This is a genomic window from Pseudomonas sp. SLFW (genome assembly GCF_009905615.1).
Lineage (GTDB): Bacteria > Pseudomonadota > Gammaproteobacteria > Pseudomonadales > Pseudomonadaceae > Aquipseudomonas > Aquipseudomonas bambusae.
Map to the genome: position 1 here is coordinate 1 of NZ_JAAAKW010000020.1, position 56,874 is coordinate 56,874.

At 61.1% G+C, this 56,874-nt stretch carries 52 protein-coding genes (1 of these 52 only partly in view); 30 read left to right on the forward strand and 22 right to left on the reverse strand.

The window, feature by feature from the left end; genetic code table 11:
- Nucleotides 1-854: 854 nt before the first annotated feature.
- Nucleotides 855-1,778 carry a MurR/RpiR family transcriptional regulator gene (locus GVN17_RS24795; protein WP_166597919.1) on the reverse strand — a complete coding sequence of 308 codons (924 nt, stop codon included), beginning with the start codon at nt 1,776-1,778 and terminating at the stop codon, nt 855-857.
- Between the two features lie 368 nt (nt 1,779-2,146).
- On the opposite strand from GVN17_RS24795, the gene iolC reads away from it, so the two are divergent.
- From iolC to GVN17_RS24860, 13 genes are all read left to right on the forward strand, one after another.
- Nucleotides 2,147-4,084 carry a 5-dehydro-2-deoxygluconokinase gene (gene iolC / locus GVN17_RS24800; protein WP_166597920.1) on the forward strand — a complete coding sequence of 646 codons (1,938 nt, stop codon included), beginning with the start codon at nt 2,147-2,149 and terminating at the stop codon, nt 4,082-4,084.
- 55 nt (nt 4,085-4,139) lie between these two features.
- Nucleotides 4,140-5,075 carry a myo-inosose-2 dehydratase gene (iolE, locus tag GVN17_RS24805; RefSeq protein ID WP_166597921.1) on the forward strand — a complete coding sequence of 312 codons (936 nt, stop codon included), beginning with the start codon at nt 4,140-4,142 and terminating at the stop codon, nt 5,073-5,075.
- A 2-nt stretch (nt 5,076-5,077) separates the two neighbouring features.
- Entirely contained in the window at nt 5,078-5,887 is an 810-nt protein-coding gene (gene iolB / locus GVN17_RS24810; RefSeq protein ID WP_166597922.1) for a 5-deoxy-glucuronate isomerase, read from the forward strand.
- Between the two features lie 27 nt (nt 5,888-5,914).
- Complete coding sequence (locus tag GVN17_RS24815; protein WP_166597923.1) at nt 5,915-7,414, forward strand: CoA-acylating methylmalonate-semialdehyde dehydrogenase; 1,500 nt, start codon at nt 5,915-5,917, stop codon at nt 7,412-7,414.
- A gap of 204 nt (nt 7,415-7,618) precedes the next feature.
- Nucleotides 7,619-9,550, forward strand: a complete 1,932-nt coding sequence (gene iolD / locus GVN17_RS24820; protein ID WP_166597924.1) for a 3D-(3,5/4)-trihydroxycyclohexane-1,2-dione acylhydrolase (decyclizing) — start codon at nt 7,619-7,621, stop codon at nt 9,548-9,550.
- A gap of 133 nt (nt 9,551-9,683) precedes the next feature.
- A complete protein-coding gene (locus tag GVN17_RS24825; RefSeq protein WP_166597925.1) occupies nt 9,684-10,703 on the forward strand; it encodes a Gfo/Idh/MocA family protein in 1,020 nt (339 codons plus the stop codon).
- A gap of 309 nt (nt 10,704-11,012) precedes the next feature.
- Nucleotides 11,013-11,246, forward strand: coding sequence for a hypothetical protein (locus GVN17_RS24830; protein ID WP_166597926.1), 234 nt, complete (start codon nt 11,013-11,015; stop codon nt 11,244-11,246).
- Between the two features lie 57 nt (nt 11,247-11,303).
- Nucleotides 11,304-12,233 (forward strand): sugar ABC transporter substrate-binding protein, encoded by a 930-nt coding sequence (locus GVN17_RS24835; protein WP_166597927.1) that lies wholly within the window; start codon nt 11,304-11,306, stop codon nt 12,231-12,233.
- Nucleotides 12,234-12,313: 80 nt separating this feature from the next.
- Complete coding sequence (locus tag GVN17_RS24840) at nt 12,314-13,882, forward strand: sugar ABC transporter ATP-binding protein (RefSeq protein ID WP_166597928.1); 1,569 nt, start codon at nt 12,314-12,316, stop codon at nt 13,880-13,882.
- Nucleotides 13,883-13,937: 55 nt separating this feature from the next.
- Nucleotides 13,938-14,960 carry an ABC transporter permease gene (locus GVN17_RS24845; RefSeq protein ID WP_166597989.1) on the forward strand — a complete coding sequence of 341 codons (1,023 nt, stop codon included), beginning with the start codon at nt 13,938-13,940 and terminating at the stop codon, nt 14,958-14,960.
- A 466-nt stretch (nt 14,961-15,426) separates the two neighbouring features.
- Nucleotides 15,427-15,831: a TraR/DksA C4-type zinc finger protein gene (locus GVN17_RS24850; RefSeq protein WP_166597929.1), complete on the forward strand. Its 405-nt coding sequence runs from the start codon at nt 15,427-15,429 to the stop codon at nt 15,829-15,831.
- A 194-nt stretch (nt 15,832-16,025) separates the two neighbouring features.
- On the forward strand, nt 16,026-17,660 hold the full coding sequence (locus GVN17_RS24855) for a methyl-accepting chemotaxis protein (protein ID WP_166597930.1): 1,635 nt from the start codon (nt 16,026-16,028) through the stop codon (nt 17,658-17,660).
- A 324-nt stretch (nt 17,661-17,984) separates the two neighbouring features.
- The gene (locus GVN17_RS24860; protein WP_166597931.1) at nt 17,985-19,451 is read left to right on the forward strand and encodes a DUF2235 domain-containing protein; all 1,467 of its coding nucleotides are present in this window, start codon (nt 17,985-17,987) and stop codon (nt 19,449-19,451) included.
- A 58-nt stretch (nt 19,452-19,509) separates the two neighbouring features.
- Here the strand turns inward: GVN17_RS24860 and GVN17_RS24865 are convergent, their stop codons facing one another.
- Nucleotides 19,510-19,746, reverse strand: coding sequence for a DUF2789 domain-containing protein (locus GVN17_RS24865; RefSeq protein ID WP_166597932.1), 237 nt, complete (start codon nt 19,744-19,746; stop codon nt 19,510-19,512).
- A 338-nt stretch (nt 19,747-20,084) separates the two neighbouring features.
- Here GVN17_RS24865 and GVN17_RS24870 point away from each other — a divergent pair, with 338 nt between their 5' ends.
- Complete coding sequence (locus GVN17_RS24870) at nt 20,085-20,552, forward strand: hypothetical protein (RefSeq protein ID WP_166597933.1); 468 nt, start codon at nt 20,085-20,087, stop codon at nt 20,550-20,552.
- A gap of 26 nt (nt 20,553-20,578) precedes the next feature.
- Here the strand turns inward: GVN17_RS24870 and GVN17_RS24875 are convergent, their stop codons facing one another.
- The 8 genes from GVN17_RS24875 to GVN17_RS24910 form a co-directional block, all read right to left on the reverse strand.
- Nucleotides 20,579-22,714 carry a TonB-dependent siderophore receptor gene (locus GVN17_RS24875; RefSeq protein WP_166597934.1) on the reverse strand — a complete coding sequence of 712 codons (2,136 nt, stop codon included), beginning with the start codon at nt 22,712-22,714 and terminating at the stop codon, nt 20,579-20,581.
- Nucleotides 22,715-22,834: 120 nt separating this feature from the next.
- Nucleotides 22,835-23,224, reverse strand: a complete 390-nt coding sequence (locus GVN17_RS24880; protein ID WP_166597935.1) for a DUF2946 domain-containing protein — start codon at nt 23,222-23,224, stop codon at nt 22,835-22,837.
- A 227-nt stretch (nt 23,225-23,451) separates the two neighbouring features.
- Complete coding sequence (locus GVN17_RS24885) at nt 23,452-23,820, reverse strand: Na+/H+ antiporter subunit G (protein WP_166597936.1); 369 nt, start codon at nt 23,818-23,820, stop codon at nt 23,452-23,454.
- On the reverse strand, nt 23,817-24,095 hold the full coding sequence (locus GVN17_RS24890) for a K+/H+ antiporter subunit F (RefSeq protein WP_166597937.1): 279 nt from the start codon (nt 24,093-24,095) through the stop codon (nt 23,817-23,819). The genes GVN17_RS24885 and GVN17_RS24890 overlap by 4 nt, the downstream gene beginning before the upstream one ends.
- Entirely contained in the window at nt 24,092-24,580 is a 489-nt protein-coding gene (locus GVN17_RS24895; protein WP_166597938.1) for a Na+/H+ antiporter subunit E, read from the reverse strand. The genes GVN17_RS24890 and GVN17_RS24895 overlap by 4 nt, the downstream gene beginning before the upstream one ends.
- A complete protein-coding gene (locus tag GVN17_RS24900; protein ID WP_166597939.1) occupies nt 24,577-26,256 on the reverse strand; it encodes a monovalent cation/H+ antiporter subunit D in 1,680 nt (559 codons plus the stop codon). Before GVN17_RS24900 ends, GVN17_RS24895 begins: the two co-directional genes overlap by 4 nt.
- Complete coding sequence (locus tag GVN17_RS24905) at nt 26,253-26,597, reverse strand: Na+/H+ antiporter subunit C (RefSeq protein ID WP_108237088.1); 345 nt, start codon at nt 26,595-26,597, stop codon at nt 26,253-26,255. Before GVN17_RS24905 ends, GVN17_RS24900 begins: the two co-directional genes overlap by 4 nt.
- Entirely contained in the window at nt 26,597-29,545 is a 2,949-nt protein-coding gene (locus GVN17_RS24910) for a monovalent cation/H+ antiporter subunit A (RefSeq protein ID WP_166597940.1), read from the reverse strand. Before GVN17_RS24910 ends, GVN17_RS24905 begins: the two co-directional genes overlap by 1 nt.
- A 509-nt stretch (nt 29,546-30,054) precedes the next feature.
- Between GVN17_RS24910 and tusA the strand changes: the two genes are divergently transcribed.
- Together tusA and pdxB are read left to right on the forward strand one after the other, a co-directional pair.
- The gene (gene tusA, locus GVN17_RS24915; protein ID WP_166597941.1) at nt 30,055-30,309 is read left to right on the forward strand and encodes a sulfurtransferase TusA; all 255 of its coding nucleotides are present in this window, start codon (nt 30,055-30,057) and stop codon (nt 30,307-30,309) included.
- Between the two features lie 78 nt (nt 30,310-30,387).
- Nucleotides 30,388-31,536: a 4-phosphoerythronate dehydrogenase PdxB gene (gene pdxB / locus GVN17_RS24920; RefSeq protein ID WP_166597942.1), complete on the forward strand. Its 1,149-nt coding sequence runs from the start codon at nt 30,388-30,390 to the stop codon at nt 31,534-31,536.
- A 99-nt stretch (nt 31,537-31,635) separates the two neighbouring features.
- Here pdxB and GVN17_RS24925 read toward each other — a convergent pair whose 3' ends face one another.
- On the reverse strand, nt 31,636-31,812 hold the full coding sequence (locus tag GVN17_RS24925; RefSeq protein ID WP_166597943.1) for a PA1571 family protein: 177 nt from the start codon (nt 31,810-31,812) through the stop codon (nt 31,636-31,638).
- Nucleotides 31,813-32,124: 312 nt separating this feature from the next.
- Between GVN17_RS24925 and GVN17_RS24930 the strand changes: the two genes are divergently transcribed.
- A complete protein-coding gene (locus GVN17_RS24930; protein ID WP_166597944.1) occupies nt 32,125-33,921 on the forward strand; it encodes an ABC transporter transmembrane domain-containing protein in 1,797 nt (598 codons plus the stop codon).
- Nucleotides 33,922-34,032: 111 nt separating this feature from the next.
- Here GVN17_RS24930 and GVN17_RS24935 read toward each other — a convergent pair whose 3' ends face one another.
- Nucleotides 34,033-34,320, reverse strand: a complete 288-nt coding sequence (locus GVN17_RS24935; RefSeq protein WP_166597945.1) for a pyrimidine/purine nucleoside phosphorylase — start codon at nt 34,318-34,320, stop codon at nt 34,033-34,035.
- An 89-nt stretch (nt 34,321-34,409) separates the two neighbouring features.
- Nucleotides 34,410-34,952 (reverse strand): exonuclease domain-containing protein, encoded by a 543-nt coding sequence (locus tag GVN17_RS24940; RefSeq protein WP_166597946.1) that lies wholly within the window; start codon nt 34,950-34,952, stop codon nt 34,410-34,412.
- 260 nt (nt 34,953-35,212) lie between these two features.
- Between GVN17_RS24940 and GVN17_RS24945 the strand changes: the two genes are divergently transcribed.
- Entirely contained in the window at nt 35,213-35,851 is a 639-nt protein-coding gene (locus GVN17_RS24945) for a TetR/AcrR family transcriptional regulator (protein ID WP_218576399.1), read from the forward strand.
- 90 nt (nt 35,852-35,941) lie between these two features.
- Complete coding sequence (locus GVN17_RS24950; protein WP_166597947.1) at nt 35,942-36,772, forward strand: ABC transporter substrate-binding protein; 831 nt, start codon at nt 35,942-35,944, stop codon at nt 36,770-36,772.
- A 50-nt stretch (nt 36,773-36,822) separates the two neighbouring features.
- Here GVN17_RS24950 and GVN17_RS24955 read toward each other — a convergent pair whose 3' ends face one another.
- Nucleotides 36,823-36,990 carry a DUF2897 family protein gene (locus GVN17_RS24955; RefSeq protein WP_166597948.1) on the reverse strand — a complete coding sequence of 56 codons (168 nt, stop codon included), beginning with the start codon at nt 36,988-36,990 and terminating at the stop codon, nt 36,823-36,825.
- 223 nt (nt 36,991-37,213) lie between these two features.
- Here GVN17_RS24955 and pyrF point away from each other — a divergent pair, with 223 nt between their 5' ends.
- Nucleotides 37,214-37,912 (forward strand): orotidine-5'-phosphate decarboxylase, encoded by a 699-nt coding sequence (gene pyrF, locus GVN17_RS24960; RefSeq protein ID WP_166597949.1) that lies wholly within the window; start codon nt 37,214-37,216, stop codon nt 37,910-37,912.
- A gap of 170 nt (nt 37,913-38,082) precedes the next feature.
- On the opposite strand, the gene GVN17_RS24965 is transcribed toward pyrF, so the two are convergent.
- Complete coding sequence (locus tag GVN17_RS24965; RefSeq protein WP_166597950.1) at nt 38,083-39,225, reverse strand: glycerophosphodiester phosphodiesterase; 1,143 nt, start codon at nt 39,223-39,225, stop codon at nt 38,083-38,085.
- A 292-nt stretch (nt 39,226-39,517) separates the two neighbouring features.
- Here GVN17_RS24965 and GVN17_RS24970 point away from each other — a divergent pair, with 292 nt between their 5' ends.
- The 5 genes from GVN17_RS24970 (at nt 39,518) to GVN17_RS24990 (ending at nt 44,545) form a co-directional block, all read left to right on the forward strand.
- Nucleotides 39,518-40,876 carry a GGDEF domain-containing protein gene (locus GVN17_RS24970; protein WP_166597951.1) on the forward strand — a complete coding sequence of 453 codons (1,359 nt, stop codon included), beginning with the start codon at nt 39,518-39,520 and terminating at the stop codon, nt 40,874-40,876.
- Nucleotides 40,877-40,934: 58 nt separating this feature from the next.
- Nucleotides 40,935-41,867 carry a 2-hydroxyacid dehydrogenase gene (locus GVN17_RS24975; RefSeq protein ID WP_166597952.1) on the forward strand — a complete coding sequence of 311 codons (933 nt, stop codon included), beginning with the start codon at nt 40,935-40,937 and terminating at the stop codon, nt 41,865-41,867.
- Nucleotides 41,868-41,918: 51 nt separating this feature from the next.
- A complete protein-coding gene (locus GVN17_RS24980; protein WP_166597953.1) occupies nt 41,919-42,683 on the forward strand; it encodes an SDR family oxidoreductase in 765 nt (254 codons plus the stop codon).
- Nucleotides 42,684-42,794: 111 nt separating this feature from the next.
- The gene (locus GVN17_RS24985) at nt 42,795-43,484 is read left to right on the forward strand and encodes a fumarylacetoacetate hydrolase family protein (protein ID WP_166597954.1); all 690 of its coding nucleotides are present in this window, start codon (nt 42,795-42,797) and stop codon (nt 43,482-43,484) included.
- A 149-nt stretch (nt 43,485-43,633) separates the two neighbouring features.
- A complete protein-coding gene (locus GVN17_RS24990; RefSeq protein ID WP_166597955.1) occupies nt 43,634-44,545 on the forward strand; it encodes an AraC family transcriptional regulator in 912 nt (303 codons plus the stop codon).
- Between the two features lie 139 nt (nt 44,546-44,684).
- Here the strand turns inward: GVN17_RS24990 and GVN17_RS24995 are convergent, their stop codons facing one another.
- Nucleotides 44,685-46,076, reverse strand: a complete 1,392-nt coding sequence (locus GVN17_RS24995; RefSeq protein WP_166597956.1) for a GntP family permease — start codon at nt 46,074-46,076, stop codon at nt 44,685-44,687.
- A 147-nt stretch (nt 46,077-46,223) separates the two neighbouring features.
- The gene (gene hisD, locus GVN17_RS25000; protein ID WP_166597957.1) at nt 46,224-47,531 is read right to left on the reverse strand and encodes a histidinol dehydrogenase; all 1,308 of its coding nucleotides are present in this window, start codon (nt 47,529-47,531) and stop codon (nt 46,224-46,226) included.
- Between the two features lie 184 nt (nt 47,532-47,715).
- On the opposite strand from hisD, the gene GVN17_RS25005 reads away from it, so the two are divergent.
- Nucleotides 47,716-48,780 carry a LacI family DNA-binding transcriptional regulator gene (locus GVN17_RS25005; RefSeq protein WP_166597958.1) on the forward strand — a complete coding sequence of 355 codons (1,065 nt, stop codon included), beginning with the start codon at nt 47,716-47,718 and terminating at the stop codon, nt 48,778-48,780.
- Nucleotides 48,781-48,795: 15 nt separating this feature from the next.
- Here GVN17_RS25005 and GVN17_RS25010 read toward each other — a convergent pair whose 3' ends face one another.
- Complete coding sequence (locus GVN17_RS25010) at nt 48,796-49,659, reverse strand: LysR family transcriptional regulator (RefSeq protein WP_256665376.1); 864 nt, start codon at nt 49,657-49,659, stop codon at nt 48,796-48,798.
- A 104-nt stretch (nt 49,660-49,763) separates the two neighbouring features.
- Between GVN17_RS25010 and GVN17_RS25015 the strand changes: the two genes are divergently transcribed.
- A complete protein-coding gene (locus GVN17_RS25015) occupies nt 49,764-50,468 on the forward strand; it encodes a CTP synthase (RefSeq protein ID WP_166597960.1) in 705 nt (234 codons plus the stop codon).
- A gap of 11 nt (nt 50,469-50,479) precedes the next feature.
- Here the strand turns inward: GVN17_RS25015 and GVN17_RS25020 are convergent, their stop codons facing one another.
- Complete coding sequence (locus GVN17_RS25020) at nt 50,480-51,388, reverse strand: DMT family transporter (RefSeq protein ID WP_166597961.1); 909 nt, start codon at nt 51,386-51,388, stop codon at nt 50,480-50,482.
- Nucleotides 51,389-51,491: 103 nt separating this feature from the next.
- Between GVN17_RS25020 and GVN17_RS25025 the strand changes: the two genes are divergently transcribed.
- On the forward strand, nt 51,492-52,388 hold the full coding sequence (locus GVN17_RS25025) for a LysR substrate-binding domain-containing protein (RefSeq protein ID WP_166597962.1): 897 nt from the start codon (nt 51,492-51,494) through the stop codon (nt 52,386-52,388).
- A gap of 6 nt (nt 52,389-52,394) precedes the next feature.
- On the opposite strand, the gene GVN17_RS25030 is transcribed toward GVN17_RS25025, so the two are convergent.
- From GVN17_RS25030 to GVN17_RS25040, 3 genes are all read right to left on the reverse strand, one after another.
- Nucleotides 52,395-53,813 carry a TIGR00366 family protein gene (locus tag GVN17_RS25030; RefSeq protein WP_166597963.1) on the reverse strand — a complete coding sequence of 473 codons (1,419 nt, stop codon included), beginning with the start codon at nt 53,811-53,813 and terminating at the stop codon, nt 52,395-52,397.
- A 274-nt stretch (nt 53,814-54,087) separates the two neighbouring features.
- Nucleotides 54,088-54,744: a CoA transferase subunit B gene (locus tag GVN17_RS25035; protein ID WP_166597964.1), complete on the reverse strand. Its 657-nt coding sequence runs from the start codon at nt 54,742-54,744 to the stop codon at nt 54,088-54,090.
- A gap of 83 nt (nt 54,745-54,827) precedes the next feature.
- Nucleotides 54,828-55,529, reverse strand: coding sequence for a CoA transferase subunit A (locus GVN17_RS25040; RefSeq protein WP_166597965.1), 702 nt, complete (start codon nt 55,527-55,529; stop codon nt 54,828-54,830).
- Between the two features lie 130 nt (nt 55,530-55,659).
- On the opposite strand from GVN17_RS25040, the gene GVN17_RS25045 reads away from it, so the two are divergent.
- Nucleotides 55,660-56,553: a LysR family transcriptional regulator gene (locus tag GVN17_RS25045; RefSeq protein WP_166597966.1), complete on the forward strand. Its 894-nt coding sequence runs from the start codon at nt 55,660-55,662 to the stop codon at nt 56,551-56,553.
- A gap of 251 nt (nt 56,554-56,804) precedes the next feature.
- A protein-coding gene (locus tag GVN17_RS25050) for a gluconate:H+ symporter (protein WP_166597967.1) crosses the window boundary here: on the forward strand, nt 56,805-56,874 show its 5' end (the start). The gene runs 1,301 nt beyond the window's last position; the window shows 70 of its 1,371 coding nt (coding positions 1-70); its start codon is at nt 56,805-56,807; its stop codon lies off the right edge, out of view.

The window sequence follows — 56,874 nt, forward strand, 5'->3', positions numbered from 1 at the left end:
CGCCGCGAAGGGCCATCCATGGCCCAGCGCGGCTCTCGCGGCATCCATGCCGCTCGACCCACTCCGCGCCGCCTGCGCTCGGCCTGCACCCAAGTCGCGTTCTGCGGTGATTGAGCCATTGCGTAGGAAGATCAAAAGCCACAGCTACAGCCAAAGCCAAAGCCAAAGCCAAAGCCAAGCGACGCGTCTGAGTTTTTTAGGTTGAGCGCAAACCCGTGCAGCTCCGCCATCCCCCTGTGGGAGCGAATTCATTCGCGAAGGGTTCTGGCAGACGACAGAGCTGCGTCGGATGTACCACCTTCGCGAATAAATTCGCTCCCACAGGGGCTCTGCGGCGCTCCTGAATCCTCATGAATACAGGCACACCGCGTTCGCTGCCGTCGTAACCTCCGGCGTCTCCCACAGGGACAGCGTCCAGATTCAAGGGCGAAGTTCGCCCTTGCCCTTGCCCTCGACATTACCCTCGCTCTTGATCTTGATCTTGATCTTCATACGCAATAGTTCAGACACCGCAGAACGCGACTTGGGTGCAGGCCGAACGCAGGCGACGCGGAGTGGGTCGAGCGGCATGGATGCCGCGAGAGCGCCGCTAGGACATGGATGTCCGTTCGGCGCGAGCCCACGGAGCGTCGCCGGAGTGAGGGAACCCTGACGAAGTCAGGGCCAAACCAGGAGCAGGCACCCTTGGTTACTTGGGGGTGGTGCGGCAATCCGACTTTTCCAAGTAACTCGCCGAAGGCGAAATCTTCTGCCCTTAGGCAGAACCCGCCGTAAGGGCGGAACCGTAATCAGCCGTTACCGTAGCATTGGATATACACCGAAAACCCAAGTCGATAACGCGTCAAGCAGGATTGCTAATCCTCAAACCCCACCTGCTCCGACATCTCATCCACCTTCAACTCCAACCGGTACGCCACCGCGATAAAAAGCGCCTGACACAAACACAACGTCGCACTCAACGACCGGAACGCAAACGAACTCCCCTCATTCACCAACAACACCGAATTCGCTCGCTTGGCCAGCGGCGACAGGTTGCTGTCGGTAATGATCAACGTCTTGGCCTGATGATGCTGCGCAATCCGCAGGCAATGCTGCGTCTCCTTGCCATAAGGCGTGAAACTGATCGCGATCACCAGATCGTTTGCCCGCACGCTGCGCATCTGCTCGCGATAGCTGCCGCCAAGGCCCGAGATCAGGTGAATGCGCTTGTTGGTGTGTTGCAGATTGTAGACCAGATAATCCGCCACCGCGAAGGACCGTCGTACGCCGACCACGTAGATGTTGTCGGCGTTGACCACCAGGTCCACCGCCTTTTCGAAGGCTTCGTCGTCCAGTTCCAGCGCCAGCCGTTCCAGCCCCGAAAGCGTCGCGTTTACGCATTCTCGCGCCAGGTCGCCGCCGCTGGCTTTCTGAGATTTGTTGGCGATCATGCTGCGAATGCGTTGCTGGTAATTCTGCACCGGCGTGGCTTTGTGGGTGTACGCCTCGCGGAACAGCGCCTGCATCTCGCTGAAGCCGCTGAAGCCGAAACGCTGGGAGAAACGAACGATGGCCGACGGATGCACTTCGCATTCCCGCGCGATGTCGCTGATGCGATCAACCATGATCCGGTCGCTCTGCTGGCTCATGTAACTGGCGATGCGCTTGAGCTGGCGGGGCAGGCTTTCGTATTCCGCAGTGATCAGCTTGAGCAGGGCGTCGGCGGTCTCCGGTGCGCTGATCTGCGACGTCGTGGCGTCGTCGGTCTCGGGCAAGGTCGGCTGGTCGGGACTGGGCATACGGATGAATCCTCTGACTCGTTCATGTGAAACGCGAATGGCCGGTTTAGCAGGTTTTCTGTGGGAGCGAATTCATTCGCGAAGGGCCTGCTCAGGCGCTAATTATGTGTCGGCCGGAAAATCGCATCGCGAATAAATTCGCTCCCACCGTGTGGGTGCATGGCACACCGACGGCGGAGTTTACCGTGGCTCATGTTCCGGTCGCTCCTGTTTAGCACGATCTGCCACCCTTTGCGTAAATTGGAAAAAATATTCCACATGAAAATAATTTAGAAAAAATCATTGATCCTGACGGGAGAGCGTTCTAGTCTGCATTCCACATACAGCGCTTCGTTGAAGCCGGGCTTATAAAAATAAAAGGAGCCAGCATGGGCCAGACTCGTTTTGCCAGTGGACGTTCGTTGGACGTGGTATGCCTTGGACGTCTGGGGGTCGACCTTTACGCGCAGCAGATTGGTGCGCGTCTCGAAGACGTCAGCAGTTTCGCCAAATACCTCGGTGGTTCGTCCGCCAACATCGCCTTTGGCACGGCGCGACTGGGCGTGAAGTCGGCCATGGTGACCCGCGTCGGCAACGACCACATGGGCCGTTTTCTCACCGAATCTTTGGCCCGCGAAGGCTGCGACGTTAGCGGCATCAAGGTCGATGCCGAACGCCTGACCGCTATGGTGCTTCTGGGCATCAAGGACCGCGAAACCTTCCCGCTGGTGTTCTACCGCGAGAACTGCGCCGACATGGCGCTGAATGCCGAAGACATCGACGAAGCGCAGATTGCCTCCAGCAAGGCGCTGCTGATCACCGGCACGCATTTCTCCACTGATCAGGTTTACAAGGCCAGCAGCCAGGCGCTTGATTACGCCGAGAAGCACAACGTCAAGCGCGTCCTCGACATCGACTACCGCCCGGTCCTTTGGGGCCTGACTGGCAAGGCTGATGGCGAGACCCGTTTTGTGGCTAACCAAAGCGTCAGCCAGCACGTGCAACGCATCCTGCCGCGCTTCGACCTGATCGTCGGCACTGAAGAAGAATTCCTCATCGCGGGCGGCTCGACCGACCTGCTTGCCGCCTTGCGCAACGTCCGCGAGCTGACCGCCGCCACGTTGGTGGTCAAGCTCGGCCCGCAAGGCTGCACGGTGATTCACGGCGCCATTCCTTCCCGCCTCGAAGACGGCGCGATCTACCCCGGCGTGCGCGTCGAGGTGCTGAACGTGCTGGGCGCGGGCGATGCGTTCATGTCGGGCTTCCTCAAGGGTTGGCTCAATGACGAGAGCGACGAACGTTGCTGCCAGTTGGCCAATGCCTGCGGTGGGTTGGTCGTTTCCCGTCACGCCTGCGCCCCGGCGATGCCGACGCTGGTGGAGCTGGAATACCTGTTCAACAGCCCGGTGCCGATCACCCGGCCCGATCAGGATCAAGTGCTGCAACGCCTGCATCAGGTCAGCGTGCCGCGCAAGGAATGGAAGCAGCTGTTCATCTTCGCTTTCGATCATCGAGGCCAGTTGGTGGAGCTCGCGCAGAAGGCAGGGCGCGATCTGGCCTGCATCGGCCAGCTCAAACAGCTCTTTATTCAGGCAGTGGAGCGGGTCGAAGCCGACTTGAAGAAACGCGGCATCGAGGCGGACGTCGGTCTGCTGGCGGACCAACGTTTCGGCCAGGATTCGTTGAACGCGGCCAGCGGTCGCGACTGGTGGATCGCCCGTCCCGTCGAGGTTCAAGGCTCGCGCCCGCTGGCCTTCGAGCATGGCCGTTCAGTGGGGAGCAACCTGGTGGCGTGGCCGAAAGAGCAGATCATCAAGTGCCTGGTGCAGTACCACCCCGACGACGAGCCGATGCTGCGTCTGGAGCAGGAAGCGCAGTTGATGGGGCTGTATCAGGCGTCCCAGGCCAGCGGTCACGAGCTATTGCTGGAAATCATCCCGCCGAAGGATTTGCCCGGCGCGCACCCGGAGGTGATCTACCGTTCGCTGAAGCGCCTGTACAACCTCGGCATCTACCCGGCGTGGTGGAAGATCGAAACCCAGTCCGCCGAGACGTGGGAAAAACTCGATGCGCTGATTCAGGAGCGCGACCCGTACTGCCGTGGCGTGGTGCTGCTGGGCCTGAATGCCCCGGCAGAAACCCTGGCGGCAGGCTTTCGCGAAGCCAGCCGAAGCACAACGTGCCGGGGCTTTGCCGTGGGCCGGACGATTTTCCACGAACCGAGCCGCGCGTGGCTGGAAGGGGAGATCGACGACGCCGGGCTGATCAGCCGCGTGCAGAGCACCTTCGGCTTCCTGATCGAATCCTGGCGCGAAGCGCGAGCCTGAGTCGATCAACGCTGTGAACAATTTTCAAGGCGACAAAAACAATAAAGGTGCAGCCATGCCCGCTTCCGCAATCCGAATTGGCATCAACCCGATTTCCTGGAGCAACGATGACCTGCCCGCGCTGGGCGGCGAAACCCCGCTGACCACGGCCCTCAGCGAAGGCAAGGAGATCGGCTACGAAGGCTTCGAACTCAACGGCAAATTTCCCAAGGATGTCAAAGGCGTCGCCGACGTGCTCAAACCCTATGACTTGGCGCTGGTTTCGGGCTGGTATTCCAGCCGTCTGGCCAACCGTTCGGTGGCCGAAGAGATCGAAGCCATTGCCGATCACGTCGAGCTGCTGAAACACAACGGCGCCAAGGTGCTGGTGTACGGCGAAGTCGCCGACTCGATTCAGGGTTCGCGCATTCGTCTGGTGGAACGTCCGCGTTTTCACAGCGACAGCGCCTGGCAGGAATACGCTGACAAACTCACCGAGCTGGCGCGTTTTACCCTGTCTCAGGGTGTGCGTCTGGCCTATCACCACCACATGGGCGCGTACGTCGAATCCCCCGACGACATCGATAAGTTGATGGCGTTGACCGGCAGCGAAGTCGGCCTGCTGTTCGATTCGGGGCATTGCTACATGGGCGGGGGCGAGCCGTTGCAGGTGCTGCGCAAGCACATCGACCGGGTCTGTCATGTGCACTTCAAGGACGTGCGCAAACCGGTGGTGCAACTGGCGCGCAACAACCTGTGGAGCTTCCCGGATTGCATCGTCAATGGCACCTTCACCGTGCCCGGGGATGGCGACATCGATTTTGCCGCACTGCTCGACGTACTGATCGACGCCCACTACGAAGGCTGGCTGGTAGTCGAAGCCGAGCAGGACCCGGCCGTGGCGCCGAGTTATGTGTACGCGAAGAAAGGCTATGACACGCTGCGCAATCTGCTGGCCGCCGCTCAAGAACGCCACGTCGGTTTACATCAGCCTTCACACAGGAGCCTGTGAACATGAATCTTCTGGTCAAAAGCAAAGCCGAAGGCCGCGACGTCGTGGCGTTGGGCGAGGGCGTACTCGAATACGTCGGTTTCGCGGCCTATCGGCTGACGGTCGGCGAACGCCTGCCGGTCATCTCCAGCGACAAGGAGCTGTGCCTGGTGCTGCTCAGTGGTCGGGTCAGTGTCTGCGGCGAAGCGCCAGCGCAGGGGGCCTTTCACTGGGAAAACCTGGGCGACCGGCAGTCGGTCTTCGAAGACAAATCGCCGTTCGCCGTCTATCTGCCGCCCTACAGTCAGGCGCAGGTCACCGCCCTGAGCGCGGTGCAAATTGCGGTCTGTGCGGCGCCCGGCGACGCGTCGAAAGGCCTGCCAGCGCGGCTGATCAAACCCGACAGCATGAAACGCAGCGTGCGCGGCAAGGCAGCCAACACGCGGTACATCTGCGACATCCTCCCGGATACCGAATTGGCTCATTCGCTGCTGGTGGTAGAAGTGCGCACGCCGTCCGGTCACTCGTCCAGCTACCCGCCGCACAAGCACGACAAGGATGATCTGCCTCACGAGAGCTTCCTCGAAGAAACCTATTACCACCAGATCAACCCGCCCCAGGGATTTGTGTTTCAGCGCGTCTACACCGACGACCGCAGCATCGATCAGGCCATGGCGGTGGAGAACAACGACCTGGTGACCGTGCCCAAGGGTTACCACCCGGTGAGCGTGCCGTATGGTTATGAGTCTTATTATTTGAACGTGATGGCCGGGCCGAAACGCGCCTGGCAATTCCACAACGATCCGCAGCATCAGTGGCTGATCGATTTGTAAGTCACCCCATTTTTTGAGGAACAGGCAATGAGCAACGCCCCGATTATCGGCCACTACATCAATGGCCAGGTGCAGGACGCCAGTGAGCGTTTCAGCGACGTGTTCAACCCGGCCACCGGCGACGTGCAGGCGCGCGTTGCGCTGGCGGAACTGAAAACCGTCGACCAGGCCGTGGCTGCCGCTCAGGCCGCTTTCCCGGCATGGGCCGATCAGTCGTCGCTACGCCGCGCGCGGGTGATGTTCAAGTTCAAGGAATTACTCGATCAGCACCACGACGAGCTGGCGGCAATCATCACCCGCGAACACGGCAAAGTGTTTTCCGACGCCAAGGGTGAGGTCGTGCGCGGCATCGAGATCGTTGAATTCGCCTGTGGCGCGCCGACCCTGCTGAAAAGCGATTACAGCGACAACATCGGCGGCGGCATCGACAACTGGAACCTGCGCCAGCCGCTGGGCGTGTGCGCAGGCGTCACGCCGTTCAACTTTCCGGTCATGGTGCCGCTGTGGATGATTCCCATGGCGCTGGTTACCGGCAATTGCTTCATCCTCAAACCGTCCGAGCGCGACCCGTCTGCCTCGCTGTTGATGGCCCGGCTGCTGAAAGAAGCCGGCCTGCCGGATGGCGTGTTCAACGTCGTGCAGGGCGACAAGGTGGCGGTCGACGCGCTGCTGCAACACAAGGGCATCGAAGCGATTTCCTTCGTTGGCTCGACCCCCATTGCCGAATACATCCATCAGCAAGGCACTGCCCATGGCAAGCGCGTTCAGGCACTGGGCGGGGCGAAGAACCACATGATCGTCATGCCTGATGCCGATCTGGACCAGGCCGCGGACGCTTTGATCGGCGCCGCGTACGGCTCGGCCGGCGAGCGCTGCATGGCGATTTCCGTGGCCGTGGTGGTGGGCGACGTGGGCCAGAAACTCATCGACAAACTGTTGCCGCGCATCGATTCGCTGAAAGTCGGCAACGGCATCAACGGCGATTCCGACATGGGTCCGCTGGTGACGGCAGTGCACAAGGCCAAGGTCGAAGGCTTCATCGATCAGGGCGTGAAAGAGGGCGCGAAACTGATCGTCGATGGTCGCGGCTTCAAAGTACCGGGGGCCGAGAACGGCTTCTTTGTCGGCGCCACGCTGTTCGACCACGTCACCCCCGAGATGACTATCTATAAGGAAGAGATTTTCGGCCCGGTGCTGGGCATCGTGCACGTGCCGGATTTCGCGTCGGCGGTCGAGCTGATCAACGCCCACGAATTCGGCAACGGCGTGTCGTGCTTCACCAGCGACGGCGGCATCGCCCGTGCGTTTGCGCGCAACATCAAGGTCGGCATGGTCGGCATCAACGTGCCGATTCCGGTGCCGATGGCCTGGCATTCGTTCGGTGGCTGGAAGCGCTCACTGTTCGGCGACCACCACGCGTACGGCGAAGAAGGGCTGCGGTTCTACAGCCGCTACAAAAGCGTGATGCAACGCTGGCCGGACAGCATCGCCAAAGGGGCGGAATTCAGCATGCCGACGGCGAAGTAGGGACCGCTGCGATCTCACCTGTAGGAGCGTGGCTTGTCCCGCGAACTGGCGCGAAGCGGCAGTAAAATTAGCGAATACGGTCTTTCTGATACACCGTGTTCTCCGAATCTACGACTGCTGCGCAGCCGCTCGCGGGACAAGCCGCGCTCCTACAGAGGGTCGCGTGAACCGAGCCATCACCTCCAATAAAAACAAGGTGCAAGCATGACCACGACACGTTTGACCATGGCCCAGGCCCTGGTGAAGTTTCTCGATAACCAGTACGTCGAAGTCGACGGCGTGCAGAGCAAATTCGTCGCCGGGGTGTTCACCATTTTCGGCCACGGCAACGTCCTGGGCCTGGGCCAGGCGCTGGAACAGGACAGCGGCGATTTGATCGTGCACCAGGGCCGCAACGAACAGGGCATGTGCCACGCCGCCATGGGCTTCGCCAAACAACACCTTCGCCGCAAGGTCTACGCCTGCACCTCATCGGTCGGTCCGGGCGCCGCGAACATGATCACCGCCGCCGCCACCGCGTCGGCCAACCGCATCCCATTGTTGCTGCTGCCGGGCGACGTGTACGCCAGCCGCCAACCCGACCCGGTGCTGCAACAGATCGAGCAATTCCACGACCTCAGCATCAGCACCAACGACGCCTTCAAGGCCGTGAGCAAATACTGGGACCGCATCAACCGCCCCGAACAGCTGATGAGTGCCGCGCTCAACGCCATGCGCGTGCTCACTGATCCCGCAGAAACCGGCGCGGTCACCCTGGCCTTGCCGCAAGACGTGCAAGGCGAGGCCTACGATTATCCCGATTCCTTCCTGCAAAAACGCGTGCACCGCATCGACCGTCGCCCGCCGACTCAGGCCATGCTCAACGACGCGGTGACGCTGCTCAAGGGCAAACGCAAACCGCTGCTGATCTGTGGCGGCGGCGTGCGTTATTCCGGCGCGGCGGCAGAATTGCAGGCCTTCGCCGAACGTTTCGACATCCCCTTCAGCGAAACCCAGGCGGGCAAAAGCGCCATCGTCTCGGCACACCCGCTGAACATGGGCGGCATCGGCGAGACCGGTTCGCTGGCGGCCAACACCCTGGCCAACGAAGCAGACCTGATCATCGGCGTCGGCACCCGCTACAGCGACTTCACCACCAGCTCCAAATCGCTGTTCCAGAACCCGAACGTGCAGTTCCTCAACCTCAACGTCGGCGCCTTCGACGTGCAGAAGCTCGACGGCGTGCAGGTGCTGGCCGACGCGCAACTGGCGTTGCAGGCACTGACCGCAGGGTTGGGGGACTACCGTTCCCAGTGGGGCAACGCACCGCGTCAGGCCCGCGCGGCGCTGGATACCGAAGTGGATCGGCTGTACGCCGTCGACTACCAGACCGCGGATTTCGAACCGGAAGTCGCCGGGCATCTGGACCCGCAAGTGCTGCGGGATTTCATCGAAATGACTGGCTCGTGCCTGACCCAAAGCCGGGTGCTCGGCGTGCTCAATCAACAGTTGCCGCAAGACGCGGTCATTGTCGCGGCAGCGGGCAGTCTGCCGGGTGATCTGCAGCGGGCCTGGCGCAGCACCAGCGTGGACAGCTATCACGTGGAATACGGCTATTCGTGCATGGGCTACGAAGTGAACGCTGCCTTGGGGGCGAAACTAGCGGCGCCTGAGCGTGAGGTGTATGCGCTGGTCGGCGACGGCTCGTACATGATGCTGCACTCGGAGCTGGCGACCTCGATTCAGGAGCGGCGCAAGATCAACGTGGTCCTGCTCGACAACATGGCCTTTGGTTGCATCAACAACCTGCAAATGGGCAACGGCATGGGCAGCTTCGGCACCGAATTCCGCTACCGCAATCCTGAAACCGGCTTGCTGGATGGCGATTTCGTCCCGGTGGATTTCGCCATGAGCGCGGCGGCCTATGGCTGCAAGACGTACAAGGTGAAGACGATCGAAGAACTGGAAGCGGCGCTGGCGGATGCGCGCCAGCAAACCGTTTCGACGCTGATCGACATCAAGGTCCTGCCGAAAACCATGATCCACGGCTACCTGTCGTGGTGGCGCGTGGGCGTGGCGGAAGTGTCGACCACAGGTGGCACCGCCGAGGCGTATGAACGGCAGAAAGCGATGCTCGCCAAAGCCCGGAAATACTGAAGCTGCCGCATGACCTGTAGGAGTGAGCTTGCTCGCGATTGCGCTCTTTCAGGCACCGCTGAGGTGGCTGGTCTCAGGCCATCGCGAGCAAGCTTACTCCTACAGTAGAGCGTATACGGACAGAGGACTGCGTATGAAAATCGGACTCATCGGCTACGGCAAAGGCGGGCGTTTCTTTCACGCGCCGCTTCTGGCCAGCCTGCCCGGCGCGAGCTTTGCGGGGGTGGTGACGCGTTCCCCCGAGCGTCGCCAGGAGCTGACCCAGGATTACCCCAAGGTCCCGGCCTTCGACAGCCTGGCCGACCTGGTCGCCGCCGGTGTCGATGCCGTGGTGATCTCCACCCCACTGGCCTCCCGCCGGGCGCTGATTCTGGAAGCCATCGAACTCGGCATTCCGGTGGTCAGCGACAAACCCTTCGCCCCCAGTGCCAAAGACGCCCAGGAACTGGTGGACGCCGCCGAGCGCCGTGGCGTGTTGCTGGGCGTGTACCAGAACCGTCGTTGGGATTCGGACTTTCTCACCGTGCGCAAATTGATCGATCAGGGCGTGCTCGGCGAGATCACCCGGTTCGAATCCCGCGTCGAACGTTATTCGCCGTCGTCAGTGGGCAAGGAAAGTGGCGGCGGGATTCTGCGCGATTTAGGCAGCCATCTGGTCGATCAGGCGCTGCTGTTGTTCGGCCCGGTGAAGCGGGTGTACGCCGAACTGGAATTCGCCACGCCCGAGCAGAAGGTGGATCACGGCTTTTTCGTGTCGCTGATTCATGAGAGCGGCGTGACCTCGCACCTGTGGGGCAACTGCCTGCAAAACGCTCAAGGCCCACGCTTTCGGGTCAACGGCTCTCAGGGCTGCTATACCGTTGAAGGCCTCGACGGCCAGGAAGCGGCGGCGCTGGCCGGGTTGTCGCCCAAATCCGAGGGCGAACGCTGGGGCGTTGAAGAACATCGTCGATGGGGCTGGTTCGAACAGGGCGAACACCGCGAGCGGGTGCCGTCGGAGCGGGGCAGTTGGCCCGAGTTCTACCGACAATTGCAGGATGCGGTGATGAACCAGGGACGAAACCCGGTGGATGCGCGGGATGCGGTGGCGTCGGCCAAGGTGCTGGATGCCGCCAGAATCAGCGCGCTGGAAGGGCGAGTTATCACTCTTTAATGGGTATACCTCGGTTCAAGACTGTGGGAGCGAATTCATTCGCGAAAAATATTCCAGACGACAAAAATGCGTCGGTTGAAAATGCCTATCGCGAATGAATTCGCTCCCACAGAGGTCTTGTCCAGCCCACCCAGAGGAGCCGTCGCGCACGTAGAAAACGAAAATAGAAATAAATTCTAAAATCTGTTGAAGTAGAAATTATTTTCCAATAGAGTCATTTCCAGGTTGCCGAATCTCGACGTTCAGACCGTTTCCACCGTCTGATCGAACGAAACAAAAACAAGAAAGCCAAGAAGACAGGTACCGTCGATGAACATGCTCAAATCAGCCGTCAAGGTCTGCCGTTCCGCATCACGTTCGCTGCTTGCCCATTCCCGGGCGCTGTCCCGCCTGACCCCCGCTATCACGTTCGACAAAACCCTTGAAATCCTCGCCCGCGTCCTCTGCGTTCAAAGCAGCGGCGTGATGGTCTGTGGTTCGGCGAGTGCGTCGGTGGCCCATTTTCCAAGCCCGGATTTTGCCAGCCCAAAAAACACCCTCTGAACACCCGCAGTCGTTAGCCAATTCATACAACAACAAGAATTTGGAGAAAGACCGTACATGAACACCAAAGCCCGTTTTACCTCCCTGGCACTGGCCCTGATGCTCAGCAGTGGCGCCACTCTGGCGGCCGACCTGAAAATTGGCGTGGCCATGTCGCAGTTCGATGACACCTACCTGACCTATATGCGCGAAGACATGGGCAAAAAGGCCAAGGACATGGGCGGCGTCGACCTGCAGTTCGTCGATGGCCGCAACGACGTCAACAAACAGCTCGACCAGGTGCAGGAGCTGATCGGCAAAAAAGTCGATGCACTGATCGTCAATCCGGTGGACACCGCCGCCACCGCGCGCATCACCAAGGCCGCCACCGCTGCCGGGATTCCGCTGGTCTACGTCAACCGCCGTCCGGATGATCCGAAGCTGCCCGCAGGCGTGGCCTCCGTGACCTCTGATGACAAGGAAGCGGGCCGTATGCAGATGCAATACGTCGCCGACAAACTGGGCGGCAAAGGCACCGTGGTGATTTTGCTGGGCGAGCTGTCGAACAACTCGACCCGCGACCGCACCGAAGGCGTCAAAGAGGTCCTGAAAAAATACCCGGACATCAAAATTGCCGAAGAACAGGAAGGCGCCTGGGGTCGGCAGAAAGGCATGGACATCACCAACAACTGGCTGACCCAAGGCCGTGATTTCAGTGCCGTGCTTTCCAACAACGACGAAATGGCCATCGGCGCCTCCATGGCCCTCAAGCAAGCGGGCAAGAAGCAAGGCGACGTGCTCGTGGCCGGTGTCGACGGCACCCCGGACGGCCTGGCTGCTGTCAAGAAGGGCGACCTGACCGTGTCGGTGTTCCAGGACGCCAAAGGGCAGGGCGAAGGCTCCATCGACGCCGCTGTGAAACTGGCGAAGAAGGAAACGCTGCCGCAACAGGCCATCGTGATCCCGTTCAAGCTGATCACGCCTGAAAACGTCAGCACGTTCAAATAACGTCCACACCACGACGACGGACAGGACGCAGAGGCGGGTCTTCCCCCTCTGCGCCGATGTCGCCTGAGGAGCCTGTGACCATGTTCGCATCCGCTACTGCTTCGACCGCTGCCCCGGCCAGCGCCACCGCCGACCGCGCGGCCACCGCTGCCGAGCATCCCTACCTGCTGGAAATCACCCACATCAGCAAAGGCTTTCCGGGCGTGGTGGCGCTGGACGACGTGGAACTGCGCGTCCGCCCAGGCAGCGTGCTGGCGTTGATGGGCGAGAACGGTGCGGGCAAGTCCACCCTGATGAAAATCATCGCCGGGATCTACCAGCCGGACACCGGCGAAATCCGCCTGCGGGGCAAACCGGTGGTGTTCGAAACCCCGCTGTCAGCCTTGCAGTCGGGCATCGCGATGATCCATCAGGAACTCAACCTGATGCCGCACATGACCATTGCCGAGAACATCTGGATCGGCCGCGAGCAGCTCAACGGTTTTCACATGGTCGATCACCGCGCCATGCACCGCTGCACTCAAGAATTGCTGGACCGCCTGCGCATCGACCTCGACCCGGAAGAGCACGTCGGCAATCTGAGCATCGCCGAGCGGCAGATGGTCGAGATCGCCAAGGCCGTGTCCTACGACTCAGACGTGCTGATCATGGACGAACCGACTTCTGCCATCACCGAGAAGGAAGTCGCCCACCTGTTTTCGATCATTGCCGACCTGCGGGCGCAAGGTAAGGGCATCATTTACATCACCCACAAAATGAACGAGGTGTTCGCCATCGCCGACGAAGTGGCCGTGTTCCGCGACGGCGCCTACATCGGCCTGCAGCGCGCCGACAGCATGGACGGCGACAGCCTGATTTCGATGATGGTAGGGCGCGAACTGACCCAGCTGTTCCCCGAGCGTGACACGCGGATGGGCAAGCTACTGCTCTCCGTTCGCAACCTGTCGCTGGAGGGGGTGTTCAAGGATGTGTCCTTCGATTTGCACGCCGGTGAAGTGCTGGGCATCGCCGGTTTGATGGGATCGGGGCGTACCAACGTCGCCGAAACGATCTTTGGCATCACCCCGTGCACCGGCGGCGAGATTCAGCTGGACGGCGCGCCGATCAAAGTCACCGACCCGCACTTCGCCATCGAGAAAGGCTTCGCGCTGTTGACCGAAGATCGCAAGCTCAGCGGCCTGTTTCCGTGCCTGTCAGTGCTGGAAAACATGGAGATGGCGGTGCTACCGCATTACGTCGGCAACGGCTTCGTGCACCAGAAAGCGCTGCGTGCCCTGTGCGAAGACATGTGCAAGAAATTGCGCGTGAAGACGCCGTCGCTGGAGCAATGCATCGACACGCTGTCTGGCGGCAATCAGCAAAAGGCCTTGATTGCGCGCTGGCTGATGACCAATCCCCGGGTGCTGATTCTCGACGAACCGACCCGAGGCATCGACGTCGGCGCCAAGGCCGAGATTTACCGGCTGATTTCCCTGCTGGCCAGCGAAGGCATGGCGGTGATCATGATCTCCTCGGAATTGCCGGAAGTGCTGGGCATGAGTGATCGGGTCATGGTCATGCACGAAGGCGAAATGATGGGCACGCTGGATCGTGCCGAAGCGACCCAGGAGCGGGTCATGCACCTGGCGTCCGGCAATTCGATCCACTAAAGGCCTGTCACTGGCCCCTCGTGGGTCGTAACAAGAATAAGAGGCACACATGAAGATGAACGCGATCCTGGAAAACAAACCCGCCGTGGCGCCGACCAAGCACAAACGCCGGATGCCTACCGAGCTGAGCATCTTTCTGGTGCTGATCGGCATCGGCCTGATCTTCGAAATCTTCGGCTGGGTCGTGCGGGATCAGAGCTTTCTGATGAACTCCCAGCGACTGGTGCTGATGATCCTGCAAGTGTCGATCATCGGAATGATCGCCATTGGCGTGACACAGGTGATCATCACCACGGGCATCGACCTGTCGTCCGGCTCGGTGCTGGCGTTGACGGCGATGATCGCGGCCAGTCTCGCGCAATCCTCCGATTACACCCGCGCTGTATTTCCTTCACTGACCGACCTGCCAGTGTGGATACCGGTCATCGCGGGATTGGGGGTGGGGCTGTTGGCCGGGGCGATCAACGGCAGCATCATCGCCATCACCGGGATTCCGCCGTTCATCGCCACCCTCGGCATGATGGTGTCGGCCCGCGGCCTGGCGCGTTTCTACACCGGCGGCCAGCCTGTGAGCATGCTCAACGATTCCTACACCGCCATCGGTCAGGGCGCGATGCCCGTGATCATCTTTCTGGTGGTGGCGGTGATCTTCCACATCGCCCTGCGCTACACCAAATACGGCAAATACACCTACGCCATCGGCGGCAACATGCAGGCGGCGCGCACCTCCGGGATCAACGTCAAGCGTCACCTGGTGATCGTCTACAGCATCGCCGGTCTGCTGGCGGGGTTGGCAGGTGTGGTCGCGTCGGCGCGGGCTGCGACTGGGCAGGCGGGCATGGGCGTGTCGTATGAGCTGGACGCGATTGCCGCCGCCGTGATCGGCGGCACCAGCCTGGCCGGGGGCGTTGGGCGGATTACGGGTACTGTGATCGGCGCACTGATCCTGGGCGTCATGGCCAGCGGCTTCACCTTCGTCGGCGTCGATGCCTATGTGCAAGACATCATCAAAGGCCTGATCATCGTCGTCGCGGTGGTCATCGACCAGTACCGCAACAAACGCAAGCTCAAACGCTGATGTCGTGATGCCAGTCGTTTGATGAACGTGAAAAGGGCCCGCAGAGGGGCCCTTTTCGTTTTTCTGCCGGTTTGAACCGAACGGCCGATGGCCTGTCAGACAGCGTCCAGAAAGCCGGTGTTGGCAGGCCGGACGCCATCGCGAGCAAGCTCACTCCTACAGGGTTACGCGTGCCTGTAGGAGTGAGCTTGCTCGCGATAACGGTGCCGAATCCGATGAGCTTGTCATGGCAGACACAGGTTGAAACACCGGTTTGGCTCAACGCCACCGGGGATTTGGGGGGTTGTTGAGCGAATCTTGTTCAATTATGTTGCCGAGTACGAAACCCGGCCTTAGACTGCCGCCCCTCGTAAATTGAGTGCCGGGTGCGCTTGGAGACGACGGCGCTGGTGACTCGCGACCTTTACGATCGGGCCAAGGCGCTCCCTTGATTCGCCCTAATGCACGTTTTTTTATAGAGAAATCAATGACCAAGGAAAAGTTGCTGGCGATGCCGGCCGATGACTACATGAACGCGGAGCAACACGCATTCTTCATCGAGCTGCTGCAAGCCATGAAAGTGGAAATCCACGAGCGCATCGAGCAGAGCCGTATCGCTATCGAAAGCCTGGACACCCCGGCTGATCCCGCTGATGCCGCTTCCGTCGAAGAAGAGCGTCACTGGCTGGTCAACGTGATCGACCGCGATCAGCGCATGCTTCCACAGCTGGAAATGGCGTTGACCCGTATCGCCGAAGACACGTTCGGCTGGTGCGATGACAGTGGTGAGCCTATCGGTCTGAAGCGCCTGCTGATCAGCCCGACCACCAAATACTGCATCGAAGCTCAGGAACGCCACGAGCAGATCGACCGCCACCAGCGCCAGGCCTGATCCGCCCGCTGTGGTTCAAAGCCCGATTGCCTTGCGAGGCCGTCGGGCTTTTTGTCGCCTGCGATTTGTGATTCTGATGCCCCCGGATGAAGCGGACAAAAATCCGACCGACTACCACTAATGACTCATGGCGCATGGCCGCCATCTGACGTTTAATGCTTTCAAAATAATGATAAGCAGGGTGGGTCAAGGATATGACGGCTAATGGCATCGGCACCGGGTCGCGTTCGTTACCCGCACAATCGGCGGCGAGCGTATTGCCCGCTGCAAACCCCCGCTGGCTGGGGCTTTGCCTGCAAAGTCTCGCGTTATGTCTGCTGTTTGCTGCCATGGCGTGGGGCGAACTGTCAGTCTATGTGTGCCTGCCCCTCGGCTTGCTGACCCTCTCGTTGCCGCGCTTTATCCCTGCCCGAACAATCGTTGAGCCTGCTGGCCAGCCCGACGATGCCCTGGAGCGCCTGACCCGCGACCTGTCCCGCAGCACCAGTCACAACGCCCTGTCAGCGGCGGCGGTGGCGTTTTCGGTCAAGCAACTGGCAAGCAAGCTGCAATCCCAGGTCGATGCCGCCGAGCAGATCGTCAGCAGCGCTGACGTGATGATCGCCACTGAGCGCGCCACGTCGTCCCTCAGCCAGCAAGCGTTGGGCGCGGCCAGTGAAGTGCGGCAAAGCAGCGACGCCGGGCTGATCGTACTTAATGCCTCCATCGCTTTGATGCATCAACTCAGCGAGCGCGCCGACAGCAGCCGTCAACTGATCGAAGCCCTGAGTCAACGCAGCGAAGACATTCAACGGGTGACGTCGGTCATTCAGTCAATTGCCAGCCAGACCAATCTGCTGGCGCTCAATGCTGCCATCGAAGCCGCTCGGGCCGGTGAGCACGGGCGCGGTTTCGCCGTCGTGGCCGACGAGGTGCGTGGGCTGGCGGGCCGAACGGCCACCGCCACCGGCGAAGTCGGGGAGATGGTCGCCGACATCCAGCAGCGCACCGCGCAAGTGGTCGAGCAGATTCGCCAGTTGGCGGGGGACCTGGACAGCGGCGTCGGGCAGGTGGAAACCACGGGCCGTCAATTGGCGAGCATTGCGCAGTTGGCCGCCGGGGTGGAAGGGCAGGTCAGCGAGATCGCCTCGGGCGCGGAGAACAATCAAGGGCAATTGAGCAGCCTGTTCGTGGCCATTGAACAAATGCGCAGCGACCTGGCGATCAGCGACGACCAGACCCGTCAATTGGCTAAATCTGCCGTGCAGATGGAGGGCCAGGCCGAGACCATCAGCGAGCGGCTGGCGGAGGTGGGTCTGGAAGACTATCACCAGCGCATCTACGACCTCGCTCGTGAAGGGGCGAGTGAGATTGCCCGTCGCTTCGAGCAGGACATCGACCAGCACCGTGTCAGCCTGGATGACCTGTTTGATCGTCATTACCAGCCCATTGCCAACACATCGCCGCCCAAATTCCAGACCCGGTTTGACCGCTACACCGACCAGGTCTTGCCTTCCATCCAGGAGCCGTTGCTGACCCGGCATGAAGGCCTGGTGTTCGCCATCGCCTGCACCCAGCAGGGTTACGTCCCGACCCACAATCTGGCGTTCAGCCAACCCCTCACCGGCGATCCTGCCGCCGACACGGTGCACAACCGCACCAAGCGTAAATTCGACGATCGCACTGGCATTCGCTGCGGCAGCCATCAACAGCCCATGCTCTTGCAAACCTACACCCGCGACACCGGCGAGCTGATGCACGATCTTTCTGTGCCGATCATCGTCAAAGGACGGCATTGGGGCGGGTTGCGGCTCGGGTATAAACCCGGTAGCGGCGCGCTCCACGGTTGACACCGTAAGCTTCCCGATCATCGGCCCGGGTAATGCCTCGGCCTGATGTCCCTTGGCACAAATGAAAAACCAAGAAGTAATATTTATATATTGTTTGTGCCGATATTAAATGTTTAGGTGTGTTTGTTGTTTGTCAGTGATTACGTCTTCCGTTGTGGGAAATAAGGGACGCAATTTTTTATTGGTCTGATATTTAAGTGGGAAGTTTCTGAATAACTACTTGCTGTATTGACGTTTTCGGAGGTGCAATCATTCTGTGAGTTATATGTCTGGATATGTAAAAAGTTTATTCGGACTTTAACAAACCCTCACAGGTAATTACACATGACAGCACTACACTGGGGTACAGGTTCGAGCAGCGCGGCGGGTAAACTCGGGGTCATCGTCCGCATCGGCGTTTTCTTTGACGGGACGGGCAACAACCGCGTCAACAGCCAGATCGGGGCCGACTGTCAGGCCATGGCGGAAATCTACAAGGGTGAGCACATCAAGGAGTGCGGAGGACGCCACTCTGACCCTTCCAGCAGTTACAGCAATGATTTCACTAACATTGCGAGGCTGGCTGACTTATATCGGCACCAACCCAAGGCGACCAATGACGGGGCCGGGTTGAGACTTTATGAAGTTTTTTATATCAGCGGTATTGGCACCACCTCCGGCGGCAGGGATTCGCGATTGTCCGGCCAGGGATTTGGGCGGGGTTACACGGGCGTTGTCGCCAAGGCATTGGTCGCGGTCAAAAAGATCAGCGATTTTCTCAAGACATTCGACCTGCATAACCCCGGTTGCGTGATCGCGGGCCTGGAGTTAGACCTTTTCGGGTTCAGCCGGGGCGCGGCGGCGGCCCGTCATCTGGCCAATGAAGTGCTCAAGCAGTCCCGGGGCGCCCTCGGGCCCGTTCTCGATCCCCGCAAGCTGCCGCTGTCCTCGGATTTCTCCTGGGCAGCGGGCAGTGTGCGGCTGAAGATTATAGGGCTGTTCGATACCGTGGCGGCGGTGGGCGGTCTCTCTGATCTGGGCAGCGTGCGCGATGCATCCAATGCGCGGGTGAATCTGTTCCTGCCGCCAGGCTGTGCGCAGCAGGTGCTGCATCTGGTTGCGGCTGATGAGCATCGGCGCAATTTCGCGTTGAACAGCATCATGCCAGGGTGGCCGAAGGAGATCATGCTCCCCGGAAGCCACTCGGACATCGGCGGCGGTTATCAACCGCAAAGCATGGAAACGGTCTCACTGACCAGACCCCGGCGCAGTCTGGTCAGCGCCAATACGCCGTTCGATGCCACCGAGGCGTGGCTGCAGACCCACGCCGAAATGGACCAGTTGAACGCCGAGCGCTGGATCGACCCGACTGACGAGACCTCTTCTATCTGCGTCGAATGCCACGAGCGGATGGGGCAGAGGGGGCATGGAATGAAGACTGTCGTGGCCAGCGTGAAGCTGCAACGTCGCGTGTTCGGCCATCTCTCGCGGGTGTACCTGCGGGTGATGCATGGGTTGGCGTGTGACGAGGGTGTGCCGTTCCGGCCAATACCGGACACTGCCGACCTGAGCCTGCCGCCAGAGTTACGGAATGTGGCAGAAAAATTGATGGCGTATGCGCGGGGACAGGGCGATGCATTGTCCCCGGATGAAATGAAAATGCTCTATCGGCGCTATATCCATTGTTCCGCGCACTGGAACGGGACGCTGGGTCGACGAGGCGCGCTGGTGGATACGCTCTTCGTGCATGCACCGGAGCTGGACGGGCGGCAGCGTTTTCTCAATGTGTCGCAGCGGGGTTATCCGTTGTGACACGACCAGCCGGGGCGAAGGCGGCCTAAATTCGGTCGCCTCGTACCGTCCGGCAGTGTCATTTTTTCGGGTGCAGCCGTTCGTTCAACTCATCCACGACGGGCGCCCACTCGGCATCCACTCGCAGTTCTTCTTTTAAAAAACGCGCCTGTTGCGGGGTCCAGAAGTCGGCGTCGATCAGCTTCACGTCATCCGGCAGGGCGTGTTGGCTGATAAAAGCGTCAATGCTGGCTTCATCGGCATCGAGTCCCAATTGTTCGAACAGTGTCGCCAGTGTCGGTGTCGTGAGTTCCATGATGTCTCCCTTGAAGGCTGCGGTCGTGATGAGCGTGATCAGTTCGTCACCTGTGTTGCATGTGAGTGTGGGAGGTGAGCAAGAGTTCGACGTATCTGCCTGAACGATTCAGCCCGCGCCCTGCGTGATGTCTCGGCGATTGGACACAGACGCACGCGCACATTCATGTACAAAAACGGCTACATTACGGACGGAAGGCATATATCCCGTATAGACTCTCAGCCGGTAGAATCCTGGCGCGTGCCAGCGTCCGGCACCCGGGACGCATCGTTTTCCTTGTCGTTACCCTTGCCTGGCCAATTGCCGGGCAAGTTCATATCAGGTTGGGAGTTTGTACATTGGCAGTAAGTAATCTGGATACCCATGCGTTATTCGTGCTTGGCGATTTGCGCGCGAAGTTGGTGAAGCTGTTCCAGGCACGTTTCGTTTATGTCATCGAGCAGTCTCCCGAGGGCATTTACATGTCCGAAATCGACACCGAGGCTGCGCTGGTCGTCGATGACAAACCGCGTCTGGAGCTCAAGGTGGGCGATCACTTTCGTGCTGCCGTATTGCCGAGCCGTGAGGGTGGCAAATTCGAACTCCGTTTTCGTGAAATCAAGATGACCGTCTACGGTCTGGGCGAGTATGCCTTCGTCGAAGTGCCCGAAGGTCACGGCATTGTGTTCAAGGAATCCCACACGGTGTTCATGGTGTTCGCGGCCCATGAACAGATCCAACAGGGCCTGAGCAAGATTTTGAAAGCCGCCACGGCTAAAGCGGCCAAGTGGCGCAAGGGCGAACTGGTGTTCAAGGCCAGCGAGTGATTCGCTGACCCTGAACCGTTTTCGCGTCAGAAGCGGGTCTGCACCGCCAGTTCGAACGTTCGCGGTTCTCCCAGGTAATACGCCGGTGACACATGGGCGAAGCGCGCATACACCTCATCGGTGAGGTTGCGGACGCGTCCGGTGACCGACGTGTGTGAGTCCACCTTGAAGGTCAGAAAGCTGCCATAAAGCGTGTAGGACGGCACCGTCTGCGTATTGGCATTGTCGGCATACACCGACGCCACGTAGCGCGCATCGACGCCGCCTTGCCAGCGCGGGGTGAAGTCGTAGGTCAGCCACAGATTGCCGACCCGTTCCGGCACGTTGGTCGGTGTGTTGCCCTTGCGTGAGACCACCACCCCGGCGGCGTTCTTTTCGCTGAACTCGTCGTACTGCGCGTCGACCCAGGCAATGTTGCCTTCGAGGAGTAGAGCCGGCGTGATCCGCAGCGCGCTCGCCAGTTCAAGGCCTCGCGACGACTGCTGGCCCACGGGAATCGTGTTGGTCGGATCTTGCGGGTCGGTCACGGCGAAGTCCTTGCGCTCGATCGTGTAGGCCGCGACTGTGGCCGAACCCCGGCCTTGCAGGTAGTCGAATTTGCTGCCGATTTCCCACTGCTTGCCCGTGGACACATCGAAATTCTGCGTCCCGCCGGGCTGCTCGGCGGCGGTGCTGTATTGCACGTAGACGTTGGCGCTGGGCACGAACTGCCAGGTCAGACCCGCGCGGCCCGTCACCGGTTGCCAGTCTCGTCGCAAGTGGCGGGGGTTGCTGGCGGTCACCACGCGATGGTTGGTCACGTCCAGATTGATGTCGTCGTAGCGCAGGCCGGTCACCAACGACCATTGTTCATTCAGCGCCAAATGGTTCTCCACGAAGACTGCTTGGGTCGTCACCTCGTTGGTCTTGTCCTTGACGAACCCCTGTCGCGTGCCGGGCAAGTCGTAAAAGTGACCGGGATCGAACGCGTCCGGATTTACGGTGTTGTTCGCCGGGACATTCCACGGGTTGCTGGTGGTGCTGTTGACCTTGTACTCGAAGCCTCCCGCCCAAGTCGTGGCCATGCCCAGCAGGCTGCTTTCATGACGCAGCTCGAACTGATCGCCGCCTTGCGTGCCTTCGTGGCGCACCAGGTACGCCGTGGAGCGATTGATCGCGCTGTTGTCGGCGTTGTACTGGTAGGTCTCCAGATTCCGGTAATCGCGCTGGCTGTCGAGGTGATAGAGGGTGTTGCGCAAGGACGTGGCGTCATCAATGCAGTAATCGATGATCGAGCGAATCCACTTCGTGCGCTGTTCGTACAGCCCGTCGTCGACGTTGTAGTTGCGAAAGCGGTCGTGTTTGTCGATCTTCAATTTCCCCGCCTTGGGGTTGAGCACCGGCGTGCCCCAGTAAGGGCTGTCTTCGTGTTCGTCCTGATATTCCAGCGCCAGGGTGTGGGACAGGTTCGGCGTGATGTCGCTGAGCAGGGAAAAAGCGACGTTCCAGGCATCGTTTTCCTGGCGGTCGATGTAGCCATTGCTCGTGGTGTGGCTGACGTCCAGACGGGCGTAGTGCTGAATGTCCGAACTGGGATCGCTGAGCGCGTGGTTTACGCCAAAGGCGGTTTGCGTGGTGTCGAAACTGCCGTAGCTGATGCGCCCCTCGGCGGCCTGTTCCTCGCGATTGGCCAGTTTGGTGACGTAGTTCAGTGAGCCGCCCACCGAGCCCGCGCCGTTCATCACGGAGGACGGGCCACCAAGCAGTTCGACGCGGTCGTAAATCCAGCTGTTGACCGGGCGCGCCAGGCCGGTGGCGACGTTGATGCCGTTGAACATCTGCGTCACCTGGCTGCTGGTGAAACCACGATAGGAAATGAACCCCCCGAAGCCGGGCGGCGCGCTGGCGTTGACGCCGGGCAGGGCGTTGGCGGCGTCCTGAAAGTTTTGTGCGCCTCGGCGTTCGATGTCCGAGCGACTGGCGACGGCGATGGAGGCGGGTGTTTCGCGCAGGCTCAAGCCGAGGTGGGTGGCGCTGGCGGCCTGTTGTTCGAGGTTCAGTCCGGTGGGGTCGGTGAGGTGGTCGTCGTTGATCGTGACGGGGGCCAGATCAATGGCCGATTGCGCATAGGCGAGTGGAGACAGGCTGCCGATCAAACCGGCGAGCAGTGGAATGCGTTTCATGGTTAAAACCTGAAATGAGGGCGAGCGAATCCCGAGTCTTCGGCGCGTGTTCGCGGCGGACGTGCACCGGCCACGGAAACGGCGATCCGAACCACGGGAAATCAAGGGGCTGAAATCAGATCAGGCGAAGGGCGGCGCGCGGGGATTGGCGGTGGGCCAATGGAAAGCGGAGGGGATTTCACAGGACGCGACAACCGCAGGTTGTGGGCTGTGTTGCTCGGGGAGGAGGTTGAGGGTCAAGCTGGAGTTCAGCGCCGGGCCCATGCCTCCGGTGGAACATAAGGGGCAACCGAACGCCGCAGACAGCGTCGGGAGCTTTTGATCACCCGGTTTGAATGCCTCGACGGTTTTCAGCGCCCGGCCATCGGTGGAGCAGAATTCACCGCCGATACCGTTGAGTTGCATGCCGACCATCTGGCCATGACCGATGCTGCAGGCGAACACGTTGAACAGGACGCAGCAGTAAAGCATCCATGCGATCAGGTGTCGGTCAGAGCGGGCCAGTTTCATGGCGAGAAATTTAACAGAAGTGAGGCGATGAACGGGGTGCGGCAAATTGGCGCGATGAGCGCAGGCCCACTTCGCTGCCGTGGTAACCTCTGGCGTCTCCCACAGGGTCCGCGCCGTACGGGGTCTCTACTGTGGGAGCGAATTCATTCGCGAAGAGCCGGTACATCCCACACATCCCTATCGGCTGGACCCTCTTTCGCGAATGAATTCGCTCCTACAAGGACCGGTTAGCGCCCTTCGTGTTGCCCTTCGGACACTTCGGGAGGCACGTCGGCGTCTCCGGCCATGCGTTTGCGGAACAGCCCGGTGCGCGCCAACAGCAGCGTTGTCACGGGCACGGTGATCGCCAGCAGGATCGGGATCAGCCAGGCGTGTAGCACAGGGCCTTCTTTCAACGCCGAGAAATAGACGATCGACGCCAACGCCACGCACCACGCCCCGATCGTCGAGGCCAGCGCCGGGGGGTGCATGCGCTGGAAGAAGTCTTTCATCCGCAACAACCCCAAGGCGCCGATCAATGCAAACACGCTGCTGGCAACCAGCAACAGCGCCGTCAGCACCTCGACCCAAAACGGCAACACCTGCAACGAATTCATTCGATCACCTCACCGCGCAGGAGGAATTTTGCCAGCGCGAACGACCCGACAAAACCGAACAGCGCAATCAGCAGTGCGGCCTCGAAATAGGTGTCGCTGGCATACCGAATCCCCAGCACCAACATCATCAGCATCGCCAGCAGGTAAAGGTAATCCAGCGCCAATACCCGGTCCTGCGCCGAAGGGCCTTTGAACAGGCGGATGAGGGTGAGGATCATCGCCACCGTGAACAGCGACAGGCTGAACAAGATCGCATTGGTCAGCAGCGGGCTCATTGAAAAATCTCCATCAACGGGCGTTCGTAGGTGGTCTTGAAATGCTCGATGAAGCGCGTCTCGTCGTCCAGGTCAAAGACGTGCATCAGCAACGCGCTGCGATCAAGCGCCAATTCTGACCAGACCGTTCCCGGCACCACAGTGCAGATCATCGACAGCGCGGCCAGCCCGTGGGCGTCGTGCAGGTCGAGCGGCACTTTGACGAACGCCGAACGCGGCGGATTGTGGCGAGCGCGCAATACGCCCCAGGCGACCACCAGATTCGACACCAGCACGTCACGTCCCACCAGAAAGAACAGCTTCAGCGCCACGCCCGGTCGTCGAATCCGCGCAGGCTGCGGGCGCAACGGCGCGAACAGGATCGGCGCAAAGAACCCCAACAACGCGCCGAGCAACAGATTGCCCGCGCTCAGCGACAGGTTGAGCAGCAACCACAGCGCCCACAATGCAAGCGACAACAGCGGGGCAGGAAACACGCGGCTCATGGCTGCACCTCCGCGCTGGCGGTGCTCGGGGAGGGCACCGGTCTGGCGGCCATCACCGACAGCACGTACTGCTGCGGATCATGCAGCGCCTGCGCGGTGTCCTGGGTGTAATGCAGCAGCGCCTGGGCCTTGAACGTCAGGACGATGCAGGCGCCGAGCAGCAGCGCGATGGGCATGCATTCATTGCGGCGCAGCGCGGGAGAAGGGCGGTCCTGCGCGGTCCAGAACCGCTTCATGCCCACGCGCACGAACGCGAACAGCGAAGCCAGCCCCGAGACAATCAGCAGCGAAACCAACGCCCAACTGGCGCCGCGAATGGCTTCGTCTTTTGCGACATCCAGCCCCAGCGGGTTGAGCAGGGCGCTGATCAGCGTCAGTTTGCCGAGGAACCCCGACAGCGGCGGCATGCCGATGATCAACAAGGCGCAGGCGATGAAACTCAGGCCCAGAAACGCCATGGTCCAGGGAATCACCTGACCGACCACGGCCTTCTGTTCGTCATCAAGGTTGGTGCCCGGCAGCGGGTGCAGCGATTCCATGGCTTTGGGCAGCTGATCGGCGTCGTCTTCCAGCGGGATCTCATTGGCCGAACGCGAACGCTCCACCAGTTCGGCGAGCAGGAACAGCGCGCTCAGCGCCAGGGTCGAGCTGACCAGATAAAACAGCGCACCCGCCGTCAGGCTCGGTTGCCCGAAGCCGATGGCCGACAGCAGAATCCCGGCTGACACCAGAATGCTGAGGCTGGCCATGCGCTCCAGGCGCTGGGCCGCGACGATGGAAACCGCCGCCACGGCCAGGGTCGCCATGCCGCCCCAGATCAGCCAGTCACCACCAAAGAACGCCGACGCACCGGCCTGGCCCGAGAACAGCAGCGTCCACAAACGCAACAAGGTGTAGGCGCCGACCTTGGTCATCAGCGCGAACAGCGCAGCCACTGGGGCGCTGGCAGCAGAGTAGGCCGGGACCAGCCAGAAGTTCAGCGGCCACATGCCGGCCTTGGCCAGAAAAGCGACCGCCAGAATCGCGGCCCCGGCGTGTAACAGTCCCAGATCGGCCTCGGAGACTTGTGGGATTTTGACGGCCAAGTCGGCCAGGTTGAGGGTGCCGGTCACGCCGTAAATCAGCGCCGCGCCGATCAGAAACAGCGACGAGGCCAGCAGGTTGATGGTGATGTAATGCAGCCCCGCCGACACCCGCGCACGTCCCGACCCGTGGAGCATCAGGCCATACGACGCGGCCAGCAGCACCTCGAAAAACACGAACAGGTTGAACAGATCGGCCGTGAGGAACGCGCCATAGAGGCCCATCAGTTGAATCTGAAACAGCGCATGAAAACTCGCTCCCGCGCGGTCCCAACGGGCCAACGCGAACAGCAGCGCACAGAAGGCGACGATGCCGGTCAGCACCAGCATCAGCGCCGACAAGTGATCGACCACCAGCACGATGCCGAAGGGGGACTCCCAGTTGCCCGGCAAATACACGCCAATCGAACCGGTGGTCCCGGTCTTCTGTACCCACATCATCAGCGTGATCGAGATGCCCAGCCCCAGCGCCGTGGACAGCACATTGATCGCGGCCTTGATCGGGCGACGCTTCTCGCCGATCCACAACATCAACGCGGCGGTCAGCACCGGCAGCAGGATCGGCGCGATGATCAGTTGGTTCATCACGCTCATTCGCTGCCCTCCCGACCGTCGACGTGGTCGTTGCCGGTCAGGCCGCGAGAGGCAAGCAACACCACCAGAAACAGCGCGGTCATGGCGAAGCTGATGACGATGGCGGTGAGCACCAGCGCCTGAGGCAGCGGGTCGGTGTAGTTGAGCAAGTCTTGAGGCACACCGTCCTTGATGATCGGTTCCTTGCCGATGAACAGGCTGCCCATGCTGAAGATGAACAGGTTGACGCCGTAGGACAGCAGGCACAGGCCCATGACCACCTGAAAGGTCCGTGGGCGCAGGATCAGCCACACGCCCGACGCGGCGAGCACGCCGATGGCAATCGCGATGACTTCTTCCATCACATGGCTCCTTGGGAGGTGGCTGGCGCAGGGGTTACGGGCACCGGTTCAATGGGCTGCGGCAGCGACGTCGGGCGATGGCTGCGCACCGATTGGTGGGCCAGCGCGGTGAGGATCAGCAGGGTCGAACCCACCACCACGGCGTACACGCCGATGTCGAAGAACAGCGCACTCGCCACATGCAGGTCACCGAGGAGCGGCACGTGCAAATGCGCGGTGTGGGTGGTCATGAACGGGTAACCCAGGGCCATCGACCCCAGCCCGGTGGCCAGGGCGAAGATCAATCCTGTGCCCATCCAGCGCAGCGGGCGCAGGCTCATGTGCGCTTCGACCCACTGCGTGCCCGCCACCATGTACTGGAGAATGAAGGCCACCGACATCACCAGCCCGGCGACGAACCCGCCACCGGGCTGGTTGTGGCCGCGCATGAACAAGTACATCGAGACCACGAACGCCACCGGCAACAGCAGGCGCACCAGCACGGCGGGCACCATCATGAAGCCCAGCGCGGTGTCCTTGGCGTGACGCGGGTTGACCAGATCCGTGACCACGTCGCGCGCCAACAGGCGTTGCTGCGCGGGCAGGGCGATGCTCTCTTTTGGCGGACGGAAGCGGCGCAGCAGCGCAAAGACCGTCAATGCAACCACCGCAAGAACGGTGATTTCGCCAAAGGTGTCGAAGCCACGGAAATCCACCAGCATCACGTTGACGGCGTTGGTGCCGCCGCCCTGGCTCAGTGCCCGGCTCAAGTAGAACTCGGAGATCGCGTTCGGCGTGGGGCGGGTCAGCATCGCGTAGGACAGCAACGCCATGCCGCCGCCCACCGCCACGGCGAGGATAAAGTCGCGCACCCGGCGAACCCGCGCGCGACTGCGTGAGCGCGTGGGCGGGGCGACGTTTTCGTTACGGCGCGGCAGCCAGCGCAGGCCGAGCAGGATCAGTACCGTGGTGACCACTTCCACGGCCAATTGGGTCAGGGCCAGGTCGGGTGCCGAGAACCAGACGAAGGTCACACACGTCATCAAACCGCAGACACCGACCATGGTCACGGCCGCGAGCCGGTGGTACTTGGCTTGCCACGCAGCCCCGAGGGCGCAGGCGATGGCGATCAACCAGAGCATGACGAACACCCCGGACCCCGGAATTTTAGGCCGGTCGCCCCAGGTCAGGCCGCTGTCGTACATCGGCACGAAGCCCGCCACCAATGCCACGAACACCATCAAGAACAGCTGGGCTTGTAGGCGACGGGTGGTGAGCACCTCTTCCAGCGCTCGGGCGATGCGCAGTTTGGTGATCAGCACCGCTTCGAACAGGCGCTTGCCGTTCAGGCGCCCGATCAGCGGGGTCTTTTTGAAACGGTCACGTTTGAAGTGCGGACGCAGGAATAGATACAGGATGATGCCCGCCGCCATGGCGATCAGGCTCATGATCATCGGGGCGTTCCAGCCGTGCCAGATGGCGAGGCTGTATTCGGGCAACGTGCCGCCGACCACGGGTTGCGCAGCGGCCGCCAGCAGGGGGCCGACCGACAAGGCGGGAAAAATGCCGACGATCAGGCAGGCCAGCACCAGCAGCTCCACGGGCACCCGCATCCAGCGCGGCGGTTCATGGGGCGTGTGGGGCAGGTCGGTGGCTTTCGGGCCGAAGAACACGTCCACCGTGAAGCGCAGGGAGTAGGCGACGCTGAAGGTCCCGGCGATGGTCGCGATCACCGGCAGCGCGGTTTCGACCCAGGCGGTGGAGGTGATGAACACGGTTTCGGCGAAGAACATTTCTTTCGAGAGGAAACCGTTGAGCAGCGGCACCCCGGCCATGGCGGCGCTGGCGACCATGGCCAGGGTCGCGGTGTAGGGCATGAGTTTGATCAGGCCGCTGAGTTTGCGAATGTCACGGGTGCCGCTTTCGTGGTCGATGATCCCGGCGGCCATGAACAGCGAGGCCTTGAAGGTCGCGTGGTTGAGAATGTGAAAGACCGCCGCCACCGCCGCCAGCGGGCTGTTGAGGCCCAGCAGCAGGGTGATCAGGCCCAGGTGGCTGATGGTGGAATAGGCCAGCAGGCCCTTGAGGTCGGTCTGGAAGATCGCCGAATACGCGCCGATCACCAGCGTGCAGGCCCCCGCGCCGCTGACGATCCAGAACCATTGTTCACTGCCGGACAACGCAGGCCAAAGCCGCGCCAGCAGGAACACCCCGGCTTTCACCATCGTTGCCGAGTGCAGGTACGCCGACACGGGCGTCGGCGCGGCCATGGCGTGGGGCAGCCAGAAATGGAAGGGGAATTGCGCGCTTTTGCTGAGGGCGCCGATGAGGATCAGGGTCAGCAGAACGGGGTAGAGGGCGTGAGCACGGATGGCGTCGCCCGATGCGAGCACCCGGTCCAGGTCGTAACTGCCGACCACGTGGCCCAACAGCATGACCCCCACCAGCAGCGCCAGCCCGCCCGCGCCGGTGACCATCAACGCCATGTACGCGCCGCGTCGGGCGTCGGCGCGATGGTGCCAATAGCCGATCAACAGGAACGAGAAAACACTGGTCAGCTCCCAGAAAAACACGATCTGAATCAGGTTGCCGGACATCACCAGCCCGAGCATGGCGCCCATGAACGCGAGGAAAAACGAGAAAAAGCGCGGCACCGGGTCGTCCGGCGACATGTAATAGCGGGCGTAAAGCGAGACGAGGGTGCCGATCCCCAGCACCAGCATCGAGAACAGCCAGGCGAATCCGTCCAGACGCAGGACGAAGTTGAGCCCGAGGCTTGGCAGCCAGAAAAACTCTTCGCGTATCACACCGCCGTGAGCGATCTGCGGATACCACAACGCGACCTGCACCGCACCGATCAGGGCGATCAGGCCAGCCAGGATGGATTCACTGTTGCGAGCGTTGTGCGGCAAAAGCGCCGCCAGACAGCTGCCGATGAAAGGCAGAAGCAGTAGAACTATCAGGGACATAGGCTTCTAATCTGCGGAAAAATGTCAAGGATCATACGGTCTGCGTCGTGCATCACCAACCGCCAAGATGTCGCAGAATCCTACAAAGACTGTAGGCAGCAGCGTAGTTGACCGCAGATAGTGGCGAAGGTTGATGGCACTCTGTAATGCACCGAGCCCCTGTACCAGTCCGGCTTGCCGACGGACGGACCTTGATCGGCACCGCCGGCAAGCCGTGCTGCCAGGGAGTCCGCGCAAGTCTTGAAGCCGTGCACGGTCTTCACTGTGGGAGCGAATTCATTCGCGAAGAGCCGGTACATCCGACGCATCTCTAACGCCTGAACGGTCTTTCGCGAATGAATTCGCTCCCACAGGGCGTTGCCGCGTACAGGCCTTCGTGTGAGCGACACTAACCTCCGTACCAGTCCGGCTTGCCGGCGGCAGGGCCCTCAAAACCGGAGGAAACACCCGCGACGATTGGCGCCTTTGCCCATTTAAGCGACAATGCTCGCCAGTTTCCGGAGCGCCCCATGTCTGATTCCATCGAAAGCCTTGCCGTTGACGCGGTCCTCGACGCGTCCGGCCTCAATTGCCCTGAGCCTGTGATGATGTTGCACCAGAAGGTGCGCGACCTGCCGGCGGGTGGTTTGCTCAAGGTCATCGCGACCGACCCGTCGACCCAGCGCGACATCCCGAAATTCTGTGTCTTCCTCGACCACGAACTCGTCGAAAAGCAGGCCGCTGACGGCGTTTACTTGTACTGGATCCGCAAGAAATCCGCGTAAGTCCACCCTTGAAGTGAGCGCAGCGCTGGCCCCCTCGGACACCAGCGCCTACACTGCCGCCACTTCAGGGAGCCCACCATGCGCATCGTTGCCGACGAAAACATTCCACTGCTTGACGCCTTCTTCTCTGGTTTTGGCGAGATCCGCCGCTACCCCGGACGCACCCTCGACCGCGCAGCGGTGGCCGATGCCGACATTCTGCTGGTGCGCTCAGTCACCAAAGTCACCCGAGAGCTGCTGGAAGGCACGCCGGTTCGTTTCGTCGGCACCTGCACCATCGGCACCGATCACCTCGACCTCGATTACTTCAACGAAGCGGGCATTCAGTGGTCCAGCGCGCCAGGCTGTAACGCCCGGGGCGTGGTGGATTACGTGCTCGGCAGCCTGCTGACCCTCGCTGAAATCGAAGGCGCTGACATTGCCCAGCGCACCTATGGCGTGGTGGGCGCGGGGCAGGTCGGTGGTCGGCTGATCAAAGTTTTGCGTGGGCTGGGCTGGAATGTGCTGGTCTGCGACCCTCCCCGACAGGCAGCCGAAGGCGGCGATTATGTCAGCCTCGACGAGATCATCGCCCGTTGCGACGTCATCAGCCTGCACACGCCTCTGAATAAAAGTGGCGAGCTGCCAACCTGGCACCTGTTTGACCGCACTCGTCTGGAGTCCCTCAAGCCGGGCGCCTGGCTGATCAATGCCGCCCGCGGCCCGATCGTGGACAACGCCGCGTTGCGTGAAGTGCTGCTTGAGCGGGAAGACCTGCAAGCCGTGCTGGACGTCTGGGAAGAAGAGCCGCTCGTCGATGTGGCGCTGGCGGACCTGTGCGTCATCGGCACTCCGCACATTGCCGGTTACAGCCTCGACGGGCGTCAACGCGGCACGGCGCAGATTTACCAGGCACTGTGCGCGCACCTGGGCCAGCCAGCGACTATCGAGCTGCAAGACTTGCTGCCCAAACCCTGGCTGGCGCAGGTCACCCTAGACGCCAACACTGACCCCACCTGGGCGCTGAACATGCTGTGCCGGGGCGTCTACGACCCGCGCCGCGACGATGCGGATTTCCGTCGCAGCCTGGTGGGCGATTCATCCAGCCAGCGACTGGCCTTCGACGCCCTGCGCAAACACTATCCGCCGCGCCGGGAAATCGAAGGCTTGCGGGTGAGCCTGAACGGCCAGTCCGCAGCCTTGCAGCAGATCATTCAGGCGCTGGGTGCGGTGTCGGCCGGCGAGTGATAGGCGTGACTGCAGATACGACGCTCGGGTTGGGCAATCTGCCAAGCCGCACGCAGAAAAAACCCGGCGGGAGGGCCGGGTTTCAAAGGCGTCTGTTCATCAGTCTTGTTTTTCAGGTTTGACCCAATACTTTTCGCATTCCTGACACGCGGCCTGAACCATTTCTTCAGTAATCAGGACCTGATTCCCGTACTCGTCCAGAACGGCGCCGCCCAGTTGAGATTCGGGCTGGGGCCGTACCACGGGTTCTTGATTGCTGCTGTTTTGCAAGCTCATGGCCTGTCTCCTCATCAGGTGGTGCGCTTCAGGTTATCCACGCTCGATGACCGCGCCATGACATCCCTGAACGCTTCAAGCGCGCACGCTTCAAGCGTCCTTTCAGTGCAACAGATGACGGCGGCAATCGCCAGCCGACCGTTAGACCGATCCACTCTAACCGTCCCTGATTAGCGTCATAACGCGGCGCTTTAACAGCGTGGACTCCCTTATCCTGACTGGCAGACAGCGACTGAGTTCAGCAAAACACGACGAGCGTACACAGAGGGGCAGGTGTAGGCTCTGCCCTGAATTTTCCTACAGGTGACTTTCATGGCTTCTGTGTTTTCCGGTCGTCAGCGGCATGCCCTTCGTCTGGCGCTGCGGATGATCGCGCCGTATCGCAAGCAGGCCTTTGGCGCTTTGGTGGCGCTGATCGTCACCGCCGCCATCACGTTGTCCATGGGACAGGGCATCAAAATGATGGTCGACAAGGGTTTTCTGACCCGCTCGCCGGAATTGCTCAACGAAAGCATCGCGCTGTTTATGGTGCTGGTGGTGGCGTTGGCCATCGGCACGTTTACCCGCTTTTATCTGGTGTCGTGGATTGGCGAGCGGGTGGTGGCCGATCTGCGCAAGCAAGTGTTCGATCACCTGGTCAGCCTGCACCCCGGCTTTTATGAGAACAACCGAAGCTCGGAAATCCAGTCACGCCTCACTGCTGACACGACGTTGCTGCAATCGGTGATCGGCTCGTCGCTGTCGATGTTCCTGCGCAATGCCCTGATGGTGATTGGTGGCGTGATCCTGCTGTTTTTCACCAATCCCAAGCTGACCAGCATCGTGGTCGTGGCGTTGCCGCTGGTGGTCGCGCCGATCCTGATTTTCGGGCGACGGGTGCGCAGCCTGTCGAGGGAAAGCCAGGACCGGGTGGCGGACGTTGGCAGTTACGTGTCGGAAGCGCTGGGACAGATCAAGACGGTTCAGGCCTACAACCATCAGGAACAGGACCGACAGCGTTTTTCCCAGACAGCGGAAGGCGCTTTCGAGACGGCGCGTAAGCGGATTCTTCAGCGCTCGTGGCTGATCACTCTGGTCATCGTGCTGGTGCTCGGTGCCGTGGCGGTGATGCTGTGGGTCGGCGGCATGGACGTCATCGCCGGGCGAATCACCGGGGGCGAGCTGGCGGCGTTCGTGTTCTACAGCCTGATCGTTGGCAGCGCGTTCGGCACCCTCAGCGAAGTGATCGGCGAGTTGCAACGGGCCGCCGGCGCAGCGGAGCGCATCACTGAACTGTTGCAGGCCCGCAGCGAAATCACGCCCCCGAGCAGCGATCTGCTGACCTTGCCGGACCGCGTGAGCGGTCACTTGGCCTTGGAAAATGTCAGCTTTGCCTACCCCTCCCGGCCTGAGCGTAACGCGGTCGAGGGTTTGAGCCTGACCATTGAAGCGGGTGAGACGTTGGCGTTGGTGGGGCCGTCGGGGGCGGGTAAATCGACGCTGTTCGACCTGTTGCTGCGTTTTTATGACCCGCAGCAGGGACGTGTGTTGATAGAGGGTGTGCCGGGTGAGCGTCTCGATCCGTTGGACCTGCGTCGCTGTTTTGCCTGGGTTTCGCAGACCCCTGCGCTGTTTTTTGGCAGCGTCGAGGACAACATTCGTTATGGCAATCCCGAGGCCAGCGACGAACAGGTCGAAGCAGCGGCGCGAATCGCTCATGCCCACGAATTCATTCAACTGCTGCCGCAGGGGTATCAGACGCATCTGGGCGATGGCGGAATGGGGTTGTCGGGCGGGCAGCGTCAACGTCTCGCCATTGCCCGTGCGTTGCTGGCCGACGCGCCAATCCTGTTGCTCGATGAGGCCACCAGCGCGCTGGATGCCCAGAGCGAGCATCTGATCCAGCAAGCATTACCCACGTTGATGAAAGGTCGCACCACCTTGGTCATCGCTCACCGTCTGGCCACGGTGCAGAACGCTGACCGAATTGCGGTGATGGATCAGGGGAGGCTGGTAGCCGTGGGCACGCACCGGGAATTGATCGCCAGCAACCCGCTGTATGCGCGGTTGGCGGCGTTGCAGTTCAATGCGGGGATGCAGGCAGATGGATTGAGCGCAGGTTCATTGTAGGCGTGACCGGGGTGGCGGTCACCGTGCTCGCGAAGAGGCCGGTACATCCGACGCATTCTCTGCGTCTGACGCTTTGCTATCGCGAGCAAGCTCACTCCTACAGATTCCCGATCAGTCCTTGCGGTATTCGCACAGGTAAGCAGTCTCGACGCTCACTTCCAGGTCGAACTTGCTGTTCGCCGGCACGCGGAATTGGTCGCCTGCGTTGAAGGTTTCCCAATCGTTGGCACCTGGCAGCAGGACTTTCAGCGAGCCCGAGACCACATGCATGATTTCGCGATCAGCGGTGCCGAAGTTGTATTTGCCTGGCGCCATGACGCCGATCGTGGCTGCGCCCTCCGCTTGCTGGAAGGCGATGGACTTGACGGTGCCGTCGAAATACTCGTTGACCTTGAACATGGCTGATCTCCTCGAAAGGGCTGAAAAAGGGCGGACAGTATGCCGAACGTACAAAAGGCCGTCATCCGCTTTGATAAATGCGTCATCGTTCAGGAAGGAATGACCAACGGGATCAACCTCGCCGTGTTGCGCGCGTCGGTCAGAGCCCGGTGTTGCTGGCCATTGAAGTGCATGCCCGCCAGTTGCAGCGCGGTATTCAGGCCGCAGGGTTTTTGCAGTTGACGGGCCTGCGCAAACCGCTGTTTGAGGTTGATGTGCGGCAGTCCGCTCAGCTCGCTGGTCAATTGATGCTCCTGCCATTGCAGCGTCAATTGCTCGCGGTCGTAGTCGCCCCAACTGACCCAGCCCACCAGCCGTGTGCGGTGATGGCTCATCCAGCGTTCAAATTGCGGCCAGATCGTCATCATGGGCGACGCCGTGTCCACCTGGCTTTGTTGGATATGGGTCAGTTCGCGGCAAAACGGGGTCAATTGCGGCCTGCGCGCCGGGCGCACGAAGCGTTCGAAATGGTCGATTTCGCGGCCGTCCGAATTGACCACGCAGGCGCCGATCTCAATGATTTCCATCTCTGCCACTGGCCATCCGCCCTCTTCGGTGGTGGCCTCCAGATCTATCACCAACCAATGGGGCATTGCTCGCTCCAGTTTCCTAATCCGTGGCACCGTGATGCAGCGTAGCCATATTAGAGCCGTTGCGTCCAACGTGACGATCACGGGTGATCACTGCGTGGGACTCATCTGACGGACGATTGTTTAATCCGGGCCAGGATTTTTTTCGTCGGACAGAAAGGCCAAATGCTGGCCAAGCGCTTGCTTGGTTGAAGCGCTCGGCATAAATTGCCGCGCGACCAGTAGGTTTTGTAGGCGATTTTTTCGCGATCGAGTGAAAGGGCATGGCGGTGGATGAACGCGACACGTCGACGGTGATGCACGGGCTGATCGCGGGCGGACTGATGACCGATCCGGACAGCCCACGGGGCAAGCTGCTGCAAGTGGCCGCGCACCTGTTTCGTCACAAGGGGTATGAGCGCACCACCGTGCGGGACCTGGCGGCGGCCGTGGGGATTCAGTCGGGGAGCATTTTTCATCACTTTCGCAGCAAGGATGAAATCCTGTGCGCGGTGATGGAGCAGACCATGGTCTACAACACCGAGGTGATGCGTGTCGCATTGGCGCAAACCCGGGATGTGCGTGAGCGCGTATTGGCGCTGATCCGCTGCGAATTGCAGTCGATCATGGGCGGCACCGGCGAAGCGCTGGCCGTCATGATCTATGAGTGGCGCTCGCTGTCGGCCGACGGGCAGGCGAGGGTCCGGGTCTTGCGCAACGCTTACGAGCAGTTGTGGCTGCACGTGCTGGGGGAAGCCAAGGCCTGTGGTCTGGTGCAAGGGGATGTGGCCGTCACCCGACGTTTCCTGACGGGCGCGTTGTCTTGGACCACCACCTGGTATCGCGCCGAGGGCACTCTGACCCTGGAACAATTGGCGGAGCAGGCGTTGCTTTTACTGTTGAAACAGCCAGATCTGGCCTAAAGCCAGCTTTGATGTCGTTTGACCGTTGTCTAATTGTTCGCGAACGCATAGCTTACGCGTACTCCGATTCGCCAGAGGTGCTTTGTCTTGATGTCTACGCCCGTGCGGATGGCTTTGAAAACGCTGCTGTTGGCCACGACGACCCTGTGGGCCTGGCAAGCGGGCGCGGCGCAGATCGTGCGCATTGGTGCGGCGCATTTTCCGCCGTACACGATTCGCCCTGAACGGGGCGAAGACACCGGGTTGCTGCCACAGATGGTCAGTGCGTTGAACGCCATGCAGAGCGACTACCATTTCGAGATGGTGCCGACCTCGATTCCCCGTCGTTTCCGCGATTTTCAGCAGGAACGCTTCGACATGGCCATTTTCGAGAACCCGGCCTGGGGCTGGAAGGACATTCCCCACGAGGATGTCGACATGGGGCTTGAAGACGCCGAGATTTTCGTCGCCCATCGTATGCAAGGGCGCGGGCAGAACTATTTCGATGACCTGACGGGCAAGCGCCTCGCGTTGTTCAGCGGTTATCACTATGCCTTTGCCAAGTTCAATGCCGACCCCAAGTTCCTGGCCGATCAATACAACGCCACGCTGACCTATTCCCATGACAGCAACCTGTTGATGGTGCTTCGGGATCGGGCCGACATCGCCTTGGTCACCCGCTCGTACCTGAGCACGTTCATGGCCAGTAATCCTGAAGACGCTGATCAATTCCTGATTTCAGACCGGGTCGATCAGATATACCGGCACTACGCGCTGCTGCGACCGAATGCGCCGATCACCGGGGAAAAGTTTGGGGAGTTGCTCAGACAGCTTCGGGAGAACGGGCAGATGTTCAAGATATTCCAGCCGTTCCGGATCGCCGTGACGCCACAGGCCACGCATCACGCCGTGGCGCTGGATGAGCGTGACGGTACGGATTGATAGAACAGAAGGGCAGGCGGGGGCGGCGAGGGTTCACCGCCCGACGCGGTCTAGCGGTCGCGTGCTTCCTTGGCGTCCATTTCGGCGTTGCGCTCGTGGACGCGCTTGAGCTGTTCATCGGTCAGGGGCAGTTTTTTCGCTGAGTCCTTCAGCATCACCAAACCGCCGACGATCGAGCCAATTGCAATTACCAGAATCAACCAGGCATACCAGGGCATGAGGCTCTCTCCTTATTGTGATATCGCTTTGAGCAACGGCGCTGCCCAGTGGTTCCATTGTAGGGGATGCCCGGTCGTGCGGGGATGCGAGTCGGCTTCGAAACGGTGTGACGGTTAGCCCCAGGCTTGGCGGCATCTTTGTCTTTTACCGATCACCGGGTCCCGCCCTGCGATGGGTTCAGCTACAATGCGCGCCGATTTCGACTTGCCAGAGAACCCGCTCATGTCCGTCTGCCAGACCCCCATCATCGTCGCCCTGGATTTCCCGACCCGCGAAGCCGCGTTGAAACTGGCGGACCAACTGGACCCCAAGCTGTGCCGGGTAAAAGTGGGCAAAGAACTGTTTACCAGCAGCGCGTCGGGCATTGTCGAGACCTTGAACGACAAGGGCTTCGAAGTGTTTCTGGACCTCAAGTTTCACGACATCCCCAATACCACGGCGATGGCGGTCAAGGCTGCGGCGGAAATGGGCGTGTGGATGGTCAACGTGCACTGCTCCGGCGGCCTGCGCATGATGGCGGCCTGCCGTGATGTGCTTGATCAGCGCAGCGGCCCGAAACCGCTGCTGATCGGCGTGACCGTGCTGACCAGCATGGAACGTGAGGACCTGGCAGGCATCGGCCTGGACATCGAACCGCAAGAACAGGTGCTTCGTCTGGCGGCATTGGCCGAAAGGGCAGGGATGGACGGTCTGGTGTGCTCGGCGCTGGAAGCTCAGGCCCTGAAAACGGCGCACCCGTCGTTGCAATTGGTGACACCGGGTATTCGTCCCGCTGGCAGCGCGCAGGATGACCAACGGCGCATCCTGACCCCGCGCCAGGCCCTGGACGCCGGTTCCGACTACCTCGTCATCGGCCGCCCGATCAGCCAGGCAGCAGATCCGGCAAAAGCGTTGGCTGCGGTGGTGGCGGAGTTGGCGTAAGCCTCTCCCTTTGCGGCAAGCGCTCTGTAGGAGTGAATTCATTCGCGATTCGGCCGTACAGACGATGCATCTCCATCGCCTGTACCAACGTCTTGCGAATGAATTCGCTCCTACAGGGGGTAAGCGACGCCGCGATTTATGACGTCAGCCAGCTAGAATCACGGTGGGTTTCAATACCCGATCCGCTTCAGGATCGATTCCATGCTTTCTTTCGACGGACGACCATAGAACTTCAGCAGTTCCGAAGCCCGGTTGGTAAAGAACCCGTCGACTCCCCGAGCGCTGATGGCCTTGAAGTCCACCGCGTCGTCCACGGTGTAGGGATGGATGATCAGCCCACGGTCATGGGCCATCTTGTTCATCCAGGGCTGCACCAAATCCATGTAGCTCTGATCGCCGCCGTTTTTCAGCGCCGCCGCAGGGCCTGTGCCAATGGCGCCATGGGCCTTAGCCCAGTCCATCCACGCCGCGAACTCTTCCTTGGATTTCACCTGCTGCGTTGCGTAGAACGCCGCCTTGTCCTTGGCCCCGGAATCCTTGAACGCCTTGTCCGACGCCGCCGGGATATACCCGTCGCCCGTCCACAACAACAGCACTTTTGGCGTGTCAGGCATGGCTTTCTGCAGCAGTTCCAGACTCGGCTTCTCGAACGTCTGCAAGACCACACGGCCCGGCGTATGGGCCACGTTCACATGGCCTTTCTCCGCCGCAGGGCGTTGGCTCAGCCAGCCGCGTTGCTCCAGTTTTTTCTTCAAATCCTCTTCGACGCCGGGAAATTGCGCCGGCACCTTGGTCTCGATGTACAGCCCCGGTTTGTTCTTGCCGCCTTCGGCGATGTCGATCACTTCATCCAGCGTCAGAATCTTCAACCCCACATAGCTGGCGCGGGCGCGATCCGGATGGGCCTTGTTGAACCAGGAGCCCGCGTCCAGTCGCTTGATTTCTTCGAGGGTGAAGCTGCTCAGCGGGTCTTTCACCCGGTCCGGATAGACCTCGGCAACGTTGGTGGTGCGCTCCAGCGTGTCGTCGTGCAAGGCAATCAGCACGCCGTCCTTGGTGCGCTGAATGTCCATCTCCAGATAATCCGCGCCCAGCTCGCGGGCCAGGGTGTACGAGGGCACCGTCTCTTCCGGTGCATTGAACGACGCGCCTCGGTGGGCGATGACCGCAGGCCACGGCACGCCGATTTTCGCGGCCAGCGCCTTGCCCGGTTCGTTGGCTGCCATGGCCGAGCCCGACGACCACATCACAGCGGTCATTGCGGTGGCCAGCACGGTCTTGGAAAGCAAGTGGGTGGAGAGCCTGTTGAGCATGTGATGACATTCCTTATGTGCATGATTCATTCATGAAGCGGCGGCAAACCGCTGCGCGTGCCAGCCTGCGTGTTAAGCGGCTGCGTGTCCGGGCGCATGGGGTCAGACCATAAACAGCCGATGAGTTGCGGGCAACCAGACTGTCGCTGCTGGAAAAAAACTGTCGTTATGGCGGATTGGCGAATGGCTGAAACCAGCACGTTTCGGCAATATGGCTCACAGTTTCATGCGCTTTCATGACGCTAAATCGTCGGGTGCATGAACGTTTCAGTGAGCGGGCGGCTCTTTTCGTATGGAAACAAACACTTACACGGCACTGGTGGGCTTTGTCGACATGCTGATGGACGCCATCTGTGTGGTGGACGTCGAAGGTCGCTACGTTTTCGCGAGTGCGGCGGCAGAGCGTATCTTCGGTTACCGGCCCGACGAACTGATCGGCCGCAAAATGATTGAGCTGGTGCACCCCGATGATCGCGAACGCACGTTGGCAGCAGCGCGGGACATCATGGGAGGGCAGCCCAACGTCGGTTTCGAGAACCGCTACGTGCGCAAGGATGGGCGCATCGTGCACATCATGTGGTCAGCGCGTTGGTCCGAAGTCGATAACCTGCGCATCGCAGTGGCCCGCGACATCACCGAGCGCAAACGTTCCGATTCCGTGCGCTCGGCGCTGCTGAGCATTTCCGAAGCCGCTCACGTCGCCAGCGACTTGCCCGCATTGTTCAAGGACATTCACGGCGTGATCGCAGACCTGCTGCCCGCACGCAATTTCTATGTCGCCTTGCGGGACAAATACAGCGGCCTGGTGAATTTTCCCTACTACGTTGACGAGCTTGATCCGACGCTTCAGCAGCCGGTGGCTGACGCCCTGGCCTCCGAAGTGGTCGGCACCGGGCGGCCGCTGCTGCTGGCGCCTGTACTCGTCGATGCTGATCCGGTCATTCCGACGCCTGAGCATCTCCGGAAACTGCTCGGTGGCGACGGCCTGTCGTGGCTCGCCACCCCATTGGAAACCCAGCACTGCATCATCGGTGCGCTGTTGGTCAAGAGCCATCCGGACTGCCCGCATTACGGCGAGCGGGATCAGGAACTGTTGCAGTTCGTCTGCACCCAAGTGGCGGCGGCCATCGAGCGCAAACAGCTGTATGACCGCCTGAAAAGCATGGCCCAGTACGACCAACTGACCCAATTGCCCAACCGCATGCTCTTGCAAGAGCGTCTGCAACAATCCCTGGAACGGGCAAAACGCAGCGCTGGACGACTGGCGCTGCTCTACCTCGACCTCGACAAGTTCAAGCAGGTCAACGACACCCTGGGCCACGCGGCGGGAGACCTTCTGCTTCAGGAAGTCGCCCATCGCCTCAAGCTGTGCGTGCGCGAAACCGACACCGTCGCGCGAATCGGCGGCGACGAGTTCGTCATCCTGCTCGACCGCGTCAACCATCCGGACGACTCCGCGAAAGTCGCGGAAAAAATCTGCAGGACCCTCAACGTCCCCATGGTCCTCAAAGGCAACGACTGGCAAATCCTGCCCAGCATCGGCATCGCCAACTACCCGGAAAACGCCACCGACCTGACGCAACTCTTCCGCCATGCGGATGAAGCGATGTATTGCGCGAAGAAGGGTGGGGGGAATCGATTTCAGGGGTGAAAACCGCTCTAACTCGCGCTACTGTCTGTCCCATCGAATTTTCCGCGACGGAGTGATGATGAAGACGGTGCTGGTGTTGGTCGAGAGCGTGAACGAGTACTTACCGATCTTGGAAGAGCAGGGGTTTCGGCTGATCCTGGCGCCGACCCCGGCCATGCGGGCGGAGGCGGTGGCGACGCGGGGCAGCGAGATCGACGCAGTGCTGACCCGTGGGCCATTGGGATTCACGGCGGCCGAGATGGCGGCGTTGCCGAAGTTGGGGATCATCTGTGTGATCGGCGCCGGTTACGAGCAGGTGGACCTGCCTGCTGCAGAAGCGCGAGGCATCGTGGTGACCAATGGGGCGGGAGTGAATGCGCCGACCGTTGCAGACCATACGATGGCGTTGCTGTTGTCGCTGGTGCGTGACATTCCCCAGGCCGATGCGTCGGTGCGGCGCAGCGAGTGGCGCAAGGTCACGCGGCCTTCGTTCGCCAACAAGCGCCTCGGTATTCTGGGGCTGGGTTCGGTGGGTATGGCGATCGCCAAGCGTGCGCTGGGTTTCGACATGCAGGTGAGTTACCACAGCCGTTCGCCTCGGGCCGGTGTGGGTTTCACCTATTGCGCCACGCCGCTGGCACTGGCGGCTGAATCCGATTTTCTGATCGTGGCGACGCCGGGCGGCAGCGGCACGCGTCACCTGATCGACCGCGCCGCTATCGAGGCGCTGGGGGCGGAAGGTTTCCTCATCAATATTGCCCGGGCCAGTGTCGTGGACACTGCAGCGCTGGTCGACGCGTTGCAGCACGGGCGTCTGGCAGGTGCAGGTCTGGACGTGTTCGACGACGAGCCGCAGGTACCGGATGTCTTGAAAAGCTTGAACAATGTCGTGTTGACGCCCCACGTCGGCGGTTTGTCGCCGGAAGCCTCGCGGGGCACGGTACAGATGGTCGCGGACAACCTGCTGGCGTTTTATGCGGGCAAGCCGGTGCTGACGCCTGTGCACAGTTGAATCCCCGAACGCATCGATTTCATTCTTCCAACAACAAATAGGGAACCCCTCATGTCTTCATCGTCTGCCTTGAAAGTCGCACTGGTCACCGGTGCAGGAAGCGGCATTGGCCGTGCCGTGGCGCTGCAATGGCTCAAAGACGGCTACGCCGTGGTGCTGGCCGGGCGTCGCCTGGAACCGCTGACTGAGCTGGCCGAACAGGCGAAAGCGGCGGGTCAGCAGGCGCTGGCAGTGTCTACCGATGTGCGGGATGCGGCGAGTGTCGAGGCGCTTTTTGCCACGATTGAAAAAACGTACGGGCGTCTGGATGTGTCGTTCAACAACGCAGGCATCGGCGCACCGGCGGTGCCGATGGATGAGTTGTCGGTGGAGCAATGGAAGAACGTGATCGACACCAACGTCACCGGGATGTTCTTGTGCGTGCGCGGCGCGTTCGGTCTGATGCGTCGTCAGGTGCCGCAAGGTGGGCGGATCATCAACAACGGCTCGATCTCAGCGCATACGCCACGGCTGTTCAGCTCGCCGTACACCTCCAGCAAGCATGCGGTGCTGGGCCTGACCAAAAGCACCTCGCTGGACGGTCGGCAGTACAACATCGCCTGCGGCCAGATCGACATTGGTAACGCGTTGACGGAGATGACCGACCGCATGACCAAAGGCGTCTTGCAGCCCAACGGTGAGTTGCAGGTGGAGCCGACGATGAACGTGCAGCACGTGGCCGATGCCGTGAGCTACATGGCCGCGCTGCCGCTGTCGGCGAACGTGCTGAACATGACGGTGATGGCGAACAGCATGCCGTTTGTGGGACGTGGGTGAATTAGATTGCATTGCTCCGTCCAAAACCTCCGGGGATCTGTCCAACCCGGCCTGCCGCCGAATCCGCACACTGTGTCCCTGTCGAGCTAACTTTCAATCGAGGACATGACCATGAGCGAATTCGTCATTGCACCCGTCGCCACGCCGTCGCTGGCCGTGGCCGGGACTTCTGCCCGTTTCCCGATCCGTCGCGTGTTCTGCGTCGGTCGGAATTATTCCGAGCACGCCCGTGAAATGGGCCACGACCCTGATCGCGAGCCACCGTTCTTCTTCGCCAAGCCTGCTGATGCTGTGGTCCCGGCCGAAGGCACGATCCCGTACCCACCGCTGACCCAGGACCTGCACCACGAAATCGAATTGGTGGTCGCGATTGGCAAGGATGGCGTGAACATCGACGCTGAAGACGCCCTGAGCCACGTCTGGGGTTACGGCGTCGGCCTGGACCTGACCCGCCGTGACTTGCAGGCGCAGGCCAAGAAAATGGGCCGTCCGTGGGAATGGGCCAAGGCGTTCGACGCGTCCGCCCCGGCCACTGCGCTATTGCCGGTGAGCAAGGTTGGTCATCCAGACAGCGGTTCCATCTGGCTGGACGTGAACGGCGAACCTCGCCAGCGTGGCGACCTGGCGGACCAGATCTGGGCCGTCAAAGACGTGATCGCCTACCTGTCGCAATCGGTCGGCGTCAAAGCGGGCGATTTGATCTACACCGGCACGCCAGCGGGCGTCGGCGCGCTGCAACGGGGTGACGTGGTCACCGCAGGCATCGAAGGTTTGGCCGAACTCACCGTCACCATCGGATAAGCCGCGAGCGTCGAGCGTCGAGCGTCGAGCGGCAAGCTGCAAGCTGCAAGAGAAAAGCCTGTGCGCGTTGGCTTCACGCTCGCAGCTTTTAGCTTGCAGCTCGCCGCTCAAAACTTGTAGCTTGAGCCTTTTTTCCGGGCTTCATTTCGATGGCGAACACCCCCCGCATTCAGACCTACGGCATGCAACAGCGCAGCGACCGCATGGATTTTTACATTCGTGACAAGTCCGCTCGCCCGGCGCTGACGTCGCCCCATCGTCACGAATACTTTCAGATCCAGATCAACCTCGGCGGCGACACCGTGCAACATATCGGTGGCGCGATCCGGCCGTTCCCGCGCAACACCCTGGCGTTCATCCTGCCCCATCGTCTGCACGTGATTCCGCATCCCGAAGACGGCAACTTCGTGCTGATCAATTTCTCTCAGGAATTCCTGCTGCAACGTCTGCACTGCGACCCGATGGACCTTGAAGACGTGCCGCTGACCGAGGCACCTGAACTGGCGCCATTCCGGTTTCAGGAGCACCTGGATTTCATCCTCGACGACACACAGTTCGCCGAGGTGACGACGTTGCTCATGCAGATGCGCGAAGCCGATCAGACGAGGAAACTGGGTTCGGGGTCGGTGTTGCGGGGGTATCTGCTGCAGTTGATAGGCGAGGTCTGCAACCTGTTCGAGGCCGAGTTGCTGGCGCTGTCGGCGAACAAGGCCGAGCGAAGAGGGCGGCGTGATGCGATGGGGCGGGTGATGGATTACATTCGCGATCACATTGCCGATCCGGCGATGACCCTGACCGACGCAGCGGCTGCGGCGTTTCTTTCGCCCAACTACCTGACCCACCTGCTGCGCAAGGAAACCGGCAGCACGTTTTCCGAGCTGGTGCTGGAGCGGCGCATGCGTCTGGCCCGTACGCATTTGATGAACAGCAACAAACCCCTGAGCCACATTGCCGAGATTTGCGGGTTTGCCGATGAGGCGTATTTCTCGCGGCGGTTTCGCAAGGCCCATGGTGTCCCGCCGGGGCAGTTCCGGCGGGAGCACAATGGATTGTCGGCGTAGCGCGGATTCTGTAGGAGCGAATTCATTCGCGAAGCGGCCGTGCAGCCCATGCACCTTTATCGGCTGTGCCATTTTTCGCGAATGAATTCGCTCCCACAGAGATCGGGGATCGCCGCTGGAACCGGGGCGGTCCCTTGGATCAAACCAACCCTGTCGCGTAATACACGCCAATCACGAAGAACGCCGCCAGCACTTTGAAAATGGTCATGCCGAAGATGTCCTTGTAGGCCTCGCGGTGGGTCAGGCCGGTGACCGCGAGCAGGGTGATGACCGCGCCGTTGTGCGGCAGGGTGTCCATACCCCCGGCGGCCATCGAGGCAACGCGGTGCATCACTTCCATCGGGATGTGCGCGGCATTGGCGGCGGCAATGAAGGTGTCCGACATGGCCGCGAGCGCGATGCTCATCCCTCCGGAAGACGAACCGGTGATCCCCGCCAGAATGTTGATGGTGATTGCCTGATTCAACAGCGGGTTGGGGATTGCCTTCAGCCCGTCGACCACCACCAGAAACCCCGGCAACGCCGCGATCACCGCGCCAAAACCGTATTCCGATGCCGTGTTCAACGTCGCCAGCATTGCGCCGCCCACGGCCGTCTTGCTCCCATCGGCCAGTTTGCTGGCGACAGTGCGAAAGGAGAACACCAGCACGGTAATGATGCCCACGAGCAACGCCGCCTGCACCGCCCAGATCGCGGTCAGCTTGGCGACGTCGGTCTGGATCGGCGCCTTGAGGCCCGGCAGGTGAATACCGTACGAACCGCCGTACCAGCCCGGAATCCATTTCGTGAACAGCAGGTTCATGACGCCCACGAGGATCAGCGGCAGCAGGGCGATCAGCGGGTGGGGCAGTTTGATCTGCTCCGGGGTTTCCGGCTCATTGCGCAGGTTGGTCCCGTAACCCTCACCGGCCCGGGCGGCCTTACGACGCTGGTATTCCAGATAGACGATGCCGCAGACCAACACGAACAGCGAACCCAACACGCCCAGCCACGGTGCGGCCCAGGAGTTGGTGCCAAAGAAGGTCGTCGGAATGATGTTCTGGATTTGCGGGGTGCCGGGCATGGCGTCCATGGTGAAGGTGAACGCACCCAGCGCGATGGTCGCGGGCATCAGGCGCTTCGGGATATTGCCCTGGCGGAACATCTCGGCCGCGAACGGGTAGACCGCGAAGACCACCACAAACAGCGACACACCGCCGTAGGTGAGCAAGGCGCAGACCAGCACGATCACCAGAATCACCTGGCTGCTCCCCAGCAACCCGATGACTGCCTGGACAATAGCGCGGGAAAAACCCGACAGTTCGATCAGCTTGCCGAACACCGCGCCGAGGAGAAAGACCGGAAAGTACAGCTTGATAAAGCCGACCATCTTGTCCATGAACAGGTCACTGAACACCGGCGCCACGGCGGTCGGATCGGTCAGCAGCACAGCGCCAAGGGCGGCCAGTGGGGCGAAGATAATAACGCTGTAACCCCGATACGCAGCCAGCATCAGAACGCACAACGCCAGAACGGCGATGACAACACTCATGAGTCAATCCTTAAAAGCGGCACAGCGAACCGCCACCCGGCCTGGACAGGCGAGGTGTGGTCCGCAGTGGATGTGATTGTTTTTATTGTTCAGGCGAGCGGTCGTGCGCTCGCCTTTTTCCGCAAAAAGCCAACTGGAGCGTGACGCTTATTGGGCGGCACCGGCGTAGGGCACGTCCTTGTGGCCATAACGGCGCACGCGGATGTTGGCCTGTTCCCCGTGACCGGCGAAGCCTTCCAGCGCACACAGGCGCGAGCAGTATTCGCCGACCATCGCTGAAGCCTCGTCGGTGAGGACTTTCTGATAAGTGCAGGTTTTGATGAACTTTCCGACCCACAGACCACCGGTGTAACGCGCGGCTTTCTTGGTGGGCAGGGTGTGGTTGGTGCCGATGACCTTGTCGCCGAACGACACGTTGGTGCGCGGACCGAGGAACAGTGCGCCGAAGTTGCGCATGTTCTTGAGGAAGTAATCCGGGTCCTTGGTCATCACTTGCACGTGTTCGAAGGCCAGGTCGTTAGCGATGGCCAGCATTTCCGCTTCGTCCTCGGCGACGATCACTTCGCCGAAGCTTTCCCAGGCGCGACGGGCGATGTCGGCGGTCGGCAGAATTTTCAGCAGGCGCTCGACTTCGGCCATGGTCTCGCGGGCGAGTTTTTCCGAGGTGGTCAGCAGGATGGCCGGGGAGTCCGGACCGTGCTCGGCCTGGCCCAGCAAGTCGGTGGCGCACAGTTCGCCGTCGACGGTTTCGTCCGCGATCACCAGGGTTTCGGTCGGGCCTGCGAACAGGTCGATGCCCACGCGACCGAACAGCTGGCGCTTGGCTTCGGCAACGAACGCGTTGCCCGGACCGACCAGCATGTCCACTTGCGCGATGGACTTGGTGCCCAGTGCCATGGCGCCGATGGCCTGAATACCGCCCAGGCAGTAAATCTCGTTGGCACCGGCCATGTGCTGCGCGGCGACGATGGCAGGCGCCGGTTTGCCGTGGAAGGGCGGGGCGCAGGTGATGATGCGCGGCACACCGGCGACTTTCGCGGTGATCACCGACATGTGCGCCGATGCCAGCAGCGGGTATTTGCCTCCGGGCACGTAGCAGCCTGCGGCGTTCACTGGAATGTGTTTGTGGCCGAGGATGACCCCCGGCAGGGTTTCGACTTCAACGTCGACCATGGAATTGCGCTGGTGCTGGGCGAAGTTGCGCACCTGGGTCTGGGCGAATTCGATGTCCTTGAGGTCACGGTCGCTGAGCTGATCGAGACAGGCCTGGATTTCAGCATCCGTGAGGCGGTAGTCCTCGCGGTCCATCTTGTCGAAACGGATTGCCAATTCACGCACGGCGGCGTCGCCACGTGCTTCGATGTCGGCCAGCAGATTTTCAACGGTATCGCGGACTTCACGGGCAGCGGATTTGATGACTTCTGCTTCGGCGCCTTGTTTAAGCCACTTAGCCACGGTGTTCTCCTTCGAGATTGTTCTTATGGGTCTGAAGATTTGCATACGTATGCAATGGCTTGATCTTAATCCAGGATTTTTCAGGTTGCAAACCCCTCAAGCCGAATGGGCGCGAATTTCAGCGCGGGATGTGACATAAGCGATTGGCAGGTATCATCATTTTTTTTTCGGCGGTCGAAACGATATGTCAGACAACACGGAGCGGGGACGGCGTCCGGTGACGGCCCATGACGTGGCCAGGCAGGCGGGGGTTTCCCAGTCGGCGGTGTCGCGCACGTTCACCAAAGGCGCCAGTGTGTCGCCCGACACCCGGCGCAAGGTCGAAGAGGCCGCAGCGCTGCTGGGCTATCGCCCCAATCTGGTGGCGCGCTCGCTGATCACCCGACGCTCCAACCTCATCGGCGTGGCCATTCCGGGCATGGCCAACCCGTTTTATGCGCGGGTGCTCGAATCCCTTTCAGCGGCTTTCGAAGGCTTGGGCTATCGCATTCTGTTGTTTTCCATGGCCAACAACGAAGACTCCGACCCGGTGCTGGAAGAAATCCTGCGCTATCAGGTCGACGGTCTGGTGCTGGTGTCGGCGAGCCTGTCGTCGCATTTTGCCGAGGAGTGCCGCACTATCGGACTGCCCGTGGTGCTGTTCAACCGCACCAATGGCAGCACCTCTGTCTCCAGCGTGACCAGCGACAACCTCACCGGCAGTCGCACCATCGCGCAGTTTCTGGTGGCGGCCGGGCATGAGCGATTGGCGTTCATCGCGGGCAAGGAAAGCTCTTCGACCAACCGTGACCGTGAGGCGGGTTTCAGCGGCTATCTGACGTCGCAAGGGCTGCCGCCGCCGTTGCGTGAAGTGGGGGAATACACCTTCGAAGGCGCCATGGCCGCGACCCGCCGGTTGCTGAGCCTCGATGCGCCGCCCGATGCGATTTTCTGCGCCAACGACCTGATGGCGCTGGCCGCGATCAACGTGTGCCATGAGCGCGGGGTGAGACCGGGCAGCGACGTCTCCATCGTCGGGTTCGACGATTTGCCGCAAGGGCAGTGGCCCATCTTCGGTCTGACCACGTTCGAACAGCCCATGACCGAAATGATCGGCCGCGCGGTGAACATCATCTGCGCGCAACTGGCCGATCCGAACACCTCGGCGATTCAGGAGATTCTGCCGGGGCGAATGATCGTACGCGACACGGCGCGAATTCCCGCAACGGGCATGCTGGAGATCAATGGCGAGCGGATCTGGGAGCCCTGACGCGTGTCAGCGGCATCAGGCTTTCAAGGCCCGCGTCAGTTCGTTGAACAGCGCCGACACCGAACGCAGTGCCCGGCAATCCGGCCGGGTCAGCAGCCAGAGCCCGGTGTCGTAGCCTTCCAACGGTTCGCCCAACGGTCGCCATTCCCCTTCGCGCAACATGAAATCCGGCAACGCGGCGACGCCCATTCCCGCCCGTACCAACTGCGCGACGGCGAGCATCGAGCTGCATCGATAGGCCACATTCACCCCCGGAAACTGCTGACGCCTCCACGCAACGGTGGGGTGGTCGGGCAGGAAGTCATCGGGGGCAACCCAGTCCATCCTCTCCCACTCGACCTCGCCGCACCGTTGCACATACGCCTCGCTGGCGCACACCTGATACGACACCGTGCCCAGCCGCGTGCCCACCAGATGTTCCGGTGGCGTGTTGGTCAGGCGCAAGGCGATGTCAGCGTCTCGACGGCTGAGGTTGGCGAAGGCGCTGGAGGTGTTGAGCTCCAGCTTCAGGCCGGGGTAATCGGGCATGAACTGCCGAAGCGCCGGGAGCAGCAGGTCTTGCAACACGGCCTCGGTGCAGGTCAGGCGCACGGTGCCGCTGACAATCTGCTGGCCCTGTTCAAGGCTGATTTGCGCCAGTGCCAACGCTTGCTCAGCACTTTCGGCCTGTTGCGCCAAGTGCATCGCGGCGTCGGTGGGCCGATACCCCGAGCGGCTTTTTTCGAACAGCGACGTACCCACCGAGGCCTCCAGCCTGCGCACGGAACGGAACACGGTCGAGACGTCCACTTTCAGCAATTCGGCCGCTCTGGGCAGGGTCTTGCCGCGCACCAGGGCGAGGATCAGCACCAGGTCCCCGTGGTTGATTCGGTATTGCATTGCTGCATTGATCACTTGTCGGGACGCCAATGTTGATTGCACGACGGCAAGCTTATAGTCAGCGCCGGACTGACCGCAAAGCGTTTCGATATCAGGGAGCACGCATGAAACAGAAGCACAGCATTCGCATCGCATTGGTGGGGGATTACGACGTGAGCGTGCCCGCGCATCAGGCGATTCCCGTGGCACTGGACCGGGTGGCGGGGGAGACCGGCATTGTCGTCGAAGGCCAATGGGTGCCCACGCCGGACGTGGGAAACGGCGGAGGTTTGAAGGCATTCGATGGCGTCTGGTGCGTCCCGGCCAGCCCTTATCGCGACATGGACGGCGCGCTGACCGCGATCCGCTTTGCCCGTGAACAGCAGGTGCCGTTTCTCGGGACCTGCGGCGGTTTCCAGCACGCTCTGCTGGAATATGCGCGCAATCACCTGGGCTGGACCAACGCCGAACACGCGGAAACCGCGCCGGACTCTGATCAGGCCATCATCACCCCGTTGAGCTGTTCGCTGGTCGAGGCCTTTGCGCCGATTCGTCTGCTGGCTGGCTCGCGTATCGCCACAGCCTATGCCGCCGAGCAGACCCAAGAGCGTTATCGCTGCCGTTACGGGCTGCGCAAGGAGCTGGAAGCGCAGATCTTCGCCGGGCCGTTGAAGGTCAGCGGCTATGACCTCGACGAGGAAATTCGCGCCATGGAACTTGATGGGCATCCGTTTTTCGTCGCCACCCTGTTCCAGCCCGAGCGCGCGGCACTGGAAGGCAAAACGCCGCCGCTGGTGAAGGCTTTCGTGCGGGCGTGCGCGTTGAGCTGAGGGGGCAGCGTTTACGCGTCGGACTGCACACGCTGAGCGGCCAGTCGACGGCCGCTCTGCAACACGAACACCCCGCCCAGAATCGCCGCGATGGCCACGACGTCCAGCCCGTGCACCGGCTCGCCGGCGACAAATATGCCGATCAACAACGCGATGACGGGCGGGATGTACGTGGCCGAGGCGGCGATCACCGCGCCCAGCCGTTCGACGATGAAGTAATAGAGGATATACGCCACGCCGGTGCCAGACAGGCCCAGTCCGAGGGACACGCCGATCATGGCTTTGGGGCTGTCGGTGATGTGTTCCATGCCGGTCCGGTCGGTGACGGCCAGCAGGATCAGCAGCGCCAGGCCGATCTGATAGGTGCACAGCGCGACCGCCGAAATGTTCAGCCCGGTCAGGAAACGTTTGGCGTAGACGAACGAGCAACCGATGCTCAACGAGCCAAGCATCATGTACATCACGCCTTTCACCGAGATTGCCGCGTCGCCGGTGGCCCATGGCCGGGCGATCAACAGCACGCCGACGAATCCCAGCAGCACGCCCAGGGTCATGCGCCCGTTAAGTTTTTCTTCCCGCAGAAACAGAAAGGCACAGCCGAAGGTGAACAGCGGAATCACCCCGCTGAGCAGGCCCGCGACGCTCGACAGCAACAGGGTCGTGCCTTCCGCGTAGAGGTAGTAGTAGACCGCTGTCGCCAGCAGCGCCATCACCAGAAAGTGATGCAGATGGCGCACGTGGCTCCAGCTCAGGGCACGGGTGGCCAAGGCGTAAACGAGGATTGGCAGGAAACCGAAGAAGGAGCGGACCAGCACGATCTGCGCGGGAGAAATCCACTCCAACGCCCACTTCATGAACATGAAGTTGGTGCCCCAGATCAGCCCCAAGAGGGCGAAGGCGAAGTAGGCGATGTTTTTCATGGGAAGTCGGTCTGCCGCTTGATCGATGAGGTGGCGATTGTGCGCGGTGGCGTGATCCGTTACAAATCATCATCTCTATGGAATGGAATAGAAAATCTACGCCATGAAGCCTTCTCCACCTCTGAAAGCGTTGCTGTGTTTCGATGCGGCCATGCGATTGAACAGTTTTTCTCTTGCGGCCGACGAGCTGAGCGTCACGCCCGGCGCGGTTGGCCAGCAGATTCGCAACCTTGAGCAGTGGCTGGGCGTGTCGCTGTTCACCCGGCAGATCCGGCAGGTGCAGCCGACGCCGGACGGCCAGGCGTACTGGGCGCGCATTCAGCCTGCGTTGGCGCAGATCATCGACGCCAGCCACGCCTTGCGTGATCGCCACAACAACAACGTCTGGCTGAACATGCCGCCGAGCCTGGCCGCCAAATGGTTCGCCCGGCGCATGGCCGGCTTTCTTGAAAGCCATCCCGGCGTGGCGTTGCACTTGAGTTCGTCGATCAGCCTCACCGATTTCAGCAGCGAGCGGGTCGATCTGGCGATCCGGCATTTCGACGGGCATGCGCCGGAGCTGGACGTCGAGCTGCTGCATCAGGACGACGCGAGGGTGTATTGCAGCCCGGCGTACATCGAGCAGGTCGGGTTGCGTCAGCCGGAAGATTTGCGACGGGCGACGCTGCTGCACAACACCTTGCACCCGCATTGGTCGGACTGGTTACAGCGCTTTGCGGGAATCGGCGACGAGGAGGGCAGGGACATTCCCGGCATACATTTCGATCAGTCATTGATGGCCATCGAAGCGGCGCGGCGGAATCAGGGGGTGGTCATCACCAGCGAATGGCTGACCCAGGAGGAGGTGGCGAGCGGGGTGTTGGTGGAACCCTTCGCACAGCGCTTGCCGCTGACGAAGGGGTATTACCTGGTGCAGCCCAAGCATTCGATCCTGCGCCCGACGGTGCAGGCGCTTAAGGCGTGGCTGATCGTACTCGCCAATCAGCCATCGAACGAGTGAAGCGTCTTACGGCATCAACGGCGGAATGTACGCCAGCGTCGTGCCCAGCGCCCACAGCAGGAACAGCACCAGCGGCGTGTGAACGAGCAATTGCACGAACGAGAAGCCGATCAGGTCGCGGGCTTTGAGGCCCAGTACACCCAGCAGCGGCAGCATGTAGAACGGGTTGATCAGGTTCGGCAACGCTTCGGCGGCGTTGTAGATCTGCACCGCCCAGCCCAGGTGGTATTTCAGGTCGTTGGCGACTTGCATCACGTACGGCGCTTCGATGATCCACTTGCCGCCACCGGACGGAATGAAGAAACCGAGGATGGCCGAGTACACACCCATCAGCAGCGCGTAGGTGTCGTGGGAGGCGATGCTGGTGAAGAACGTCGAGATGTGGTGCGCGACGGTCTGAGCGTCACCGCCCTTGACCGTGGTCAGCAGCGCGGCAATCGAACCGTATAGCGGGAACTGAATCAGCACGCCGGTCGTGGTCGGCACGGCGCGGGCCACGGCGTCCAGGAAACTGCGCGGACGCCAGTGCAGCAGGGCACCGACCATGATGAACAGGAAGTTGTAGGTGTTCAGGCCGGAAATCGCGGTGATCGCGGGTTTGGTGCTGAATTCGTTATACAACCAGCCGGACGCCAGCACGACCATCAGAATGATCAGCAGCGGGCTGTATTCCAGCCACTCGCCCGGACGGGTGCGCGGTGGCAGTGGCGGCATGCTGAACGCCGGGTCGACACCGCAATCCTTGGCTTCGCGGGCACTGTTCGGGCCGGGCGCGGTGGCGTAGGCGACGATGATCGAGATCACCACCAAGGCCAGCAACATGACGCCCGACTGCCAGAGGAAGATGGTCTGGGTGAACGGGATCATCCCGGTAATCGCCAGAATCGACGGCGGCAGGCTCGCCGGGTTGGCTTGCAGTTGCGCGGCGGACGACGACAGGCCCAACGCCCACACGGCGCCGAGACCCAGGTACGCGGCGGCACCGGCGGCGCGGTAGTCCATTTTCAGGTCGGTACGACGGGCCAGCGCACGCACCAGCAGACCACCGAACACCAGCGACAGGCCCCAGTTCAGCAGGGACGCGACCATGGATATCAGCGCGACCCAGGCCACGGCCGAACGACCGTTTTTCGGGATACGGGCCAGACGGTCGATCAGCTTCACCGCCGGTGGCGAGCTGGCGACCACGTAACCGCCGATGACCACGAAGGCCATTTGCATGGTGAAGGGGATCAGGCTCCAGAAACCGTCGCCGAACGCTTTGGCGGTGTCAGCAGGTTTGGCGCCGATGACCAGCGTGGCCAAGGTGACGATGACCACGGCGAGGGCGGCGAACACCCAGGAGTCGGGGAACCAGCGTTCGGCCCACTTGGCGCAGCGCAGGGCAAATCGGGCGGAGCGGCTTTCTTCAATATCAGCGGCCACGTAGGGATACCTCTTGGAGTTGTTATTAAGGGCTATTGAAATAGCTGTTTTTAGGGTTGGCAGTGGTACGAAAAAGATGAAGCTCTAGATACAGCAAAGCCCCTTCGTTGCGGAAGGGGCAGAGTGGCATAACGATATGACGACTACTGACTCGTTCCTGTAGGAGTGAGCTTGCTCGCGATTGGACCGATCAGACACTGCGTGGGTGGCTGAACAATCTATCGCGAGCAAGCTCACTCCTACAGGGGACGAGTCGGGCTGAAGCCTGAACTCATCAGAACGTCATTTCCTTCACGTCATCCGGCACGATCAGCTTGCCGGCGGTCTTGGCGATGATCTCTTCGACCGTCACGCCCGGGGCGGTTTCGCGCAGGATGAACGCGCCGTTTTCGATCTCCAGATAGGCCAGATCGGTCAGGACTTTCTTGATGCAACCCGCGCCCGTCAGCGGCAGGCTGCAACGGGACAGGAGTTTGGACTCACCGTCCTTGGACGCGTGGGTCATGGTCACGATGATGTTGTCGGCACCGGCCACCAGGTCCATCGCGCCGCCCATGCCTTTTACCAGCTTGCCGGGGATCATCCACGACGCGATGTTGCCGTCGACGTCGACTTCGAACGCGCCCAGCACGGTCAGGTCGACATGGCCGCCACGGATCATGGCGAAGGATTCGGCGGAGTTGAAAATCGACGCGCCAAGGCGGGCGGTCACCGTCTGTTTACCGGCGTTGATCATGTCGGCATCGATCGTTTCTTCGGTCGGGAACGCGCCCATGCCCAGCAGGCCGTTTTCCGATTGCAGCATCACGTCGATGCCGTCAGGGACGTAGTTGGCGACCAGGGTCGGAATGCCGATGCCCAGGTTCACGTAAAAGCCGTCTTGCAGTTCGCGCGCAACGCGCTGTGCCATTTGTTCGCGGGAGAGTGCCATGATCGTGGGTCTCTTTTATTCTGTCCGGCGTGTGAAAGCCGACGTTTCCAAAGGGATAAGCGTTCGAGGTGCGAAGCGGGAGATCAGGCTTTCCTGATCGTGCGCTGTTCGATGCGTTTCTCGAAGGTGCCCAGGATCACGCGGTCTACATAGATGCCCGGCGTGTGGATTTCGGTCGGCAGCAGCACGCCCGGCTCGACGATTTCCTCGACCTCGACCACGGTGATTTTTCCGGCGGTGGCGGCGATCGGGTTGAAATTCTGTGCGGTGTGACGATAGACGACGTTGCCGAAGTGGTCGGCTTTCCAGCCTTTGACGATCGCAAAGTCGCCGGTGATGGCCTCTTCGAGAATCACGTTACGGCCGTTGAACTGGCGGGTTTCCTTGCCTTCGGCGACCGGGGTGCCGTAACCGGTGGCGGTATAGAAAGCGGGGATACCGGCACCGCCTGCGCGCATTTTTTCAGCGAGGGTGCCTTGGGGCGTGAGTTCGACTTCCAGCTCGCCGTTGAGCAACTGCTCCTCGAACAGTTTGTTCTCACCGACGTAGGACGCGATCATTTTGCGGATCTGCCGGTCTTCCAGCAGGATGCCGAGGCCGAAGCCGTCGACGCCGCAGTTGTTCGAGACCACCGTCAGGCCTTTCACGCCCATGCGCTTGATGTGGGCGATCAGGTTTTCAGGGATACCGCACAGGCCAAAACCGCCCGCCAGTACCGTCATGTTGTCGGTCAGGCCAGCGAGGGCCTCTTCGTACGTCGCAACCCGTTTGTCGAGTCCAGCCATGGTGATATCCCGCCTGATTTGTAGTTGTGTCTGACAATCATGCTGCCAGAGAGCGTTGTTTGCATCTTCTCTCTGTCTCAGTGATTTGTTAATTTTGTTTTTTTCATAGATTGATAAGTAATTCAAATATATGAACGTGAAGCAGCTCCGAGCTTTTCTGGCCGTCGCGCAGTCCTTGAGTTTTGCGCAAGCAGGGGAGCGCCTGCACCTGTCGCAACCGGCGCTGAGCCTGACGATCAAGGCGCTGGAAGAGGACTTGGGCGGTCAATTGCTGACCCGCACCACGCGCAATGTCAGCCTGACCCCTGAAGGCGAAACGCTGCTGCCACTGGCCCGGCAGCTGTTGGCGGATTGGGACAACGCCGAAGAACTGCTGCGCCAGCGCTTCACCTTGCAGATGGGCAAAGTGTCGATTGCCGCGATGCCGTCGTTCGCGGGGAATTTGCTGCCGATCGCGCTCAAGGTGTTTCGCGGGCGCTACCCCAGGGTCAACGTCGCGGTGCACGACGTGATCAACGAGCAAGTGTTGGAAATGGTGGATCACCGCCGCGTTGAATTGGGCATCGGCTTCGAACCCGAGTCCGCCAACAACCTGACCTTCACGCCGTTCTACACCGACCGTTTCGTCGCGGTGGTGCCGATGGATTCGCCCTTGGCGGCGAAAGGGGAGGTGACGTGGGACGAGCTGCTGCGCCACGACTTCATCACCCTGCAACGGCCCTCCGCCGTGCGGTTGTTGCTTGAGCAGGATCTGCAAACCCAGCACGGCAAGCTCTCGGTGGCGTTTGAAAGCCATCAGCTGTCCACGGTCGGCCGCATGGTGGCGAACGGGTTGGGGGTCAGCGCCGTGCCCTCGTTGTGTATTCAGCAAATGCAGGAGTTGGGCGCCCGCTGCATTGCGCTCGAAGGGCCGCGCATCGAACGGAGGATCGGGTTGATGACCCTCGCCGATCACAAACTGTCAGCCGCGGCGCAGGCGTTAAGGGATGTGTTGATTGAGTGCGCCCAAACCCCATTACTGTAGGAGTGAGCTTGCTCGCGATAGCGATATGCCTGCCCCAGATTCGAGACCTGACCCTCCGCTATCGCGAGCAAGCTCACTCCTACAGTCATAGACCGTATTCATTTAGATGAATGGATGAATGGCAGGGCTTTTCGGCCACTTTCCAAGAAAAAACCACTGCGACGAGTTGCCGCATCCGGTATCGTTTGGCCATCTGAAACAAAGTGTTTCAGAAAACCTTGAATAAGAATCGAACGATTAAGGGGTCACTCTTGGACTTGTCGTCTGCTGCGTGGGTGTTTCATGACACCCGCCTGATCATCTGCTGCCTGATCGCCATTG

Bases quoted from the DNA above. Each gene is read 5' to 3' on its own strand.
- GVN17_RS24885 (WP_166597936.1), bottom strand. From the start codon at position 23,820: ATGAATTCGTTGCAGGTGTTGCCGTTTTGGGTCGAGGTGCTGACGGCG.
- GVN17_RS24900 (WP_166597939.1), bottom strand. From the start codon at position 26,256: ATGAGCGTGATGAACCAACTGATCATCGCGCCGATCCTGCTGCCGGTG.
- GVN17_RS24950 (WP_166597947.1), top strand. From the start codon at position 35,942: ATGTCTACGCCCGTGCGGATGGCTTTGAAAACGCTGCTGTTGGCCACG.
- GVN17_RS25020 (WP_166597961.1), bottom strand. From the start codon at position 51,388: ATGAAAAACATCGCCTACTTCGCCTTCGCCCTCTTGGGGCTGATCTGG.
- GVN17_RS24795 (WP_166597919.1), bottom strand. From the start codon at position 1,778: ATGCCCAGTCCCGACCAGCCGACCTTGCCCGAGACCGACGACGCCACG.
- GVN17_RS24830 (WP_166597926.1), top strand. From the start codon at position 11,013: ATGAACATGCTCAAATCAGCCGTCAAGGTCTGCCGTTCCGCATCACGT.
- GVN17_RS24995 (WP_166597956.1), bottom strand. From the start codon at position 46,076: ATGAGTGTTGTCATCGCCGTTCTGGCGTTGTGCGTTCTGATGCTGGCT.
- GVN17_RS24850 (WP_166597929.1), top strand. From the start codon at position 15,427: ATGACCAAGGAAAAGTTGCTGGCGATGCCGGCCGATGACTACATGAAC.
- pdxB (WP_166597942.1), top strand. From the start codon at position 30,388: ATGCGCATCGTTGCCGACGAAAACATTCCACTGCTTGACGCCTTCTTC.
- GVN17_RS24925 (WP_166597943.1), bottom strand. From the start codon at position 31,812: ATGAGCTTGCAAAACAGCAGCAATCAAGAACCCGTGGTACGGCCCCAG.
- iolD (WP_166597924.1), top strand. From the start codon at position 7,619: ATGACCACGACACGTTTGACCATGGCCCAGGCCCTGGTGAAGTTTCTC.
- GVN17_RS25045 (WP_166597966.1), top strand. From the start codon at position 55,660: ATGAACGTGAAGCAGCTCCGAGCTTTTCTGGCCGTCGCGCAGTCCTTG.
- iolE (WP_166597921.1), top strand. From the start codon at position 4,140: ATGCCCGCTTCCGCAATCCGAATTGGCATCAACCCGATTTCCTGGAGC.
- GVN17_RS24990 (WP_166597955.1), top strand. From the start codon at position 43,634: ATGGCGAACACCCCCCGCATTCAGACCTACGGCATGCAACAGCGCAGC.
- GVN17_RS24895 (WP_166597938.1), bottom strand. From the start codon at position 24,580: ATGAGCCGCGTGTTTCCTGCCCCGCTGTTGTCGCTTGCATTGTGGGCG.
- GVN17_RS24970 (WP_166597951.1), top strand. From the start codon at position 39,518: ATGGAAACAAACACTTACACGGCACTGGTGGGCTTTGTCGACATGCTG.
- GVN17_RS24840 (WP_166597928.1), top strand. From the start codon at position 12,314: ATGTTCGCATCCGCTACTGCTTCGACCGCTGCCCCGGCCAGCGCCACC.
- GVN17_RS25015 (WP_166597960.1), top strand. From the start codon at position 49,764: ATGAAACAGAAGCACAGCATTCGCATCGCATTGGTGGGGGATTACGAC.
- GVN17_RS24815 (WP_166597923.1), top strand. From the start codon at position 5,915: ATGAGCAACGCCCCGATTATCGGCCACTACATCAATGGCCAGGTGCAG.
- GVN17_RS24930 (WP_166597944.1), top strand. From the start codon at position 32,125: ATGGCTTCTGTGTTTTCCGGTCGTCAGCGGCATGCCCTTCGTCTGGCG.
- GVN17_RS25035 (WP_166597964.1), bottom strand. From the start codon at position 54,744: ATGGCACTCTCCCGCGAACAAATGGCACAGCGCGTTGCGCGCGAACTG.
- GVN17_RS24965 (WP_166597950.1), bottom strand. From the start codon at position 39,225: ATGCTCAACAGGCTCTCCACCCACTTGCTTTCCAAGACCGTGCTGGCC.
- GVN17_RS24855 (WP_166597930.1), top strand. From the start codon at position 16,026: ATGACGGCTAATGGCATCGGCACCGGGTCGCGTTCGTTACCCGCACAA.
- GVN17_RS24910 (WP_166597940.1), bottom strand. From the start codon at position 29,545: ATGTCCCTGATAGTTCTACTGCTTCTGCCTTTCATCGGCAGCTGTCTG.
- GVN17_RS24940 (WP_166597946.1), bottom strand. From the start codon at position 34,952: ATGCCCCATTGGTTGGTGATAGATCTGGAGGCCACCACCGAAGAGGGC.
- GVN17_RS25025 (WP_166597962.1), top strand. From the start codon at position 51,492: ATGAAGCCTTCTCCACCTCTGAAAGCGTTGCTGTGTTTCGATGCGGCC.
- GVN17_RS25005 (WP_166597958.1), top strand. From the start codon at position 47,716: ATGTCAGACAACACGGAGCGGGGACGGCGTCCGGTGACGGCCCATGAC.
- GVN17_RS24890 (WP_166597937.1), bottom strand. From the start codon at position 24,095: ATGAGCCCGCTGCTGACCAATGCGATCTTGTTCAGCCTGTCGCTGTTC.
- GVN17_RS24880 (WP_166597935.1), bottom strand. From the start codon at position 23,224: ATGAAACTGGCCCGCTCTGACCGACACCTGATCGCATGGATGCTTTAC.
- pyrF (WP_166597949.1), top strand. From the start codon at position 37,214: ATGTCCGTCTGCCAGACCCCCATCATCGTCGCCCTGGATTTCCCGACC.
- tusA (WP_166597941.1), top strand. From the start codon at position 30,055: ATGTCTGATTCCATCGAAAGCCTTGCCGTTGACGCGGTCCTCGACGCG.
- GVN17_RS24865 (WP_166597932.1), bottom strand. From the start codon at position 19,746: ATGGAACTCACGACACCGACACTGGCGACACTGTTCGAACAATTGGGA.
- GVN17_RS25010 (WP_256665376.1), bottom strand. From the start codon at position 49,659: ATGCAATACCGAATCAACCACGGGGACCTGGTGCTGATCCTCGCCCTG.
- GVN17_RS24835 (WP_166597927.1), top strand. From the start codon at position 11,304: ATGAACACCAAAGCCCGTTTTACCTCCCTGGCACTGGCCCTGATGCTC.
- GVN17_RS24975 (WP_166597952.1), top strand. From the start codon at position 40,935: ATGAAGACGGTGCTGGTGTTGGTCGAGAGCGTGAACGAGTACTTACCG.
- iolC (WP_166597920.1), top strand. From the start codon at position 2,147: ATGGGCCAGACTCGTTTTGCCAGTGGACGTTCGTTGGACGTGGTATGC.
- GVN17_RS24875 (WP_166597934.1), bottom strand. From the start codon at position 22,714: ATGAAACGCATTCCACTGCTCGCCGGTTTGATCGGCAGCCTGTCTCCA.
- GVN17_RS24955 (WP_166597948.1), bottom strand. From the start codon at position 36,990: ATGCCCTGGTATGCCTGGTTGATTCTGGTAATTGCAATTGGCTCGATC.
- GVN17_RS24905 (WP_108237088.1), bottom strand. From the start codon at position 26,597: ATGGAAGAAGTCATCGCGATTGCCATCGGCGTGCTCGCCGCGTCGGGC.
- GVN17_RS24825 (WP_166597925.1), top strand. From the start codon at position 9,684: ATGAAAATCGGACTCATCGGCTACGGCAAAGGCGGGCGTTTCTTTCAC.
- GVN17_RS24980 (WP_166597953.1), top strand. From the start codon at position 41,919: ATGTCTTCATCGTCTGCCTTGAAAGTCGCACTGGTCACCGGTGCAGGA.
- GVN17_RS24860 (WP_166597931.1), top strand. From the start codon at position 17,985: ATGACAGCACTACACTGGGGTACAGGTTCGAGCAGCGCGGCGGGTAAA.
- GVN17_RS24845 (WP_166597989.1), top strand. From the start codon at position 13,938: ATGAACGCGATCCTGGAAAACAAACCCGCCGTGGCGCCGACCAAGCAC.
- GVN17_RS24935 (WP_166597945.1), bottom strand. From the start codon at position 34,320: ATGTTCAAGGTCAACGAGTATTTCGACGGCACCGTCAAGTCCATCGCC.
- GVN17_RS24985 (WP_166597954.1), top strand. From the start codon at position 42,795: ATGAGCGAATTCGTCATTGCACCCGTCGCCACGCCGTCGCTGGCCGTG.
- GVN17_RS25040 (WP_166597965.1), bottom strand. From the start codon at position 55,529: ATGGCTGGACTCGACAAACGGGTTGCGACGTACGAAGAGGCCCTCGCT.
- GVN17_RS24945 (WP_218576399.1), top strand. From the start codon at position 35,213: ATGGCGGTGGATGAACGCGACACGTCGACGGTGATGCACGGGCTGATC.
- iolB (WP_166597922.1), top strand. From the start codon at position 5,078: ATGAATCTTCTGGTCAAAAGCAAAGCCGAAGGCCGCGACGTCGTGGCG.